The following is a 57,671-nucleotide window of genomic DNA, read 5'->3' on the forward strand; positions in this document are numbered from 1 at the left end:
CAGGTACGGCTGCAGGATCTCCTTGTTGCCGTCGTAGAACGACTTGGCGTTACGGTCGGTCGGTGACCCGGCGAACCACTCGATGTTGTACGTCTGGTCGTCGTTGGCGTTCAGTTCCAGCCGGTCGACCAGCAACTGGGCCTGCATCTCGCCGACCCGCTTGTTGTCGAAGGTGGCCTGGTAGCCCACATCCTGGGTCTCGGTGAGCAGACGGTCGTAGGCGATCACGTCGATGTCCTTCGACGCCGCCTGCTTGAGCTGCTCGGTGAGCTTCGAGCCGTCCACCGCCGCGATCACCAGGAGCTTGCTGCCCTTATCGATCAGGCTCTTGACCTGCTGCTGCTGCATCTCCGCGGTGTTGTCGGAGTACTCCAGCTGGGTGGTGTACCCCATGGCCTTGAACTGCTCGACCATGGCGTCGCCGTCGGCGATCCAGCGTTCAGAGTCCTTGGTCGGCATGGAGATGCCGACCAGCGCACCCTGGTTGGCGTACACGCTGTCCGCCGGGATCTCTTCCGATCCGCAGGCGGTCAGTGTGAGGGCCAGACCGACACCGGCCAGGCCGGCAAGAATCTTTCGCACGTGCTTGTCTCCTGCTCTCAGCGCTGGTTCCGGGCCTTGGCCCGGGCCAGGATCCGCCGCAGCAACGTCAGCACCACGGCCTTGACCTGCTCGCGGTCACGGGCGTCGACCGCCACGACCGGGACGTCGGGGTCGACGTTCACCGCGTGCCGCACCTGGTCGAGGGTCATGGTGGCCCGCCCGGCGAACGAGTTCACGGCCACCACGTAGGGCAGCTTGATGCTCTCGAAGTAGTCCAGCGCGACGAAGCAGTCCTCCAGCCGGCTCGGGTCGACCAGGACCACGCCGCCCAGGGCGCCGTCGGCCAGGTCGTTCCACATGAAGCCGAACCGGTCCTGTCCGGGCGTGCCGAACATGTACAGGATGATGCTCTCGTCGATCGTCACCCGGCCGAAGTCCATGGCCACCGTGGTGGTGGTCTTCTGGCTGGCCACGCCCGCGTCGTCGACCCCGATCGAGGCGGACGTCATCGGGGCCTCGGTGCTCAGCGGGCTGATCTCCGAGAGCGCCCCGACCGTGGTCGTCTTGCCCACACCGAAACCGCCGGAGATCAGGATCTTCACCGGGATCGGCGGGCGCTTGGCCTGCGGCTGGCCGGCCGGCCGGGCGTCAGAGTGCAGAGACACCGTGAATCAACCTCTCGATGAAGGCGACGTCGTCGGCCATGGACGCGGAGGACGCCGACTGCTGCAGGTAGCCGGCCGCGACCAGGTCGCCGGCCAGCACCTGGACCACACCGATCGGCAGCCCGATCCGGGCCGCCACCTCGGCGCAGGCCACGGGCCGGTCGCAGGCCCGCACGATCATCGCCATCTCGGTGGACCAGTCGCGGCCGGGCGAGACCGGGCGCTCACAGATCAGCAGGGTCTCGATACCGATGTTGGCGGCACCACCACCGGTGCGGCCCCCGGTGATCAGGTAGGGCCGGTTGTGGCCCCCCGGGGTGTCGTCCACCGTGTTGTGGAAGCGGTCCTCGCCCTCGGCCCGGATCACCCGTCCCAGGAACGGGCGACCGAAGCTCTCCTGCTCCTCCTCGTAACCGTCGTAGCCGCTCACAGCGCGAGGTTCGCCTTGAGCTCGGTGATCAGCTCGGGCGTGAGCAGGACACCGACCCGCTCGACCAGCATGGCGGTCTCGTAGCCGACCAGGCCCAGGTCGCACTGCTGGGCGGTGACCACACCCAGGCAGGCCCGGCCGTTGATCATCGAGCAGAGCAGGTAGCCGCCCGAGAACTCGATGATGACCTGGGTCAGGCCACCCTTGTTCAGCAGCCGGCTGGCGCTCTGGGCCAGCGTGGTCAGGCCGGAGACGGTGGCGCCGAGCTTGTCCGCGTCGCCCCGCTCCATGCGGACCGACATGGCCATCAGCAGACCGTCGGAGGAGACCCCGATGATCTGCTCGACCCCGGCCGTCTCCCGGACGAAGTTGTCCAGCATCCAGCTGACGTTCTGTGCGGCGGGACTGAGCATGGTGGCGGCCCCGTATCCGTTCGGGCTCATGAGTAGTTCTCCATGGTGTCTTCTTCGTCGGTTCCGTGGATCCGGCCGGTCTCCTGCGTGGCCCGCGTGGTGGCGGCCTGCAGGCTGGACAGCTGACGGCCGATGCCCTGCGCGTCACGCGGCAGGCCCCGGAAGGCCCCGCCGTGGTCGGTCTCGATCTCGGCCAGCTGCGCTCCGCGCACCCGGCGGACCGGAGTACCGGCCGGGTTCTGCGGCTGCGCCTGCGGTGCGTACTGCTCGAACTGCTGCTGGTGCTGCGGCTGCTGCTGGTACTGAGCCGGCTGCGGGGGCGCGGCATCCGCCGGACCGGACGCGGGTCCGCGGCGGGCGGCCGCCACCCCGGACTGGAGAGAAGACATCTGCGACCTCACGCGGTTCGGATCGAGGGGCTGCGCGGCCTGGTCAGCCGAGGCGGGGCCGAGGTCACCCAGCTGAGCACCGCGGACCCGGCGGACCGGGCCCTGGTTCGGGTTGGGCTGCCCGGCCGGCATCATCGGCGACGCGGACGGAGCGGGCATCGGGGCGGGCATCGAGGGCCGGGACGGCAGTTCCGGCATGGCCAGCGGTCCGGTCGGGGCGGCGGGCCCGCGGCGGGCGGCAGCCTGGCCGGACTGCAGCGAGGACATCTGCGAGCGCACCACGTTCGGGTCGACCGGGCGCTGCTGCGGCTCCGGCTGGCCCGGGGCCAGGTCGCCGAGCTGGGCACCGCGCACCCGGCGGGAGGGGCCGCCGGCCGGGTTCATGGGCGGCATTCCCGGGGCGGGCGCTGATCCGGCTGAAGCAGCGGCGGGAAAGGGCGCAACCACCCCAGCCGGCTGCTCGGGGTACGAGGCCGGGCCCGCCGGTGCGGCGGGCAGGCTCGGCATCGCGGGCATGCCCTGGCTGGGCGAGCGGGTTCCGGCGGCGGTCGGGTTGCGGCGCGGCGTGGGGGCCAGCGACGCCGGGGCCGCCGAGGCGGCGGCCGGGGCCGGGGACGGCGTGGAGGTGAGCATCGGCACCTCGGTGACGTCGTGGAACGTGGCCGGCAGCTTGGCGTCGCTGATCACCGAGGCCGGCACCAGCACCTGGGCGGTCAGGCCGACCTGGTCGGAGGGCAGCAGGCGGACGACCATGTCACGCCGGGCGGCGATCCGGCCGACCACGTGCAGGCCCAGGACCTTCGCGTCCGGACGGCGCGAGCCGGCCTGCGAGATCCGGTCGTTGGCCTCGTTCAGGTCCTCCTCGTTCATGCCCAGGCCGGCGTCGATCACGTCGAACTGGTAGCCGCCGGGGATGAGCCGGCCGACCACCTGGACCTGACGCTCGCGCGGGGAGAAGCGGGTGGCGTTCTCCAGCAGCTCGGCCAGCATGTGCGTGAGGTCGGCCGCGACCGAGCCGGACACCTTGGCGTGGTCCATGTGGTGCACGGTGACCCGGTTGTACTCCTCGATCTCGGAGAGCGAGGCGCGCAGCACGTCCTGCATGGCGATCGGGTGCGACCAGGTACGGGTCTGCTTGGCACCGGCCAGAACCAGCAGCGACTCGGCGTTCCGCCGGATACGGGTGGTCAGGTGGTCGAGGCGGAACAGCTTGTCCAGGGCGTTCGGGTTGGACTCGTCGCGCTCCAGCTCGGTCACGTAACCGAGCATGCGGGTCATCAGGCTCTGGTTACGGCGGCCCAGGTTGACCAGGGTCTCGGCGTTGGCCTGCTCGTTACGCCGCTGCTCGAGGGCCAGGTCGACGGCGCTGTCCTGCAGGGTGTTGAGCGCGCTGGCCAGGGTGGCGAGCTCGTCACGGGTGGTGACCGCGAACTTGGGCAGGGTGGGCGGTGAGGCGTCGGCCGGCATCTGGCCGATCTCGGCCACGGCCTGCGGCAGACGCTCGTTGGCGACGTTCAGGGCGGCGTCGGTCAGCGCGCGCACCGGGCGGGTGATACCCCGCACCATCAGGTAGGCCGCGGCGGTGGCGATGAGGACGACCAGCACACCGGCGATGTAGATCTGGTTGAGCCGGGTGTCGGTGGAGTCGTTCTGGCTCTTGATCAGCTCGTCGGCGGACCGGGTGCGGTAGTCGGCGATGATGCTGACCAGGCTGCCCGGGAAGGTCTCGAGCCCCTCCACCGAGGTGGCGACCTGCTCGCTCTGGCGGAAGTCGGAGGCCACGAAGGCGTCCAGCGCGGCGCGGTACTGGGTGTTGACCGCGTCGTGGCTGGTCTCGAACTGCTGCAGCATGGTGCGCAGACGCGGGTCCTCGTCGCCGACATTGGCCAGCAGGTCGGCGTTGGACGCGTGGACCCGGTCGACCAGGTCGTCGTAGATGCCCTTGAGCCGCTCGTAGTCCTCGGCGTCCCGGGCCGAGAGCAGGATCTGCTGCAGGGCGGTGACCTGCTGACCGAACTCCACCAGCATGGTGCGCGAGGCTTCACGCTGCTGGATGTTGCCGTCGATCAGGTCCTGGTACTCCCGGGAGGTGTTGGCCAGCTGGGCGGACAGTACGACGATCGTGACCAGAACCGCAGCCAGGAGCGCACCGACCAGGAGGCCGAGCTTCTGTGCGATCTTCATCGGTGAACTCCTGTGGCGCTTCCTGCGCTCTGGGTCGGGCGTTGCATGACTGCCTGGCTGTCAGACCGGGCGGGGGACGGGAGAAGCATCGGACGGGCGCTCAGACCCGTTCGTCGTACTGCGGATCCGACAGGCCTTCCCAGAGCAGGGCCGCGAGGTCGGAGGCCACCAGGTCCTCGTGCAGAGGCTCGGACGGACGGGCCGGCGGCGGCGAGGGCGGCAGCGTCGTCGCGGCCGCGATCTGGGTGATCGACACCGGGGCGGTGTCGTACGGGGAGGTGGCCGCGGCGGCCGGCTGGGGCTGGGCCAGCGGGGTGCCGTTGACCGGTGAGACCGGCGCCTGCGGGGCGGGCACGGTCATCGGGGCCGGCGCGGGCGGCGGGCCGGGCCGGTAGGGGCCGTCCTCGTGCGCGATGACCTGGACCCGGACCTGGTTGTGCAGCTGCTGGATCCGCACCCCGGCGGGGGCGGTGGGCAGGGCGAGCACCACGTCGAAGGTGGGGCGGCGGGCGGCCAGCGACGCCAGCGAGGCCAGGGACGCCCGGAACGACCCGTCGAAGTCCAGCTGCTCGACCGTCATCCCGGCACTCTCGGCGATGATCGCGACCTGCTCGCGGATGGCGAGCTCGAGGTCACGGACCCGGTCCAGCCGCTGCTGCATGATCTGGCGACGGCCCATGATGTCGCTAGCCACGGAACTGCCCTCGCATGTTCGCTACTCCCTGATCGGAACGGCGTTACTGATGTATCGGAAGCGCGGCATCGAGCCCGGCGCGGCTAGGCCTGCGCAGGGCGGGGCTCAGGCTCCAGATGGATAAATACCACCGAAAGGGTCGCAGCGGGCCGCGAATGGACTATTTGTTGTAGCACGGTAAAGGCGTGGACACCCGGTGTGCAAGTGCCCAATTGGAGCAACAGAAGGTCAAGGTCAGGCCACTGCCAGTCATTTCCAATGGCAAAGGGGACATTTCACTGAGCTACGCAAACAATTCGATGGCTATGCGCATTCAGGGCATTACCAACCGTGACATACCGCTATGCCACTGGCCGTTATTGATCGCTCACGTTGAGGTCTTTCGGCATTCCTTGCTGCACCGGCACTGTCACTGTCGGCAGAGAGCTGGACAACCTTCACCGCAGTCCACCCGACAGACCCAAACAGACGGACGGGTGCGGGCCCCTCCCAGGAGGCCCGCACCCGTCCCTAGTTGTCGACCTGCTCCGGCGCGCCGGAGCCGCGCCGATCAGCCGAAGCGGCCCGAGATGTAGTCCTCGGTGGCCTTCTCGGCCGGGTTGCTGAAGATCTTGTCGGTGTCGTTGATCTCGATCAGCTTGCCCGGCTTGCCGGTGGCGGCCAGGTTGAAGAACGCGGTGCGGTCGCTGACCCGGGCGGCCTGCTGCATGTTGTGGGTCACGATCACGATGGTGAAGTCGGTCTTCAGCTCGTTGATCAGGTCCTCGATGGCCATCGTGGAGATCGGGTCGAGGGCCGAGCAGGGCTCGTCCATCAGCAGCACCTGCGGCTGGACGGCGATCGCCCGGGCGATGCACAGACGCTGCTGCTGACCACCGGACAGGCCGGCGCCCGGCTTGTTCAGCCGGTCCTTGACCTCGTTCCACAGGTTGGCGCCGCGCAGCGACTTCTCCACCCGCTCGGTCAGGACCTTCTTGTTCTTCTCCCCGTTCAGCCGCAGGCCGGCCGCCACGTTGTCGAAGATCGACATGGTCGGGAACGGGTTCGGCCGCTGGAACACCATGCCCACGGTGCGGCGGACCGCCACCGGGTCGACGTCCTTGCCGTACAGGTCCCGGCCGTTCAGCTGCACGCTGCCCTCGACCCGGCCGCCGGGGATCACCTCGTGCATGCGGTTGAGGGTGCGCAGGAAGGTGGACTTGCCGCAGCCCGAGGGGCCGATGAACGCGGTGACCGTGCGGGGGTCGACGGACATCGTCACGCCCTCGACGGCCTTGAAGGCGCTGTAGTAGACGTTCAGGTCTTTGACATCGATGCGCTGGGCCATCGGATGCACTCCCTTGCTGACCGGGCTGGGGGTGGGCCCGGATGGACGGTAAACGACGAGTGGTGGGGCGACGGCCCTAGCGGGAGACCTTGTTGAAGCGGGAGATCAGGCGGCCGGCGATGTTGAGCAGCATGACGATCAGGATCAGGGTCAGCGCCGCGGCCCACACCCGGTTCACCGCCGGGTCGTAGGACTCGCTGCGGTCCTGGTTGATCATTGTGGGCAGGGCCGCCATGAAGCCGCCGAACAGGTCGCTGTTGATCGCCTTGGAGTAGGGCGCCAGGATCAGCAGCGGTGCGGTCTCACCCATGACGCGGGCCAGACCGAGCAGCACGCCGGTGACGATGCCGCTGAAGGCGGTCGGCAGGACGACCTTCATGATCGTCTTCCACTTCGGCACCCCGAGCGCGTAGGAGGCCTCACGCAGCTCGTTGGGGACCAGCTTGAGCATCTCCTCAGTGGAGCGGACGATCACTGGGATCATCAGCAGCACCAGGGCCAGACAGACCGCGAAGCCGACCCGCTCGATGCCGAAGGTGGTCACCCACACCGTGTAGATGAACAGGGCGGCCACGATCGAGGGCACACCGGTCAGGATGTCGACCATGAAGCTGACCGCACGGGCCAGCTGGCCGCGGCCGTACTCGACCAGGTAGACGGCGGTCATCACACCGATCGGCACGGCGATCAGGGCGGTGACGACGGCCTGCAGCACGGTGCCGAGGATGGCGTGGTAGGCACCACCGCCCTCCTCACGGGCCACGATGCCGCGCTGGGAGTTGGTCCACCAGGTGCTGTCGAGCAGCAGGTTGCCGCCCTTGCTGATGACCGTGAAGAGGATCCAGACCAGCGGGATGATCGCGATCAGGAAGGCGGTGTAGACCGCGACGGTGGCGAGCTTGTCCTTGATCGCCCGGCTCGAGCTCGGCTTGTCGATCGGCGAAGCCGGGGCGGGGGACACGGTGTCCTGCGTCAGCGTGCTCACTCGGAGAAGGCCTTCCTGCGCTCGATGATGATCCGGGCCGCGGCGTTGACCAGGAACGTGAGGATGAACAACACCAGGCCGGCGGCGATGAAGGCCCCCGCCTTGGAGGCGGTGCCGAACTCCGCGGAGTTGTTCGCGATCTTGGAGGCGAAGGTCTCGCCGCCGGAGAAGAGCGAGAAGCGGAACGGGCCCGGGTTGGTGCTGACGATGATCATCACCGCGACCGTCTCACCGAGCGCGCGGCCCAGGCCGAGCATCGCGGCGGAGATCACGCCGGGGGTACCGAACGGCAGGACCGCGGTGCGGATCATCTCCCACCGGGTGGCGCCCAGGGCCAGCGCGCCTTCCTTGTGCGTGGCCGGCGTCTGGGCGAAGACCTCACGCGAGATGGCGGTGACGATCGGCAGGATCATGATCGCCAGCACGATCGAGGCGATGAAGACGGTGCCCAGCGAGACCGGGCCCTTCAGCAGGACGGTCCAGCCGAGGTTGTCGGCCAGCCAGTTCTGGAAGGGCTCGATCTTCGGGCGGAAGACGTAGAAGCCCCACAGGCCGTAGACGATCGACGGCACGGCGGCCAGCAGGTCGACCAGGTAGCCGAAGGGCGCCGCCAGCCGGGGCGGGGCGTACTGGGTCAGGAACAGCGCCACCAGCACCGCGATCGGGACCGCGATCGTCATGGCCACCAGCGACGAGATGACCGTGACGTAGAGCAGGTCGGGGATACCGAACGCGAGGCCGCTGTCGCTGACCTCCCAGATCCGGTCGGTCAGGAAGTTGGCCTTGTTGTCGATCAGGGCCGGGACGGCCTGACTGACCAGGAAGGCGCCGACCGCGATGACGAGAGCGATGACGAAGACACCGGAGCCGGTGGCGAGGCCGCCGAAGATGCGGTCGCCGCGCCTACCGGTAGAGGCCTTGTCGCCGGATGGTTCGGCGTCGAGCTCGGAATGGCCGGTGATGGTGGACATCCGCAGATCCTCGGGGGTTAGGGGGATTGCTAACGAGGGGGGACGGTACCGAGCCGGTGCCGTCCGGAACGAACGTCAGCCCCGCGTCCCCCGATTCCGCCCGGATGGGCGGGACCGGGGGCCGCGGGGCGTCGGTCATTGCTGGTGCCTGAGAACTGGTGTTACGGGGTGGTTCAGGAGATCGCGTCGATCGCGGTGTTGACCTTGTCGGCGATCTCGGTCGGGATCGGCGCGTAGCCGGCCTCCTGCAGACCGCTCTGGGTCTCCGAGCTGGCGAAGTGCTTCAGGAACGCCTTGACCAGCGTGGTCTTGTCGGCGTCGAGGCCCTTCGAGCAGACGATCTCGTAGGTCACCAGGACGGCCGGGTACACGCCGGCCTCCTTGGTGGCGTAGTCGAGCTTCAGCTTCAGGTCGTTGCCCTCGCCGACGACCTCGGCCGCGGTCAGCGCCGCACCCGCGGACTCACCGGTCAGCTCGACGGCGCCGCCGCCGTTGTCGATCTTGGCGACACCCAGGTCGTTCGAGGTGGCGTAGCTCCACTCGACGTAGGTGATACCACCCGGGACGCTCTTGACGCCCTGGGAGACACCGTCGGACTTGGTGCGGCCCTCGCCGACCTTGCCCGGCCACACCTTCGACGGCTCGGCGGTCCAGGCGTCCGGGGCGGAGCCGGACAGGTACTTCTGGAAGTTCTCGGTGGTACCGGACTCGTCCGAGCGGAAGAAGACCGAGATGGCGGTCTTCGGCAGCTCGACACCCTCGTTGAGGGCGGCGATCTTCGGGTCGTCCCAGCTCTTGATCGTGCCGAGGAAGATCTCGGAGGCGACCTGCGGGGTCAGGACCAGGCCCTCGACACCCTCCAGGTTGTAGGCGATGGCGATCGGGCCGGCCACCAGGGGCAGGTTCCACGCCTCGTTGCCGGCGCAGCGCTCGGCGGCCTGGTCGGTCTCGACGACGCCGTCGACGGCCTCGTCCTTCAGGGCCGAGTCGGAACCGGCGAAGTCGACCTGCTTGGCGATGAAGTTCTTGACGCCGTCACCGGAACCGGTGGCGTTGTAGTTGACCGTGGCGTCGGGGTTCTCGTCCTGGAAGGAGGAGATGACCTCTTCGATGGCGTTCTTCTGGGCCGAGGAGCCCTCGCCGTTCAGCGTGCCGCTGACCGAGCTGCTGGTGCCCTCGGCGCCGCTGCCACCCTCGCCGCCGCTGTTGTCGTCCGAGCCACAGGCGGTCAGCGCCAGGGCGCCGGCCAGCGCCACGCTGGTCAGTGCAACGTGCTTGGGGAGCTTCAAGAGGATGCCCTTTCATGGAGCCGGGATCGAAGCCCAGCCAGTTCTGCCTAGCGCAGCGATCGGCGCGGCGCCGGGGCACGGTTGGATGCCCGCCACAGAACGTAGGCAGCCGAAGTGAAGCGATCTGCGGACGAGGGTGAACGCGCGCCGAACGAACCTTCGACATCAGGCGAAGGCTGCTGGACGCGGAAGCGTCTTCCAGGTGAACGACATCCTGTTGAGGCAGTCGAGGAAGACGGAGGGTGACCTCCGGCGGGCGACTCGGTCCGTTTCAGGGACATTTCACGTACCCGAACGGCCCACAGGTGACTGCGGAGAGTTGAGATCACGAGGAGGGGGTCACGCGTGATCGGATCGTAATGATCCCGGCCCAGCTGCGCGAGCCCGGGTTTTCGCCAGGTTTTCGGCAAGGACCGATCCTGGCCCTAAATGTCTTGTGTCACAACAGTTTGGCCCGCAAAAGAAAATTGAGACCGGCGCGGGGTCCTAGTGGACTCCGCGCCGGCCTCACGTGTCTCGAGGCGCCGGACCGGGAGCACCTCACGGTGCAACGGCCGCTCTAGGCGGCTTCAAGTGGGACCCGGGGCTACCGCGGCCCGACGCCCGGTGAGACCCCGAGGGGCGTCACCAGGTCTATTAACTCATGTCGGGGCGCTCGATGTTCCCCGGCGGACACTCCGACCTGTCGTGTTCCAGCCCACTTGTGCGGGTTAGCTCAGCTCACCGTTGCGCCACAGCTTCGCTGCGGCTTCCAGCTCGGTGCCGGTACGGGCCAGCCCAGCGGCCCTACGGGTGAGCGCGCCGGCGGCCTCTTCCCCCGGCTCCAGCGAGGGCTCCAGGTCGGCGTTGACCGCCCAACCGGTGGCCACCACGTGGCAGAAGGCGGCGGCCCGCTCCAGCGCAACGGCCAGATCACCGGTGAACGCCCCACCGAGGATGGCGTCGGACATGTCCTGGACCTCGGTCGGCCCCGGCGGTTCAGCCACCCCGGCCACCGCCTCGTGAACGGGGGCGCGGTGCCGGCCGGTGTCGAACGCCCGGGCCATACCCACTGGGTCTCGGCGGATACCGGCCTGAAGCGCGTAGATGCGCCAGAGCGCGCCGGGGAGCGACTCCGCCGGGCGCGCCGCCCACAGCTCCGCGATCTCGTCCAGCCCCACCACGTCGGCCAGCGCCACGATGCGCGCTGTGGTGTCCGGGTCTCCCCCGCCGCGGGCGTGGTCGACCAATGCGGCCGCCGTGCGATGGGCCGCCTCGATGCGCTGCACCGGGTCAGGGTCTCCGGGGAACGTGTCCATCACCGTCGGGCTGAAGAAGGCCGGGCGCCGAGGATGGGCATGCGCGCGATCCGAGGTCATTCGGAACATGCTTCCATCGCCCGGCGCCGCTCGCAGCCCACGGTGGGGGCAAGGAACTTCACAACAAAGGACGGGGTGGTTGCGGACGGTGCCGGGAATAGGCCTATGGGGGGCGGTCGGGAAGGCGGCGGCTAGTCGGGGTTTGGGTGCTTCGCACTGCACACAGCAAGGACCGGTACCCGCGTGGGGGTACCGGTCCTTGCCCTAATGCGCTGCTCAGGACGCCGACGGGTGCCCCGACTCAGGGGCGGGGTTCGTCGGCGTCGCGCCCATCGCCGCCAAGGTGGGGACATGGTGGGACGGCGGGGTCGGCTCATCGGCGGTGCGCATGTGCGTCCGGTGCAGAGCCTGGGCCAGGCTGGGCGGCGCCCCCTCAGCGGTCTGCTCTACAGCAGTGCTGACGGGTCCCTTCACATCCTGGCCGCTGATGGGCTCAGTAGAACCTTCCGCGGCCGGTGCAGAGCTCAGAGCCAGTTCGGACTCGGTGCGCTGCGACGGAATCGTGGTCTGCGCGGCCGGGCGAGTTGCCGCCTTCACAGCGCTGGAGCTCTTCTTCACTGCGGCCTTGCCGGCCCCCGGCTCTGTCGCGGACTTGGTCGCCGCCTCACCAGCCTTGCTCGCAGAACGTTTCGGCGATGATGCGCGCGCGGCCGAGCGAGGTGCGATGGAAGTGGAACTGGCGGCTGACTGAGTGGTGGCCATCTTACGAGGGACAGCCTTGGCTGCAGGAGGGGCCGAGGTCGTCCGTGCGGCGGGCTTGGTCGCTGGTCCGGCGGCGGCCTTCTTCGTAGTGGTCCGGCCGGCCGGGCGTGTGGTGGTCGTCTTACGGGCGGCGGGACCGGTCGACGCGGTCTTACGGACCTTGGACGCGGTGGCCTTCTGGGCAGCAGCGGTCTTGGAGGCCGTTGTGCCGGTGGCCGCGTCGGCCGAGACTGCCTTCCGTGTAGAGGCCTGAGTGGCCGTCCTTGCGGTGGCGGTCTTCCTGGTCGCTGGGCTCTTCGTTGCGGTCGCCCGGGTCGCAGCAGTCTTGGTCGCGGCAGTCCTCGTGGTGCCCCGGCCAGCGGCAGACTTCACCGCAGCAGGCTTGGCCTCAGTCCCCCGGGCACTGGCGGTACTTCCGCGGCTTGCGGCCTTCTTCGTGGTTCCCCGGCTCGAAGCGGACTTGGTGCTGGTGGCCTTCTCAGCCCCGGCCCCGGTCGCTGTCCTGGACGCCGCGGGCTTCGTCGCCGAAGTCTTCTTGGCCGCAGTCTTGCTCACTGCGGACTTCGAAGCGGCCGTCTTCTTGGAGCCGGCCCTCGCCGCGGGGGTGGCAGTCTTCGTCGCCACGGTCTTCCGGGCCGTGGTCTTCCCGGCGGGGCTCTTGCTCGGCGTGCTCTTGACCGCCGTACTCCTGGACGCCGTGGTCTTCTTCGCCGCGGCCTTGGTCGCGGTCGTCCTGGCCAAGCCCTTGGTCGCCGTCTTCTTCGCAGCCGTCTTGGTGGCCGCCCCGGCCGCAGCCCTCTTGGTCACCGCCGTCCTGGCCGTGCCCTTGGCCGCAGTCCTGGCCGTGCCCTTGGCCGCCGTCTTGGCCGCAGCCGGCTTGGCCACCGTCCTGGAGGTTGCAGCCTTGGAGGCCGCCCGCGGCGCAGCCGTCTTTGCCGCGGCCGCAGACCTGGCGGCCGGGCGGGTAGTCGTCTTCTTGGCGGTGGGCCGGGCCGAAGAACGGGTGCCCGAGGGGGCCTTCGTGGTGGTCTTGGCCGCCGGGCGCGTGGTCTTCTTCGCTGCCGCAGCAGTCTTCCCGGCCCGCGAGGAAGCCTGCTTGGCAGCAGCCGAGGCGCTCTTGTTCGCTGCGGCCACGCCCCGGGTAGCAGCTGCGCTACCCGCCGGCTTCGAACCGACGCGCGTGGCCGCGGTCTTGCCGGCGCGAGCAGATGCAGTCTTCGCGGCGGTCGAAGCAGACTTGTTGGCGGAAGCCACGCTGCGCGCCGTAGAACCCGAACCGGCCGTCCTACCTGCGCGGGCAGACGCAGTCTTCGCCGCCTTGGACGCAGACTTGTTGGCCGAAGCCACACTACGAGCCGCACCTGCACCCACCGCAGGTTTCGAACCTGCCCGCGTGACGGCGGTCTTCCCGGCCCGGGTCGAAGCGGTCTTGGCAGCACCCGAGGCAGACTTGTTGGCGGAGGCCACACTACGGGCCGCTGAACCAGCGCCAGTGGCGGTCTTGCCGGAGCGAGCAGAGGCGGTCTTCGCGGCGGTCGAGGCAGACTTGTTGGCCGAGGCCACGCTACGGGCGGCAGTCGCACTTCCCGCCGGCTTCGAACCGGTACGGGTGGTGGCGGTCTTGCCGGCGCGGGCCGACGCGGTCTTCGCGGCGGTCGAAGCAGACTTGTTGGCCGAGGCGACGCTGCGGGCGGTACCGGTCTTGGTAGCGGCGGCGGAGGTGGACTTGCGGGCCGAGCGAGCAGCAGTCGCCGTCGCAACCGGCCGGGCGACCCGGTCGCCGGCCGGCTTCGTCGCCGCGGTGGTGGAGTTCGAGGGCACTGTGCCTCCTGGGTGGGGACCGGCACTGCGTCCGGTTTCTGCCTGGCCTGAGCGACATCGGGTCGCGCCACTACATCGGCGGCTTGACAAGCCGCTTTAACCCGTTCAGCAGAACTTTTCACCCCGGAACCGGCGCGAACCCGGCATTCGCCCCCTCAGCTGGTGATGTCTTTCCTTTCGAAATGCCACCAGGCCCAGGCCAGCAGCACCACGCTGTAGCCCAGCGACCACAGCGCCCCCCGCACCATCGCGTTCCACACCACCTCCGTGCCCAGCACGTCGGTCCAGGCCAGCCAGTAGTGCGTGGGCAGGAATCGGCGCCATTCGCCGAGAGCCGTGATGGTGTCGAGGATGTTCGAAAGGATCACCAGCATCACCGCTCCCCCGACCGCGCCCAGCGGAGCGTCGGTGTACACCCCCACAAGGAAGGCGAGGGCGGCGACGAAGAGGAGGACCACGGTCAGGTAGGCGACCGCGATGATCAGGCGCACGATCATCTCTGAGCCCGAGATCGAGCCTCCCAGCGGGGTTCTCAGCGGAGCCCAGCCGTAGAACGCCCCACCCACCAGATAGGCCATCACCGGCAGCAGCACCAGGGCGAACACGCAGTAGCCCAGCGCCACAAGCAGTTTGCGGCGCAGCAGGGCCGAGCGGGGCACCGGGATGGCCAGCAGGTAGCGCAGACTGGACCAGCTGGCCTCGCTGGCCACCGTGTCGCCGGCGAACAGCGCCACGATCACCACCAGCAGGAAGCCGGAGCTGACGAACAGCGTGAACACGGTGAAGTTGGCCGCCCCGCTGGTGGCCAGGTCGACCAGCGCGGTCTGCGGATTGCCGTCGCCGGGCTCACCGAAGCTGAAGGCGGCCACCAGGATGAACGGCAGGGCCACCAGGAAGCCCAGCGAGATCTGGGTGCGGCGGCGGGTGAGCTGCCGCCGGGCCTCGACCCGCAGGCCCAGAGTGCGGCGGGCCCGGTAGCCGGGGGCCGAACCGTCCGGGCCGCTCTCACCGGTGTAGCCGGGAATCCCCGCCAGTCCACGGGAATGACCTGTCGACGGCATCTCAGCCCTCCTCCCCGACCAGCGCCAGGAACGTCTCTTCCAGACCCCGCTGCGGCGCGATCCGACTGACCTGCACATCGGCCAGCACCAACTGACGCACCAGTTCCGCCCGAGTCTCCACCGCGGCCCGTACGACGAGAGAACCGTCCAGCACACGGACGTCCTCAATTCCGGCAACGCTCTTGGCCACCTCGGCGGCCCGCTCCGGGTCGTCCACCTCGACCGCCACCGACGCCCCGTTCCCGACCAGCTCCGCCACCGGTCCCTGGGCCACCAGCCGGCCCGCCGCCATCACCACCACGTGGCTGCAGCTCTGCTCGACCTCGGCCAGCAGGTGGCTGGAGACCACCACCGTGCGCCCGGTGGCTGCGTAACGGCCCAGGACCTCCCGCATCTCGCGGATCTGGGGCGGGTCGAGCCCGTTGGTGGGCTCGTCCAGCACCAGCAGATCGGGCAGGCCGAGCATGGCCTGGGCGATCGCCAGCCGCTGCCGCATGCCCTGGCTGTAGGTGCGCACCTTGCGGTCCACGTCCTTGCCCAGACCGGCGATCTCCAGCGCCACGTCGAGGTGCGCCGGACCCGACCGGCCGGCCGAGCGCCAGTACAGGTCCAGGTTGGCGCGACCGGACAGGTGCGGCAGGAAGCCCGGTCCCTCGATGAACGAGCCCAGCCGGGACAGCACCGGCGCCCCCGGCCGGACCTCGTGCCCGAAGATCCGGATGCGTCCTTCCGAGGGCAGGATCAGGCCCATCAGCATGCGCAGGGTGGTGGTCTTGCCGGCCCCGTTCGGGCCCAGCAGCCCCAGCACCTGGCCTGCTTCGACCCGGAAGCTCAGGTCCGAGACCGCGCGGAATCCGTCGCCGTAGGCCTTGCCCAGACCTTCGATCGACAAGGGGACGTCTGCCAGCGCCTCTTCGGGTCGGGCGCCCCTTCGGCGCGCGGCCCGGAGGGCGAAGAGCAGCAGGATCAGCGCGGTGCCGACGGCCAGGCCGATCACCGCCTTCCAGGGCACCACCGAACCCGCGTCCCGGGCTGCCAGTTCAGCCCCCGGAACGGTCAGCACCTCGTCACCGGCCAGCTGGATCTGGTAGAGCCGGGCCTCCTGCGGCATCGCGTAGGCCTGGTCGGTGGTGCTCAGCACCACCCGCAGCCGGTGCCCGGCCGGGATGTCCCGCACCACCGACGGCAGGGCGACCGTGACCTCCTTCGGTCCCTCGTCCAGCCCGGTCAGCCGCAGCGGCGTGACCAGCTGGGCCGGCAGCGAAGCATCCCCGTCGGGGTCCACGTCCAGCACCGAGGCGAACAGCGTCGCCTCCGGCGCCGAACCGGCCACCGACAGGGTGACCTCCGACGATCCGGTGATGGTCATCGGCTCCTCGAGCGGAGCGGTCTGGAAGCTCACGCTCTCGCCCGGCAGGGCCCCCAGGCTGAAGCCGGATCCGGCAACCGCTCCGGAGGAACCGAGCGCCCCCAGCAGTGCACCGGCGCCCGGTAGGGAGGTGATGGCCGAGGGAGTGGCCCCCGGCGGGGCGAGCGCGAACTGGGTGCTACCGGTCAGCGGCAGCCTGACCTGCGGCGTACTGCTCTGCTGGATCTGGCCCTGGGCATCGCGGGTGGGCACGCCCGGCGCGAGGTCGGCCGAGCGCAACTGAGTGACGCTGGCCGAGGTGGCCAGAGAGAGCGTGCCGTCGGAGACCTCGACCCGAAAGCCGGGCAGCTCGTCCAGCGCGGCGGCGGAGGGGTCGGCCGAGGCGGTACCGATGGTGGCGGCCAGGAACTCAGCGACGACCGGCCGGAGGTCTTCGGTGTCGACGCCCGAGTCGTGCCCGCCCGAAGTCCAGTACAGCCGCACCGACGCCCCACCGGAGGCGATCGCCCGGGCATTCGCATCGGCCTCGGACAGCGGGAACAGTGAGTCCTGCTGCCCCTGCACCAACAACGTGTCAGCCGTGATCCGGTCGGCGGACCGGGCCGGGCTGGATTCGGCCAGCAGATCGACCAACTGGGCGGGCGGACGTCCTTCGGTTGCCGTTTGCACGTAACCCAGACACAGGTCTTTGGCGAGCCGCCCACAAACGGCCTGCTCCGCGTCCCCTTGGGCCAGGTTCTTGAGCTGTTCGGCGGTCGGGGTGCCGGAGAACGTGCCGCCACTGCCGGTCAGCGTGGAGCCGAGCAGCAGCGCTGTCCATTGCTTCTTGAAAACCCCGACCTCGGTGCCCTCGCGGTCGCGGGTCGCCGCGAACTGCGGAAACAGCGCCTGCGGCAGATAGTTCCAGGTGACCATGGGGACGATGCTGTCCACCCGGTCGTCGGCGGCGGCCAGCATCAGCGCGAGCGCCCCGCCGTACGAGGCCCCCACCACTGCGACCTCGGGGTCGCCGCCGGCGCTCTTGCTCACCTCGGAACGACCGGCCAGCTCGTCGAGCATCCGCCGGCCGTCCTGGATCTCGTAGTCCGGGTGGTCCAGGTGGATCAGCCCGCCCGAGTTCCCGAACCCCCGGGCGCTGTAGGTGAGGACGACGTAGCCGCGCCCGGCCAGGTCTTCGGCATCGGCGGCGACGCTGAGCTTGCTGCCGCCGAAACCGTGGGCCAGCAGTACGGCCGGGGCGGGCGTGCGCTCGGGCAGGTAGAGCCGCGCGTCCAGGTCGACCTCATCGCCGTCGGCCTCCGGCGTGCCACTGACCTGCAGTTCCTGCTGGGTGAAGGGTCCCCCGCCGTCGCCGGAACGGCTGACCGCGAACCAGGTGCCACCCAGGGCGAGAACCAGCAGAAGGACGATGGGCACCAGGAATCGGCGGGACCTCAGTCGAGCGATCAATCCCCTGCGCTCCTCGTGCGAGGCGTTGCGGCGACGGACGGTAGCGGTGGCCTCACAACACCCCTGGGTCAAACTACGACACGGGCCGCCGGCCGAGGCCGGCGACCCGTGCGCTGGTGCTGGTGCCTGTGCTGAGGACGTGCTGGTGGTTCACCCGGTTCGCCGGATCAGGGAGCGACCTGATCCTGCATCTGATCTTCGACCGCGGTGTCGTCCTGCTCGGTGGTGCCGTCCTGGGCGGCGCCCTGGTCGGTCGCCGCGTCGGAGGGCTGAACCTCGTCCGTCCCCGTCTCGGAGTCGGTCGCCGTGTCGCTCGGCTCGCTGGTGGCCGTGGCTTCCGGAGCGGCGCTCTCGGTCGGGGCCACCGTCTGGCTGTCCGTGGCGGACGGCGTGGCGGACTCGGTCGAGGAGACGCTCGCGGACGGCGTGGCCGACTCGGTCGAGGTGGGGGTCGGAGTGACCTCTTCCTCGTCGTCGCTGCCGCTGCTGCTGGTGTCGGTGTTCCCGGTGACCAGGCTGGTCAGCGAGGTTCCCTTCCCGGTGTCACCGGACAGCGGGCGGCCGATGGCACCCTCGGTACCGGTGATCACGAACAGGGCGATCAGGAACCCGGCCATCGAGATCCCGGCCATCATGAAACCGGGCTTCTTCCACCAGCTCTGCTCGGCCTGTACCTGGGCGGCCTGCCGGCGCTCGCTGCGCCGGGTGGGCTGCTCACCGGTGCCCTGGTGACCGTAGGACTGGTGGCCGTAGGGCTGCCGGCCGTAGGAGTGGTGCGCCGAGGTGCTGCCGTGGGCGGGCGGCATGACCCGGGTGGAGTCGTCGTACGGGCGCATCACCTGGGTCTCGTCGGCGATCGGCACCTCGACGTGGTCGACGTCGAGACGGCGTTCGTCCTCCGAGCCGACCCGGTTCAGCGAGTCGGCCACCGGCACCCCCGCGGGGCCGGTCATCCGCCGGATGCTGTCGGCCTGCGACAGATCACCCGGGTGACGCTGCACCACGACGGCGGTGGTGGTCTTGACCGCCTGGTGCGCCTTGTTCAGGGACTCGGTGTAGAAGGCACCCGCCACGGTCGAGATGACGGAACCGAAGGCGGCGCCTGCGAGCGTGCCTCCCACCCCGAAGTACGACGCGGCCACCGCGGAGGTCACGGCTGCGCCGGCGCTGGCGCTGACCTGCACGACGTTGACGGGTAGCTTGAACTTCTTCTCTTCTTCGGGCTCGCCGACCGGCTCGGGATCGTACGACTGGTAGGTCGACGTGGATCCTGGTGAGCCGGCTCTTTGCGGCGGATGCTGTCTGTCGGTCATAGATCTCCGGTCTTACGGTGTCGGCCGCTCATCAGTTTCTCCCATCCGGCGGGCAGCACGCGAACCGGCAGCACCAGTTCCTGGCACTTCCCAGGAAAGTCCCAGCCCAGCAGCTGTTTACGCCCAGCCGGAGAACCGTCGCCGGACCCACCGGGAACCGTCCGGAGAACACGCTGGAAGCAGGTACCGACCTGGTGTGACCGAATTCGCGATGAGCAGGCGGATATCGCGGCGCGACCGTCGGATGCAGTGCCCGTTCAGCGGGAGAAATACGTCACGCGAAAACCTGTAACACCGTGGCGGGTGCGGAAGTTTTACGTCGCCGCGAGGACGGCTTTGCATGATCGTTGCCGGTGGACGGGCCGGTGACGCGGATCCCCGAGGACGGCCGAACCGCCCTCGGGGTCACCGGCCCGCAGGCCGAGACTGCCCGTCCGGGCTGACACGATCGTGAATCTCCCCTGAACCCCTCCCTGACATCGGTACGTTTACCAACGATGACACTCCGTCAGGACGCCCCCTCCCGTCTGGCGATTCGGCTTCTCGGCCCGCTGGAAGTCACCGACGACGGAACACTAGTCACTCTCGGTGGCCGTCAGTCACGCGCGGTATTCGTACTGCTGGCTCTCTCGGCCCGGACCGCGATCGGCACCGACCGGCTCATCGACCAGCTCTGGGACGACGAGGCGCCCGGCGGGGCGGTGAACACCATGCAGGTCTACGTCTCCCGGCTGCGCCGGATCCTGGGCCCGGCCGATCAGCCGGTACTGCGCAGCACCTCGCAGGGGTACCTGCTGGACGTCCCGCCCGAGGCCATCGACCTGCACCGCTTCGAGCAGGCCACCGCGGCCGGGCGGGCCGCCCTGGCCGCAGGCGACCCGGCCGGGGCCGCCCGGGAGCTGCGGGCCGCGCTCGGCCTCTGGCGCGGACCAGCACTGACCGACCTGACCAGCAGCATCGGCGAGGTGCACCGGGCCCGGCTGGAGGGGTTGCGGCTGTCCGCCCTGGCGATGCGCCTCGACGCCGACGCGGCCCTCGGGCAGGACGCGGCGATCGTGCCCGAACTGCAGGAACTGGTGCGGCGGCATCCGCTCGACGAGCGCTTCACCGGCCAGCTGATGACCGCGCTCTACCGGTCCGGGCGGCAGGCCGACGCCCTGGCCGCGTACGCCTCGGCCAAGCGCCGGCTGGGCGAGGAACTCGGCGTGGATCCGGCGCCTGCGCTGCAGGAACTGCACACCGAGGTGCTGCGGCACGCCACCTCGCTGAGCCCGGCCAAGGGCAGCGGGCCGACGGGTCCGACGGGACCGGCCGGGCCGCCGCGTCCGCGGACCGGTCTGATCGGGCGCGAGAACGAACTACGCCGCGGGCGGGCACTCCTGGGCGGGCCGGCCCGGCTGGTGACGCTGACCGGGCCGGGCGGGGTGGGAAAGACCCGGCTGGCCACCGAACTGGCAGCGGATCGGCCGGGCGCACGGCGCACGGTGATGCTGGGGCTGGAGGGGGTGCGGGGCGAGGAGGAGCTGCTCAACACCGTCGCCCGGGCCCTGGGCCGGGCGCCGGGCTGGGGCGGGGAACCGTTGCCGGAAGCGGTCGCGGCGGCGCTCGACGAGGAGCCCACCCTGCTGGTCCTGGACGAGGTCGAGCAGACCGGTGAGCTGCACTGGTTCGGCCGGGCCACCGAGGTGGTGGCCGGCCTGCTCGACCGCACCCGGTCGCTGGTGGTGCTGGCCACCTCCCGCACCGCGCTGCGGCTGCGCGGCGAGCACCTGCTGCCGGTGCCCCCGCTGCCCACCCCCGAGGCGGTCCGGCTGTTCCGCGACCGGGCCGCCGCCGTGCTGCCCGGGTTCGAGGTCAGCAGCGTGAACGCCCGTGAGGTGCAGGCGATCTGCACGCTGCTCGACGGCCTGCCCCTGGCGGTCGAGCTGGCCGCGGCCCGGATCCGCACGCTGCCGCCGGAGGAGATGCTGCGCCGTCTGCGGCCCGGCGACCAGCTCGACCTGCTGCGGGGTGGCTCGGCCGACCTGCCCGAGCGCCAGCGCAGCATGCGGGCGCTGCTCGACTCCAGCACGGCCGGGCTCGACCCGTCGCTGGCCCGGCTGCTGGGCGAGGCGTCGGTGTTCAGCGGCGGCTGGACGCTGGGGGCCCTGGAGGCGGTCTGCGAGACGCCCCCCGGCCGGGCGCTGGACGAGCTGGAACGGCTGATCGACCACAGCCTGGTGCTGGCCGACGGCTCGGGCCGGTTCAGCATGCTGGCCACCGTGCGGGAGTACGCGGCCGGTCTGCTCGCCGCCCGCCCCCCGGAGCAGCGCCGCTCGGTGCTGGACCGGCACGCCCGCTACTTCGCCGATCTGGCCCGCCGTCTGGCCGACGAACCGGGCCGCAACCCCGACTCCCCGCTGCGCCGTGAACTGGAGGCCGAGTCGGCCAACTTCCACGCCGCGCTCGAGCACGCCACCTCCGCCCGCGACGGGAGCCTGCTGGTCAGCCTGGTGCTGAGCCTGCTCGGGCACTGGTTCTACACCGGCCGGCTGCGGCAGGCCGACCGGTGGGTGGAGGCGGCCCAGGAGGCCGCCCCCTCCGGGCCCGACCGGGCTCAGCTGCTGCTCGCGGTGGGCAACCGGGCGCTGGTCGGGGCCGACCTGGCCCGGGCCGAGCCGGCCCTGGTGCAGGCCCACCAGGCCGCCGCGAGCGCCGGGGCGGGCGAGCTGACCGCCCGCACCCTGGCCGCCCGCTCGGTCGCCGCCCGCTACGCCGGCCGCCACCAGCAGGCCCTCGGCCTGGTCGAGCAGGCCCTGCAGGAGGCCCGGGACGCCGGGGCCTGGGCGATGGTGGTGCGGCTGGGCAACGAGCGCGGCGAACTGCTCGACGAGACCGGGCACCCGGACGCCGCCGAGTCGCTGTTCGAGTCGTTCCGGGCCTGGTCGCAGGTCGAGCAGGCGACCAGCAACCTGGCCGTGGCCCTGGTCAACCTGGCCGCGGTGGCGGCCGGGCAGAACGATCCGGCGCGGGCCGCCGACCTGCTGGCCGAGGCGGCGGCCGCGGCCACCGCCGGGCAGTCGGTGCCGCTGCGGGCCGACGTGCTGGCCGGGACCGGGCTGGTGCAGCTGCGGCTGGGCTGCCCGGACGCGGCCGGCGCGGCGCTGCGGGCGGCCCTGCCGATGATGCACGCGGCCGGTCAGCTGATCACGCTCCCCGACGCGGTCAGCCTGCTCGGGGCGGCGGCCCTGGCCCAGGGCGACCGGCGCAGCGCGGTGCGACTGCTGGCCACCGGCCGGGCCTGGCGTGAGGCCCGGGGGCTGGCCGTGGTCGGGCGGCTGACCCGGGAGGTGCTGGCCGCCACCCACGAGGAACTCGAGCGCACCGGCCCGGGCGAGCACGACGCGGCCGACGAGGCAGCCGGCTCGGCGGTGCCGTTCGCCGTGCTCTGGGGGCTGGGCGCCCCGGCGAACTGGGGAACCGCCTGGCTGGACGGCTCCGGCGGAGCGGGGCGGGCACCGTTCCTGAGGCAACGCTTTGTCCCACATTCCGGACACGATGTTCAGATCGCGGAAGGCCGGAACGCTCTCGGCAGTTGGATCACCCTGCCGGAAGGGCAGGAGCTTGCGGCAGACTCAAGCCCATGAGCGACGACTCCACACTTCGCCCGGCCAGCCGGGAGGACGTCCAGCAGATGGTGGACGCCGACCGCAGGGAGCCGGACGTCGGTCAGTTCGCCGGTGGGGTGGCCTCCGACGAGCAGCACACCGCGCTGCGCGCCTCGGTCCGGCAACTGTCCACCCTGCTCGGCGAGGCCCTGACCCGGCACGAGGGACCCGAGCTGCTGGCCCTGGTCGAACGGGTCCGGCAGCTGGCCCGCCGACCCGACGACGGTGAGCTGCACAGTCTGCTGTCGGGGCTGGACGACCCGACCGCGATCGTCCTGGCCCGGGCCTTCACCGGCTACTTCCAGCTGGCCAACATCACCGAGCAGCTGCACCGCTGGCAGGAGCTGACCGCCCGCCCGGCCGGGCCGCTGCAGGTGGCGGTGGGCCGGATCGGTGAGGCGATCGAGGCCGGTGAGGTGGACCCGGAGCTGGTCCGCCAGATCCTCGCCCGGGTCGAGCTGCGGCCGGTGTTCACCGCGCACCCGACCGAGGCCAGCCGTCGCTCGGTGCTCGACCTGCTGCGCAAGATCGCCGACCTGATCCTGGCCGGCGAGGACCCCCGCGGCCGGGCCACCGACGTGGCCCGGACCCACCGCCGCCTGGCCGAGCTGGTCGACCTGCTCTGGCAGACCGACGAGCTGCGGGTGGAGCGGCCCAAGCCGACCGACGAGGCCCGCACCGCGGTCTACTACCTGCAGACCCTGACCACCCAGGTGGTGCCGGACCTGCTGGAGGAGCTGGACCGGGAACTGGCCTCGATCGGGATCGAGCTGCCGGCCGAGGCCCGCCCCCTGCGCTTCGGCACCTGGGCCGGAGGTGACCGGGACGGCAACCCCAACGTCACCCCCGAGGTGACCATGGACGTCCTCGGTCTGCAGCACGACTTCGGCGCCCGTGAGCTGATCCGGGCGCTGGACGAGCTGATCCTGGACCTGTCCCCGTCCACCCGGGTGGTCGGGATCAGCCCGGAGCTGCAGGCCGCCCTGGAGGCCGACCGCCAGGCCCTGCCGGGGGCCTACGCGGCCTTCATCGACCTGAACGCCGAGGAGCCGTACCGGCTCAAGCTCAGCTACATCCGGGTCCGCCTGGCCCGCACCCGTGACCGGCTCGAGAACGGCACCCCGCACGAGCCGGGCCGCGACTACCAGAACATCGCCGAGGTGATCGAGGAGCTGCAGCTGGTCCGCGCCTCGCTGCTGGCCAACGACGGTGAGCTGATCGCGAACGGACCGGTGCTGCGCCTGCTGCGCACCGTGGTCACCGCCGGCCTGGGCCTGGCCACGCTCGACGTGCGCGAGCACGCCGGCCGCCACCACGCCGCCCTGGCGGTGCTCTTCGACCGGCTCGGCGAGCTCGACGTGCCCTACGCCGAGCTCGACCGGCCCACCCGGATCAAGGTCCTGTCCAAGGAACTGGCGCACCGACGGCCGCTGATCGGCGCGGGGGTCGACACCCTCCCCGAACCCGCCGCCGGCGTCCTGGAGCTGTTCCGGACGATCCGTAACGCGCTGAAGAAGTTCGGCCCCGGCGTGATCGAGAGCTACATCGTCTCGATGTCGCGGGACATCGACGACATCCTGGCCGTGGTCGTGCTGGCCCGGGAGGCCGGGCTGGTCGACACCGGCAGCTCCGCGGGGGACAACGGGGCCTGGGCGAAGATCGGTTTCGTGCCGCTGTTCGAGACGGTCACCGAACTGGAGGCGGCCGGCCCGCTGGTCGACGCGCTGCTGTCCGACCCGGCCTACCGCCGGGTGGTGGCGGCCCGCGGCGACGTCCAGGAGATCATGCTGGGCTACTCCGACAGCAGCAAGGACGCGGGCATCGCGGCCTCGCAGTGGCAGATCCACCGGGCCCAGCGGGCGCTGCGCGACATCGGCGCCCAGCACGGCGTGGTGCTGCGGCTGTTCCACGGCCGGGGCGGCTCGGTCGGGCGCGGCGGCGGGCCGACCGGTGAGGCGATCCTCTCCCAGCCGTACGGCAGCCTGAACGGCCCGATCAAGGTCACCGAGCAGGGCGAGGTGATCTCCGACAAGTACACGCTGCCCCAGCTGGGCCGGGAGAACATCGAGCTGGCCCTGGCCGCGGTGCTGGAAGCCTCGGTGCTGCACCGCAGTTCGCGGCTGCCGGCCGACGTGCTGGACGGCTGGAACAGCACCATGGACCTGGTGGCCGGCTCGGGCCAGACGGCCTACCGGGCGCTGGTCCGCGACGAGGCGCTGGTGCCGTTCTTCGTGGCCGCCACCCCGGTGGACGAGCTGGGGAACCTGAACATCGGCTCGCGCCCCTCGCGGCGGCCCGGTGGTGCGGGCGGCCTGGACGACCTGCGGGCGATCCCGTGGGTGTTCGGCTGGACCCAGTCCCGGATGAACCTGCCCGGCTGGTTCGGCGTCGGCAGCGGCCTGGCGGCGGCCCGGGAGGCCGGCCGGGAGGAGACGCTGAAGCAGATGTACGGCTCCTGGGCCTTCTTCCGGACCTTCCTCTCGAACGTCCAGATGACGCTGTCCAAGACCGACATGCAGATCGCCGCCCGCTACGTGCGCACCCTGGTCGGCGACCAGGACGCCGCGAGGCTGTTCGAGGTGATCCGGGCCGAGCACGAGCGCACCGTCGCCGAGGTGCTGCGGGTCACCGGGCAGAGCGAGCTGCTGTCCACCTCGCCGGTGCTGCGCCGCACGCTGGAGCTGCGCGACTCCTACCTGGCGCCGCTGCACGCCCTGCAGATCTCGTTGCTGGCCCGTTCCCGGGAGGCCACCGCGGCCGGTGCCACCCCCGACCCGGACCTGCAGCGGGCGCTGCTGCTGACGATCAACGGCATCGCCGCCGGCCTGCGCAACACCGGCTGATCCCGGCCGGTCGTCACCTTCCGGGCCAGAACGTTCAAGGCCCGGGAGGTGACGGCCGATGCTCGACCCACGACTTCGCTGGGGGTGGGCTAGGTGTTCGGCAGAGGACGCGCAGGCGGACACGGGGCGGCCGGGCACGGCGCTCCCCGTGATGTGGAGACCTATGCCCAGGTGATCGCCGCCCTGGACTCGGTGACCAGCGAGGAGAGCGCCTACCAGGTCGCGGTGGACGCCTTCGTCCAGGCCAGCGGGGTGGACTACGGGGCGGCCTGGCTGCCTGAGCCCGGCGGCGAGCTCCGGATGATCCATGAGACCGGCCGGATCGCCGGGGCCCTGGCCGCGGCCTTCCCGGGCAAGCGCAACACCGTGGACGCCAGTCTGGTCGGCCAGGCGTTCCGCACCGGCGAGCCGTTGTTCGTCGACGACCTGATCGGCCCCACCAGCTCGGTGCGGACCAAGGCGGCCCACTCGCTGGGCATGGCGTCCGGCATGTTCTACCCCGTGACCAACCAGGGCCGGGTGCGGGGCGTGCTGGAGTACTTCTCGGCCGAGCCTATCGCCCCCGACCCGGGCCGCCGGCAGAAGATCGTGGAGATCGCCCGGCTCGCCGACATGGCCGTCTACCGGGCCGTCGCCCAGGCCCAACTGCAGGAGATCGCCGACGACCGGCTGGCCGTGACCGAGGTGGTGGGCAAGCTCAACCAGGTGCACGACGAGGCCGGCTGCACCCGGGTGGCGCTGGAGGCTGTGCGGGCCTCGTTCGGCTGGGCCTACGGTTCCTACTGGAGCATCGGCGACGGCGAGGACGTCCTGCGGTTCCAGCTCGAGTCCGGCTCCGCCGGCGAGGAGTTCCGTAAGGTCACGCTGGCCGCCAGCTTCGCCGAGGGGGTGGGGCTGTCGGGTCGCGCCTGGCGCGCCCGCGACCTGGTGTTCGTGCCCAACCTGGCCGACCTGACCGACTGCGTGCGGGCCCCCGCCGCGGGCCGGGCCGGGGTGAAGTCGGGGATCTGCTTCCCGATCATCGTGAACGGCCGGGTGATCGGCACGATGGACTTCTTCACCACCGAGACGATCACCCTGTCCGAGTCCCGGATGAGCGCCCTGCGCAACGTGCAGCAACTGGTCTCGCAACGCCTGGAGACGATCCGGCGGGCCGCGACCGAGCGGTCCGGGGCGCGGGACCTGCTGGACACGGTCGACCAGCTGCGCGCCGCCACCAGCGACGCCAACCGGGTGACCGGGGAGGCGGTGCAGCGGGCCGGCGACATGAGCACCGAGGTGGACAACCTCGGTGCGGCCTCGGCCGCGATCGGCGACGTCATCAAGATCATCTCCAGCATCGCCGACCAGACCAACCTGCTCGCCCTGAACGCCACCATCGAGGCGGCCCGGGCCGGTGAGGCCGGCAAGGGCTTCGCCGTGGTGGCCAGCGAGGTCAAGGAACTGGCCCAGGAGACCGCCCGGGCCACCGGCCAGGTGTCCGACCAGATCGCCGCGATCCAGCAGAACGCCCGGGCGGTGGCCACCGGCATCCAGAACACCAGCGAGATCATCGGCCAGATGGACTCGGTGCAGGTCCGGATCCAGGAGATCCTCGAGGTGCAGGCCCGGATGGCCCACGACCTGCAGTCGTCCTGAGAAGGCTCAGGCCGGGCGCCACATCGAGAGCGAGAACTGCCCGTCCGGGTCGGTCCACCAGCCGTCGGCCGCGAAACCGGCTGCGGTCAGCTCGCTCTCCAGTCTCCCGGCGGTGAACTTGGCCGAGATCTCGGTGCGCAGCTCCTCCCCCGCCTCGAACTCGGCCACCAGATCCAGTTCGGCCAGCCGCACCTCGACCCGCCGCCCGGCCCGCAGCCGCATCTCGATCCAGGCCTGGGACTCGTCCCAGACCGCGCGGTGGGTGAAGTCGTCCGGGTCGAAATCCGCTCCCAGACGGCTGTTCAGCACCTGCAACAGGTTCAGGTTGAACGCCGCGGTGACCCCGGCCGCGTCGTCGTAGGCCGGGATCAGCACGTCGGGCGACTTCACCAGGTCGGCCCCCAGCAGGAAGGCGTCGCCCGGATCGAGCCCGGCCCGCACCCCGGCCAGGAACGCCGCCCGCTCGGCCGGTTGCAGGTTCCCGATCGTGCCGCCGAGGAAGACCACCAGCCGGCCGCCCCGCCCCCGCCCGGTCAGCCCGTCGCCCAGCACGGTGGGCAGATGCTGTTCGAAGTCGGCGCGCACGGCCTCGATCCGCAGATCCGGGTAGGTCACCCCGAGCGCCTCGGCGGCCTGACGCAGGGCGCTCCCGCTGACGTCGAGCGCGGTGTAGACCGAGCCCGGCGCGCGCAGGTGGTCCAGCAGCAGACGGGTCTTCTCGGACGATCCCGAGCCCAGCTCGACCAGGTGCCGGGCCCCGGCCGAGGCCACGATCCGGGCCGCCCCGGCCTGCAGGATCGCCCGCTCGCTACGGGTCTGGTAGTACTCCGGCAGCCGGGTGATCTCCTCGAAGAGCTCGCTGCCGGTCTTGTCGTAGAACCATTTCGGGGGAAGCTGTTTCGGCCGGGCGGTGAGCCCCTTGCGCACATCTGCGCGCAGGGCCGAGTCGGAGAAGTCCTCGGGCAGCAGATCCGTGAAGCGGTACGGCATGAAGGCCTTTCGCTCAGAGGACGTGGACGCCGATCCCGTCGTCGTCCACCGTGATCAGACGGCCGTCGGGCACGTCGTGCCAGCCGTCCTCGTCGTCGTACGCCTCCGAGACCACGACCACCCCACCGTCGGTCTCACGGTAGGAGAGACTGGCCCCAGCGGTGGTTCCGGCGATGCGCCGACCATCGGTGAGCAGGAGGTTGACCCGCCCGCCGGTGACTTCGAGGGCCCGTCGCACGACCTGGGCCAAGGCCTCACCCGGGGGTGCCCCGGCCTCCAGGAGCCCGAGCGTCAGCGCCCAGAGCGCGGCTGCGTCGGTGGGTGCGTCGAGCCGCAGCAGCCGCACCGGGTCGATCTCCTTCACCAGCTCGGCCCCCGACTCCGGCCAGCCCGGCAGTGCGCCGTTGTGGCTGAACAGCCAGGGCCCGGACCGGAACGGGGCGGCCGCACCCCGGCCCGAGACCATGCCCTCGGTGCCCGAGCGCACCGCCGCCAGCAGCGCCGTGGTGCGCACCGTGCGGGCCAGGTCGGCGAACGTCTCGTCGCCCCAGACCGGGCCGTCGCCGCGGTGCCGGGCCGGGTGCGGGTCTCCCGGCACGTACCAACCCAGCCCGAACCCGTCCACGTTCATGATCCCGTGGGTCTGCCGCCGGGGCGCCCAGGCCTGCCGGGTGAGCGCGAAGGGCGGGTCGGTGACCAGCTCACCGACCCGGACCTCGGCACCGACGTAGGCCAGATGCCTACACATGGGCTTCTTCCGGCGTCGCCGACCGGGCGGTGCGGAAGCCGCTGAAGATCTGCCGACGGATCGGGTGGTCCCAGTTGCGGAAGGTGGAGCGCAGCGCCGACGGGTCGGTGCCGAACGAGCCGCCGCGCAGCACCCGGTAGCCGCCGCCGAAGAACACCTCCGAGTACTCCCGGTAGGGCCAGGCCCGGAAGCCCGGGTACCCGGCGAACTCGCTGGAAGTCCACTCCCAGACGTCGCCGATCAGCTGATGAACACCCAGGGCCGACCTTCCGGCCGGATAGGCACCGACATCGGCCGGTTCCAGGTGCCGCTGGCCGAGATTGGCGTGGTCCGGCGTGGGATCGTCGTCTCCCCAGGGGTATCGCCGGGAACGCCCGGACTCCGGGTCGAAGCGAGCGGCCTTCTCCCACTCCGCCTCGGTGGGCAGCCGTCGGCCGGCCCAGCGGGCGTAGGCGTCGGCCTCGTACCAGCACACGTGCACCACAGCCTGTTGCGGCCGCAGCGGCTCGGTACGCCCGAAGACCCTTCGGTGCCAGGACTTTCCCTCACGGGTCCAGAACTGGGGGGCGAACAACCCGGCGCCGCGCACGTGCTTCCAGCCGTCCGGGTGCCACCACCGGGGATCCTCGTAGCCGCCGGCCTCGACGAAGGCCAGGTAGTCGGCATTGGTCACCGGGGTGGCGTCGATGAAGAACGAAGGCACCTCGACCGCGTGCGCGGGACGTTCGTTGTCCAGCGCCCAGGGTTCGATGTCGGTGCCCATCACGAACCGCCCACCGGGGATAAGTACTTCCTGCGGCAGAAGGGTTTCGGCCGCAGGGGCGGGCGGCGCGGTCAGCAGCGCCTCACCGGCCCGCAACTGGTGGGTGGCCAGCATGGTCTCGTCGTGCTGCTGCTCGTGCTGGACGATCATCCCGAACGCGAAACCGTTCTCCAGCAGCGGGCGGCCGTGCAGCGGGATGCGCTCGAGCACGTCGAGCACCTTGCCCCGCACCTCGTCCACGTAGCGCCGGGAGGGCACCGCCTCGAGCAGCGGCAGGCTGGGCCGGGTGCTGCGGGGGTGCTGGAACGCGTCGTAGAGCTGGTCCACCGTCTCGGGCAGCAGCGGGTCGCGGCCGGCCACATCACGCAGCAGCCACAGCTCTTCCTGGTTGCCGATGTGAGCCAGGTCCCACACCAGCGGCGACATCAACGGCGAGTGCTGGTGCAGCAACTCGGTGTCGTCCACCGCGGTGAGCAGTTTCGTGCGCTCCCGGGCCCGGATCAGGTCGGCCGCCAATCGCTCCCGGAGCTGGTCGGGGTTCTCGGTCAGCACGGGCGTTCCTCCTCGGCAGCGTTCGGCCCGGCCCCGCGCAGCGCGACCCGGTCGAGGTATTCGGCGGTCTGTGCGGCCAGCCCGGGCTGCCCCGCCCGGTCCAGCGCGTACGCGGCCGCGGTCAGCACTCCACGGGCGGCGTGACCGATGCGGGCGTCGCCCAGCCCGGCCCGGGCCGCCAGATCCCACTGTTGGCGCACCGGTTCGCAGGCAGCCAGCGCCTCGTCGGCCGCGGCTTCGTCTTCCAGCAGAGCGGGGGCGACGGCGGCGGCGACCCGCCACCAGGGCCCCGGCTGGGCATCGAGATAGCGCACCTCGAAGTGGCCACGCGCCCGCACCGGCGGAAACAACGTGGTCATGTGGAACTTCAGGTCCTCGACGGTCGGCGGCCCCGCGTCCGGTACGGCTCGCGGGCCTTGGCGCAGCCACTGCCGGAAGGTGAGCCCGGCCGGCGCCGTCCACGGCCGGCCCTGCCGCCGCACCGCGAGCACCGGAGCATCGAGAACCCAACGGGCATAGGCGTCCTGAAGCGCTTCACCCGGGCGGACCACCGGACCGTGACAGCGGGCCGGGTCGAGCTCCCGCCAGATGGCCTGCCGCAGAAGGCGATACCCGCGCAACCGCGGGTCGTCCACCGGGTGCCGGCTGGGCCGCCCGAAGGCCGCGGCGGTGGCCGGGCCGATGGCGTGCAGCAGGTCCCAGCGCCGCTCCAGGTCGCCGGGAGCGGCCCCGGTCCGCGCCGCTTCGACGTTGACCTGCACGGAGGCACTGGAACGCATCATCATCCGGCCGGCGGTACCGGTGCGGTCGAAGTACTCCTCCATCGCCGCGTAGCGCGGTTCGGCCAGGAAGCGCCTTGGCCGGGGGAGATCGTCGATACCGGTGCCGACCAGCCGGGCGCCGTGACGGCGGGCGGCCTCGGTGATCAGGGCGAGATCTGTTTCCACGTCGGCGATCGCCGCGGGCAGATGATCGGCCGGCAGGGAGCTGAGCTCGACCTGCCCGCCGGGCTCGACCGTGAAGCTGGAGCGGAGGGGCTGGACTCTCAGGTCTTCGTGGAGCCGCCGCAGTTTGTCCGGAGCCAGGTGCTCCGGCGGATCGACGTCACGATGGACCTGGAACTCCAGTTCGATGCCGACCCGGCGGGGCGGACCGTGTTTGAAACAGGTTCGGGGGATCCAGCCTTCGGCATCGGACTCGGTGAGGGGCTGTCCCGGGTGTGGGTGCTTCACCGGCCCGTCCGCTGGACCCGCCTCAGGGGCGAGATCTTCGACCGACACGCCGACCATAGTGCGCATCCCTGCCCGGATCGCGCTACCCGAAGTGTTGGACGAATTTCCCCCTGATCCGCACCCGGCCACCGCTACCTGCGACGATGCTCTCTGCAGGAGAATGGGCCCGAAGGGCGTTGAACCGCTTAAGCGTTGGAGAGGACAAGCCATGGCACGACTCGGCTTCGGCCGCGGGCAGCTGCCGGACCCCCGGCTCCCCCCGGGGCAGTACGACACCGGCAGCAGCTTCCCGGTGCTGACCGCCGAGGTCAGCCCGAAGCTCACGGCGCAGAACTGGAGCTTCCGGGTGGACGGCCTGGTGCAGGAGGCGAAGACCTGGGACTGGCAGGCCGCGCACAAGCTGGAACCCTCCTCCTACGAGGGCGACATCCACTGCGTCACCAGCTGGTCCAAGCTCGGCACCTCGTTCTCCGGGGTGAGCCTGGACACGTTCCTGGAGTCGGCCGGGGTCCTGCCGGAGGCCACCCACGTGGTGGCCTGGAGTCACACCGGGTACACCACCAACCTGCCGCTGGCCGAGGTCACCGGGGGCCGGGCCTGGCTGGTCTGGGACCACGAGGGCAAGCCGCTGCCGCCCGAGCACGGCGGCCCGGTCCGGATGCTGGTGCCCCACCTGTACTTCTGGAAGAGCGCGAAGTGGATCGGCGGCCTGCGGCTGCTCGACCACGACGAGCCCGGTTTCTGGGAGCAGCGCGGCTACCACGAGCTCGGCGACCCCTGGCTGGAACAGCGGTACTCGGGTGACTGAGAACCTGCCGGCCCTGCCACCGCTGCCCACGCTCGGCGCGGTGACCCGGAGGGTGCCGGCCTCCGGGGCCCGCCGGGTCTGGCGCCCGGCCACGGTGACGGCCGTTCGCGACGAGACGGCCACCGCCCGCACGTTCCGGCTGCAGATCACCGCCGGAGCGGGCGAGGTGGTCGACCGGCACGTGCCCGGCCAGCACTACGACGTCCGGCTCACCGCCCCCGACGGTTCCACGGCCCAGCGCTCGTACAGCATCGCCTCGAGCCCGCTCGACGGGCGTGAGGTGGAGCTCACGGTCGAGCGGATCGCCGACGGGGAGGTCTCGCCGTACCTGCACGACGAGATCTCGGTGGGCGACGAGGTGGAACTGCGCGGGCCTTTCGGCGGATGGTTCATCTGGCGCGGCGACACCCCGGCCCTGCTGCTGGGCGGCGGCTCGGGGGTGGTGCCGCTGATGGCCATGCGGCGTTACTGGCACTCGGTCGGCGAACCGGTTCCGCTGCGGGCGGTGGTCTCGGTCCGCCGTCCGGAAGACCTGTACTACAAGGGCGAGTGGGGTTCCGAGACCACGGTGGTGCACACCCGGCAGGCCCCGCCGGACGGCCGGCCGGCCGGACGCCTGGCCGCGGCCGATCTGGAACCTCTGCTGGCCGCCCTGCCCGGTCCGGTGGCCTACGTCTGCGGTTCGGCCGGTTTCACCGAACACGCCTCGCAGCTGCTGGTCTCGCTCGGCCTCCCGGCCGGGAACGTCCGGATCGAGCGCTTCGGCCCGGCCTGACGCCGGGTGACGGCGGGCTCTTCGATGCCGAAGGGCCCGCCGGGAAGATCAGTAGGTGGTGGGAAGCCCGGCGTGGTGCCCGGCCGACTGGGCCGGGTCCACCGGCGCCATCCGGTAGCCGATCCCCCGCACCGTCTTGATGATCGGCACCCCGGCCCCGGCCACGTCCGCGAGCTTGCGGCGCAGATTGCCGATGTGCACCTCGACCACGTGATGGTCCGACCACTGCCCGCCCCAGACGATGTTCAGCAGCGTCTCCCGGCGCCAGACCCGGCGCGGGTTGCCGGTCATGGTGGCGAGCAGGTCGAACTCGATCTTGGTGAGCGGGAGCTCGGTACCGGCCAGGGTGGCGATCCGGCCCTCGACGTCGATGGTCAGCTGCCCGTGCCGGAGCATCCCCGGCTCGACCTCCGGCTCCGCAGAAGCGACCCAGGGCGGGGCGTCCGGCACGGTGAGGCCCCCGGGGGTGGCGTAGGCGTGCCGGCCCTCGGGGCCCGCGGTCGCCGGCCGGGGAGCGACGTGCCGGCCCGGGTTGAGATAGCTACGTGCCCCGAGGTCCGGCTGGACCGGCCCGGAAGGCACTGCGGTACCGAAGGTCGCGGCCGGGGCCGGCTGGGTGACCCGGCGCGGGCGGCGGAACATCGCGGCGACCCGGGCCTGCACCTCACGCGGGCTGAACGGCTTGGTCACGTAGTCGTCGGCGCCGGTGGCCAGGCCGACCAGACGGTCCGCCTCGTCCGAGCTGGCGGTGATCATGATGATGTAGGCGTCGGTCATCTCCCGGATCCGGCGGCAGACCTCCACCCCGTCGAACCCGGGCAGGACCAGGTCGAGGGTGACCAGGTCGGGATTGTGGGCCCGGACCAGACCCACCGCGTCGTGCCCGGTCACCGCCTCGAACACGGTGAACCCGGTCGACTCCAGCGCAGCGCGCAGGATCATCCGGATCTCCGGGTCGTCGTCGACGATGACAGCAGTCCTCACCCCCTCGGCCATGCAGGGTTTCTCGGGCCGGGGAGGACGGCGGTGAAGCGGGGCCGGACCCGGCACCCCGAACGGCGGGCCGTTCGTCACTCAGGGTGGTCACCGGTGAAGAAGGAGCTGCGCAGCATCCGGCGCAGCCGCAGCAGCTCCTCGGCGGGCATCGAGGCCGACATCGGCAGCGGGTCGGGCATCCAGTCGAGCAGCAGCACGTGCCCCGGCTCGTGCGGCTGCGGCACCTTGCTGACCGCGCAGATCCAGGCGATCACGTCGGCCGCGGCCCGGTCGGTGCCCGCGCTGATCCCGATCGCCTCACCGCTGCGGTGCAGCCCGAGCACGCAGCCCCGCGCCCCCTGCGGCCGGTGCGGGCCGGGCAGGTGCAGATAGGAACCGATCACGTCGGCGACCTGCCCCTGGGCCCGCACCAGCAGCGCCTCCGGCCAGACCGGGGGCGCCAGGTCGGCCAGCAGGTCGGCGTCGAACCGGAAGCGGCCCCCGTTGACCGCCAGCATCGCCTCGATCATGACGCCACCACCACGACTCCCGGGATGGCCAGCCGGTCCATCCGGGCCTGCACCGACTCCGCCACCCGGGGGTCGCTGACCACGACCTCGACCGCACGGAACGGGTTGCCCGGATAGTTCACCACCGTGGTGAACTCGATCAGCCGGCGGTCGAGTTCCAGGTCGGCCCGGTGCCGCACGGCGTCGGGCAGCGTGTCCGGCAGGCTGGCGGCCACCTGCCAGGAGGCGCCGCCGGAGTACCAGAGCCCGAGAACGCACATGCCGTAGTCGAGCGAGCGCTCGGTGGTGCCCGACGACCAGATCTCCGGCCGGTTCGCCACCATCAGCTGGTAGCGGCCGAAGAGCCGGGCCCGCCACTCCTCGCCCCGGCCCGCGACCTCGGGCTCGAACCTCTCCAGACCGTTCAGATGACCGGCGAACTCACGCTCGGCGTCGGCGCTCAGCGGCGAGAGCAACCGCCCGTCGGCCAGTTTCAGCGCGGGCAGATCTTCCGGAGATCGGCGCCGCGGCACCACCGGCAGAGGTTCCTCCTCCTCCACCGCGGTCACCGCGGCCGCGCCGGAGCGGATCTGCCGGCGTCGGCGTTCCACGAAAGTGGGCGGATCCGCGCGGAAGTCGCCCACTGCAGCCCGGATCGCAGTGCCGGAGGGATGAGTGTCGGCCCGGCTCGGCAGGGTTCCGGCGAGCAGACAGAAGAGGTCCACCAGGGCCGCCGAAACACTGGTGCCGCGAAGATATTCGGCGACCGAGGCGCGCTCCAGCGGCACCGGTCGACGGGTCAGGAAGGTGTCCCGCCCGCCGAACGCCGACCAGTCGGCCACCCCGGCCAGCATCAGCAGCACGGCCACCACCTGCACCACCCACACGCCGCCGGAGACCCCCGAGTTCTCCCACCAGGAGGGGAACTGGGCCACCGCCTCGCCCGGCCAGGTGGCAGCGGCCAGTTCGGACGAGACCGAGACCCGGGGTAATTGGTCCACCCACCACGGCCCCAGCCCGAAGGCCGCCGCGGCCAGCAGCACGATGCCCAGGGCAGCGCCCAGCCGGTTGCGCCACAGCGAACCCCTCCGGTCCGGGTCGGCGGCCAGCCCGATCGCCTCGGCCCGGACCCACCGCACCATCACCCCGGCCGCCCGGGCCCGGGTGATCGCCGTCCAGCGCACCGCCCCGGAACCGCGCCCGCTGCGACGCACCGCGGCCAGGACGACCCCGAGGTCCCGGCCCGCGAAGGCGAACACCGAGCAGGTGGTGGCCACCAGCCAGACCAGGGCCGAGACCGGCCGGGACTGGCTGGTCCCGGCCCAGCGGGTGGCCCGCCCGGCCCAGGCGTCGGCCGCGTTCACCGGGTGGAACGGGTGCGGCACCGGGTCGGGCTCCAGTTCGGCGGCGTTGCGCAGCCGGCCCGCGTCGACCATCAGACCGAGCACCAGCAGGGCCACCAGCAGCCAGCCGAGCGCCCGCCCCTGGGCCGAGAGCCACCAGCCCAGCTCCAGCACATCCGGCGAGGGGTAGCTGGTCTCACCGAGCACCCGCTCCAGATTGGCCTGGGCGTGGGCGCTGACCGCCAGCCACCACATCAGCAGCGGCCAGCCCCCGGCCAGGGCCAGCCAGAGCAGGCGGCCAGGCACCGAGAGCGAGGCCTTGTCGGCGTGCCGGCGGGCCGCCACCGCGAAGCCCACCCCGGCCGCGGCCAGCCCGGTGAGCACGTGCTGGCCCACCAGGCCGGGCTGGGGGCCGGCGAACGGGCTCGGCGAAAGGCCACCCGTCCCGTCGGGCTGGATCAGCGCGGCAGCCAGCTGGAACCCGGCGCCCACCACCACCCCGGCCAGCAACCAGTCGGTGAACGACAACCGCCGGGCCCGGGAGGGCAGCAGCAACGGGATCAGCAGCAGCGGCACCACCAGGAGTGACTGCTGCAGCAGGGCGGACAGCACGGTGGCCTCGGGCAGCACGACCGCCCCGGTGACCCGCTCGGGGTCGAGCACGAGCGCCGTCCCCCAGGCCGCCACCGCGACCAGCACCCCCCAGGGCACCGAGAGCATCAGCAGACCGGCGACCGACGACCACGACAGCGTCTTCGTCCGGGCCGCGACGAACCAGAACAGCACCAGACCGGCCGTGCCCAGCACCGCCGCCGAACTCTGCCCCAGGTCGAGGAACACCAGGCCACCGGTGATCAGCAGGAGCGGCAGGGCGACCCAGCCGGCCACTGCCCGCACCGTGTCGGCCCGGCGCCGTTCGAGACCGGCGGCCCGGGATCTGGAGGGGCTGGAGGGGCGCGCGTCAGGAGTGACCGGACCGGCGGGAGACCCCGCCAGAACCCCGGGTGGACGACGCATGGTGCCCATGGCGCGATAACGCTCCTCTTCCGAACGGCCCACCGTTTCCCCACCGGCATCACCCGGTGGAGGCACGATTCTGGCGTATCGGTCTGGGCCGTGGCCATTGCGTCACGCAGAGCATTCACGGAAGTACCTCCCCAGGGGGTACCCCGAGTTCGCCGATCTTGACCCTGGGGTGGGCCCCCGGGGTCGGGGCGACAACCCTGGGGTCCGACCCTGATCCGCTCCCGTCCGCCGGTCCATAGCGTTTCTGGTGTTCTTCCACGAACTCCCGGAGGCAAGAAGCCATGACCGTTCTCGACGTGATCGAAGAGACCGACCGGACGCCGCGCTACCGGCACGCCGACGCGGACATCAGCGTCGCCGAGCTGGTTCTGGCTGCCCGGCGCGGCGACCGCAGGGCCTACGAGCTGCTGGTGGAGCGCCACCAGCGCCAGGTCTGGGCGGCGGTGCGCGGGTTCCGGCTGAGTGAGGCCGACGCCGGCGACGCGGTGCAGATGACCTGGCTGCGGCTGGTCGAGAACCTGCACCGGCTGAACGACCCGGAGCGGGTCGGCGCCTGGCTGAGCACCACCGCCAAGCGCGAGTGCCTGCGCCTGATCCGCCGCCGGGGCCGTGAGGTCGGCACCTCGGACGAGTTCTTCGCGGCGGTGCCCGACGAGCACAACCCGACCCCGGAGAAGCAGGTCACCGACGACGCGATGGACCAGCTGCTGTGGGGCTTCGTCGACGAGCTGCCGAGCCGGGGCGCGCACCTGCTGCGTGCGGTGACCGGCTCGGACCGCCCGGCCTACGCGGAGATCTCGAAGCAGACGGGGATGGCGGTGGGCAGCATCGGACCGACCCGCGGCCGGTACCTGACCCGGCTGCGCAAGCGGATCGAGGAGTCCGGCCTGGACGCCCAGGCCTGGCGCTGAACGGCGCTGAATCAGGACTGCTGGGGCGGGCAGCACCCGGGTGCGACCGGTCTGGAGGGTCCGGGCGCACCAGCTGGGGGAAGAGGGGCGGCGACGAGGATCAGGGGCCTCGGCGCCGCCCCTCGGGTTTGCCCCGATGTGTTTGAGGACGCTCGTGGGCCTCTTCGCGGAGCCGCTTCAGCTGGGTGCCTGGGCCAGTACCGACAGATCGTTGCGTGAGCGCAGCCCGGTCTTCCGGTACACGTTGCTCAGGTGGTACTCGATCGTCTTCTGGCTCAGGAACAGCGCCGCGGCGGCCTCGGAGTTGCTCGCCCCGCGCGCCACCACCAGCGCCACCTGCAGCTCCTGCGGAGTCAGGTCGGCCGCCGGGCCGGTGCCCCGGGCCAGCGTCTCGCCGGTGGCCTTGAGCTCGTTGCGGGCCCGGGTGGCCCAGCTCGGCGCGTCCAGCTGCTCGAAGATCTCCAGCGCCCGCCGCAGGTGGGTGCGGGCCTCGGCGCGCTGACGTCCGCGCCGTAGCCGCTCACCGAAGTACAGCAGGGTGCGGGCCCGCTCGAACGGCATCGGCAGTGCGTCGTGCGCGGCCAGGGCCTGACCGAAGGCGGCCGCGATCGCGGTCTTCCCGGTGGCCAGCAGGCCCCGGCAGCGCCAGGTGCGGGCGATCAGCAGGTCCGAGCGCACCCCGTCGGGCGCCTCGTCCACCGCGATCTGCTCGAGCAGGCGCTGCGCGTCTTCGGTGCGCCCGGCCCGGGCGTAGGCCTCGACCAGGTCGAAGGCCCAGGGCACGATGCTCTGGTCTTTCGTGTGGATCGCCACCGGCAGCCGGCCGGTGGCCTCCAGCCGGGCGATCGCCTCGTCCAGGTCGCCCTCGCCCAACGCCAGCAGGCCCTGGGTGTGGGTGGTCTGCAGGTGCAGCCCGGGGGCCTGGAACCGGGTGGTGATCTCGTCGATCACGTTGATCAGCCGCAGCGCCTCCCGGGCCCGGCCGTGCACGGCATGGTTGCGGGCCACGAAGTAGAGCCCGTACACGTTGGCCTGGCGGGTCTCCTTGGCCAGCTCCACGCTCTCGTCGGCGTAGGCCTGGGCCTGCCGCCAGCGGCCGGTGCGGAAGGCCAGCTCGGCGCCGACGGTCAGGCACTGCGGCAGCACCCCGAGCGCCCCGTTGGCCCGGGCCTCGCTGATGATCGCGTCGAGCAGCCGCTCGGCGACCGGGTAGTCCTCCAGCCACATCGCGATGAAGGCTGCGTGCGCGAACTCCTGGGCCCGGGGCATCGGCGGGAACTGCAGCAGCTGCGGCACCACCTCGGTGAGCAGCTGCTGCCCCTCGGCCCGGTACCCGTTGATCACCAGGGCGCCGCTGTAGGCCACCGTGGCCACCGGCCGGGCCACCCCCTCGGTGCCCTCGCTGAGCTCGAACGCCCGCCGGGTGGCGGCCAGCAGCTCGACCGGCTCGCCGAGCATGAAGTGCGCGATCGCGGCGTCGGCGTACATCAGCGAGGCGCGGGCCGCGTCCACCCGCTCGACCTCGTCGGCCCCGTCGATCATCTCGGCCAGCGCATCGCGCGGAAGCTCCCGCCACATCCGCACGTAACCGCGCATGTGCCGGATCAGGCCGCGCAGCTTCGGGTCACTGGACAGTTCCAGCGCCTCGTCCAGCAGCGGGATCATCTTCCCGGTGCGCCCGGCCAGCTGCCAGCAGCGGGCCGCGCGCAGCAGCAGGGCGGGCCGGGCCGAGGCCGAGCCGAACCGGGCGGCCTGCTCGAACGCCCGGGCCGCCTCCAGGTTGCCGCCGCGGAACCGGGCCCGGGTGCCGGCCTCGGCCAGCAGTTCGCTCACCCGGTCGTCCGGCGGCAGCACGGCCTGGGCCAGGTGCCAGGCCCGGGCGTCGGCCGCCGCCTCGCCCGGCACCTGGGCCAGCGCGTCGGCCAGGGCGGAGTGCGCGGCGGTGCGCTCGTGCAGGGTGGAGGCCGAGTTCAGCACCGAGCGCATCAGCGGGTGCCGGAAGTCGACCTGCTCGTCGCCGGCCACCAGCAGCCCCGCGTCCTCGGCCGGGGCGAAGTCGGCCAGGCCCAGGCCGATCACCGCGGCCGCGCGGCGCACCACGTCGGTCTGCCCGCCACCGGCCGCGGCCACCAGGAGCATCGCCCGGCGGGTGCGCTCGGGCATCTCCACCAGGCGGCCGGCCAGGGCCTGGGTGAGCCGGGACGACTGGCTGGGCAGCAGGGCCGCGCCGGAGGCGCCCCGGCCCAGGGCGCTGCACAGTTCCTGGATGCCCAGCGGGTTGCCGGCCGTGTCCGAGTAGATCTGCTCGAACTGCTCGGGCGAGACCGCGGGGGTGAGTGAGCGGCACAGCTCACGCGAGTCGTCCTGCCCCAGCCCCCGCAGTTCGAGCTGCTGCAGCCCGGCGTACTGCCGGTCGAGCGCGGGCCCGTGGGGCGCCCGGTCCGGCTCGGTGCGGATCGCGATGAGCAGACCGATGCCGTCGTTGGCCAGCCGGCGGGCGGCGAACAGCACGGCCTCCCGGGAGGAGACGTCGAGCCACTGCAGGTCGTCGATCACCACCAGCAGGGGGCGCTCGGCGGCCGCGGCGGCCAGCACCCCCACCGTGGCGGCGCAGACCGAGAACCGGTCACCGGCGACCGGCGGGCCCAGCGACAGGGCGCTCTGCAGAGCGGCGGCCTGCGGCGGGGGCAGTTCGGAGAGCAGGGGCAGCACCGGACGGATCAGATCGGCCAGCCCGGCGAAGGGGATCTCGGACTCGGACTCGTACCCACGCACCGACAGCACGGTCATGCCCCCGGGGTCACCGGTGGGGCCCGCGACAGCCGGGTCGACAGCCGGGTCGGCGGCCTGGTCGGTGGCGTAGGCCAGCAGGGTGCTCTTGCCGATGCCGGCTTCCCCGTGGATCACGAGGCTGCCCCCGCGGCCCGCGCGCACGCCACTGAGCAGTTCGTCGATCACCACTCGTTCGGCGATCCGTCCGAATACCATTCGTCGAGTCTATGTGAGGGTTCACGATGGTTTAGCACGATCTGAACGCCTGACCTGCTCCATCGGGCCGATGTGAATACCCCAGGGTCCGACCCTGAAGCGAGAGGGTGTTCCGCCGCCTAACGTCGGGGTGGGTCCTTTCGGACCACACCATCATTATTGCGTTCGGTAATGACCTGAGCACTCTACGGTGAACTGGCCGTGCAGGACGACAGCATTCCGGAATTCGTTCTTCCCAAGGAGGGGCAGCATGCGGTCTCGACAGGACAGCGGGGCGCCTGCGCCGGCCGGGCCGGGCACCCAGGGCGTCCACGAGGTGCAGGAAGCGCAGCTGGACATCATCGCGGCCAACCGGGCCGGTAAGGCCACCGGCCTGACCACCTTCACCCCGCTGCCCCGGCGCTGGTCGCCGCTGGTGCGCGCGGTGCTCCGGCTGAAGACCTGGTCCGGGCCGGACAAGACGCTGCGCCGGCTCTCGTTCATCCACGTCGCCCACTGGGTGATGGTCGACCGTTTCCCGGGCGAGACCCAGCGGCGCCGCTACAGCTATCTCTTGTTCGTCAGCAATTTCAATGGTTCGTGGCTCGACTACATCGACGTCTTCTCCCGCACCGTCCCGCAGAAGATGGCGTTGTTGTGGGGTTCGTCGTTCGGTTTCCCCGGCGCCATGCCGCCCCGGCCGTTCACCGACTACATCCGCGGCAACGACTGGCAGCTGGCGCACTACTTCTCCGCCTATCCCGGCGCCACCGCCACCGAGATCGCCTCGGCCCTGAGGGTGCGGGACAAGTTCGAGTCAGGCCTGGCCCGCCCGCAGGAACTCGACGACGTGCAGCTGGTGCGGGTCTGGCGCGCCCTGCTCGCCGACACCCAGCGCGATCTCTGAGTTCTTCCCCCCTCCCTCGTCTCAGCGCCGCCGCGCGCTCGTACACCCCCGCCGAGCTTGGAGCAGTCCGCCATGCCCACCACCAAGAAACCGGCCCTGCTGCGCCGCGTCCTGCCCAGCGCCCTGGCCCGCCGCCTGCCCGCCGGGCTGGTGCACGAATACATCGACCCGCCCACCGGCGGCCGCCAGCGCGTGCTGACCGTGATGACCCGGGTTCCCGACGAGGCCGTCGAGGACCTGCGCGCCGACCTGGCCCGGATCCGGGCCGGAGCGAGCCCGTTCCGCCGGGTGCCGGGCACCCACTTCGCCCGGCTGGCCGTGATGGCGAGTTCCGACTTCACCCCGCAGTCGCGCCCCGACCGCTCGCGGATGGCCCTCAGCGCCAAGCTGCTGCACCTGCTCATGCACGGCGGCCGCGAGCAGGAGCCGGACCGGCCGGAGACCTCCTACCTCCTGTTCAGCGCCAGCTACGACGGCCCGGGGCGCAGCGCCGAGGCCGACCAGGCCGACTACGCCGAGCGTCTGCGCCGGGGCCTGGGCGAGCAGGCCGACCGGATCTGGGGCCGGTGCGAGGGCTACCCGGGGCGCCACGACGGGCCGGCCTTCGCCGCCTTCCTGACCGAGCACGCCCTGCGCTCCGGCTACGTCTTCTCGGCGAGCGACACCGAGCCCTCCGTCGACGACGTGCACGCGGCCCTAGAGCTGCGCCGCCGGGTCGCCGACCTGGCCCTGGACACCGAGGGCCTGGACGACACGGAACTGGCCGCCCGGCTGCGGGCCGAGTGGGACGAGAAGATCCTCAGCCGGATGGAGAGCGACCTCGGCGACCTGGCCGACCTCACCCCGAACGACCTCAGCTGGCCCACCCTGCCGGTCTCCCCGACCCGGGCGCCCGACCGGGTCCTGACCCGACCGAGTGCACTGCCGGTGCAGTACGCACCGCCCCCGGTCGCCCCCGAGGTCACCTCGGCCCAGCCGGCCCGGGTGCCTCGCCTCGGGGGCGGCACCCCTCCGGTCGACCCGGACCTGACCGACGTGCAGAACCTGGTCAGCTCCGGCTACCCGCGCCACCACGCGGCCCGGCACCTGCTGCTGGAGGTCACCGACGCGGCGGCCGCCCGGGACTGGCTGGCCCGCCTGATCGACGACATCCCGACCGCCGGCTGGGCCGAGAACCTGGTCGACCGGCTGGGCCGCGACGTGGAGGGCGCCGACTCCGGCACCCCCACGAAGAACCGGCCCAGCTCGCCCACCTTCGCCGCGCACGTGGCGATCAGCTACACCGGGCTGGCCGAGCTCGGGCTGCCGCCGGCCGAGCTCACCGGATTCCCCGCCGAGTTCACCGAGGGCATGGCCGCCCGTGAGGCCGGACTCATCCCGGGCACCGGCACCAGCACCTGGCAGGCCCCGTTCAGCGAGGCCGGCTCACCGCACCTGCTGCTCATGCTCTCCGCCCCCGACCACGCCACCCTGGACGCCGAGCTGGCCACCCGCCCGCACGTGGTGCCGGGCGACGGCGCCGGCCTGATCGTGCTGGACTCGGTCGAGGCGGGCCGGATCTCGGACGCCCCGAGCCCGGACGGCGCACGGGCCGCCGGTTTTCGCGAGCACTTCGGCTTCGTGGACGGCATCTCGCAGCCTCGTGTGCACGGGGTCACCACCGGCCGTCACACCGCCGAACTACCGCCCGGAGAAACCCTTCTGGGCTACCGGGACATCGACGGCGACACCGCCGGGGCCGGGCTGCCCGCCTCGATCGGGCGTAACGGCAGCTACCTGGTCTGGCGCAAGCTCGAGCAGGACGTGGACGGCTTCGACGAACTCACCCGCGAGCTGGCCGGGAAGCTGGCCGGGACGGTGACCGGACGCAGCACCGACAGCAGCGAGCTGAACGAGCTGGCGGCGGCCAAGCTGATGGGCCGCTGGCGTGACGGTACGCCGGTCACCCTGTCCACCGAGGGCCCCCGCCCGTCCCTGGCCAAGCAGGAGTTCCTGTTCCAGGAGAGCGACGCCGAGGGGCACGGCTGCCCGGTCGGGGCCCACATCCGCCGGGCCAACCCGCGCGACTCCCGCCCCAAGGACCACGACCAGGACGTCAACGCGGGCAAGGACGCCGACCTGGAGAGCAGGCTGGCGCTGCGGCACCGGATGCTGCGCCGCGGGATCCCCTACGGTCTGCCGGTCGCGGCCGGCACTTGGGCCGGGGCCCCCGCTCCGGACCCGAGCGACGAACTGCCCGACACCGAGCGCGGCCTGCTGTTCGTGGCCCTGGTCGGCGACATCCACCGGCAGTTCGAGTTCGTGCAGGCGCACTGGATGAGCGACGGCAACGCGTTCCGGCTCGGCGCCGACCGGGACGTGATCTCCGGGGCTGCCCCGGCCGGCTCGAAGTTCGTGGCCCAGGGCCGCTGCCCGGCCTTCGTCGAGCAGCGCAAGCAGGTGGTCACCTGCCGCGGCGGGGAGTACTTCCTGCTGCCGGGGATCAAGGCGCTACGTCAGATCGCCCGGCGCTGACAGCAGCCAGGTCCGCTTGGCCACCGAGTCCCAGCGCCGCACCGCGACCGCCTGCCCGGACTGTTCGCGGAAGTACCCCAGGGCCTCGATCGCCGCACCGACCTGCTCCGGCCGAAAACCTCGGCCCAGGGTGACATGTGGCGACCAGCGTCCCGGGGTGAGCAGTTCGTCCGTGCCCGGCAGCCCGGCGTAGAGCCGGGCTGCCGCGGCCTGCAGGTGCAGCAGTTCCGCGTTCGCCACCACCGGGCGCACCAGGATCTGCCGGCCGTCGCGGCGCCCGAAACACAACAACCCACCCAGCCGCACACTCACCGGCACCTGCGCGGCCAAGGCGCGCAACCCGTCCTCAATTTCGGGTGGTACCTCGTGGGCCACCGCCAGAGTGACGTGCGGGGCGTTGCTCGATCCCGGGTGCCGGCCCTGGCTGGGCAGACCGGCCGCTTCGAGCGCGTGCCACTGGGCCCGCACCAGGGCGTCCAGTTCCGGGTCGAGCAGCAGTTCGAGGCTCTGGGTCACAGGCCCATCCTGGGTCATCCACCGACCGCGCACGAACAGGAACGAACCCGTCCTGATGCCGGTCTAGCTTGCCGGTCATGACCATCGAGCCGTTCACCGTCCACGTCCCGCAGGCCGACCTCGACGACCTGCACGACCGGCTGGACCGCACCCGCTGGCCGGCCGAACTGCCCGGCGTGAGCTGGGACCGGGGTGTTCCGGTGAGCTATCTGCGCGAGCTCGCCGCTTACTGGCGCAACGACTTCGACTGGCGCGCCGAAGAGGCCGCGCTGAACCGGCTTCCGCACTTCGTCACCACGATCGACGGCCAGCGCCTGCACTTCCTGCACGTGCGCTCCCCCGAACCCGACGCCACCCCGCTGCTCCTGCTGCACGGCTGGCCCGGCACCTTCACCGACTTCCTCGATGTGCTCGGACCGCTTTCCGACCCGCGCAGCCACGGAGGCGACACTGCCGACGCCTTCCACCTGATCGTCCCTTCCCTGCCCGGCTTCGGATTCTCCACGCCCCTGAACGGGCCCGGAATGAATGCGGCCCGAATGGCGCACCTAATGGCCGATCTGATGTCTTTGATGGGATATGACCGTTACGGCATACAGGGTTACGACACCGGCGGATGGGTGGGCCCGGCCCTGGCCACCCAGGCCCCCGATGCCGTCATCGGACTGCATCTGAACGCCCTTCTCGCCTTCCCGATCGGGGCCGAGGGCGAGATGGACGGCCTCTCGGCGGCCGATCAGGCCCGCTGGGGCCGGATGCAGACCTTCAACGACGCCTATCTGCAGTGCAATTCCAAGCGCCCGGCCACGGTCGGTTTCGGTCTGCACGACTCGCCGGTGGGGCAGCTGGCCTGGATCGTGGAGAAGTTCAAGGAGCTCACCTGGCCGCCCTCGGGCCTGCCGGAGGACAGCGTCGACCGCGACCGGATGCTGACCAACGTCTCGCTGTACTGGTTCACCGGCACCGCCACCTCGGCCGCGCAGATCTACTACGAGGAGATCAGTGCCGCCTCCGGCGAGGACGGCTGGGAGACCCCGGCTCGCGGTACGGTGCCGACCGGCGTCCTGGTCTCCGCCCACGACGTAACTGTCCGCCCCTGGGCGGAACGCGACCACAACGTCCTCAGTTGGACCGAATTGAACTCCGGCGGGCACTTTCTGGCGATGGAGGCACCGGACGAGCTGGTCCAGGACGTACGCTCGTTCTTCCGCGGGTTACGCACCTGAGTCAAGGCGGGGACGGCGCCGCCGATGCTGTGAGAGATGAACTGGTGGTGGAAGGCCTACCTGGCCTGCGGGGCGGCCGTGATCGCCGGCTACCTGCTGGTGCCGGCGGGCATTCCCCGAGACCTGGTGTACAGCGCGGTGGGCCTGTCCGGCGTGGCCGCCATCACCGTGGGCATCCGCGCCCACCGGCCCCCGAAGGCCTCGGCCTGGTGGGCGATGGCGGCCGGGCAGTTCCTCTGGGTGAGCGCCGACGCGGTGTTCAGCTGGTACGAGGACGTGGCCCAGATCGAGCCGTTCCCGTCCCCCGCCGATGCGCTCTACCTGATGGCCTACCCGTTGCTGGCCGGCGGTTTCGTGATCCTGGTACGGGTTCGCCAGCGCAGCGGTGACCTGGCCGGTCTGGTCGACAGCAGCGTCCTCACCGCCAGCCTGGCCCTGCTGTCGTGGGTGGTGCTGGGCGCGCCGATCGCCAACGCCGACGACACCCCGCTGTTCGAGCGGGCGGTGGGTGTGGCCTATCCGGCGGCCGACATCCTGCTCCTGGCGGTGCTGGTGCGCCTGGTCATCGTGCCGGGGGCCCGCTCGCCCGCGTTCCGGATGCTCACCGGCGCCGCGCTGATGCTGCTGGCCGCCGACGCGGTGTTCGCGGTCCTGATCGCCAAGTCCGGTTACCAGACCGGCTGGGTGGATCTGCTGTGGCTGGCCTCGTACCTGCTGTGGGGGGCCTCGGCGCTGCATCCCTCGATGCCGCAGCTGTCCGAGCCGGGCGAGCACACCGTGCCCTACACCCGGCTGCGCCTGGCCGCCCTCACCCTGGCCGTGCTGCTGGCCCCGGGCACCCTCGTGGTCCAGCTCGTGGCCGGCGTCGAACCCAGCGTCTGGGCGGTCGCCCTGGCCTCGATCGTCCTGTTCAGCCTGGTCGTGATCCGGATGAACGCGGCCGTCCAGCAGGTCGTGGTGTCCACCGAGCAGCGCCGCCAGCTGCAGGACGACCTGGCCCACCAGGCCGCCCACGACTCGCTCACCGAGCTGGCCAACCGGGCCCGGGTGCTGGAACTGATCGAGGCCGGCCTGCACCGCGGCCAGCGCTCCGGCAGCCTGGTCGGGCTGCTGTTCATCGACCTCGACCACTTCAAGGCGGTCAACGACACGCACGGGCACCGGGCCGGTGACGACGTCCTGCGCGAGACCGCGGCCCGGATGCGGCGCCTGGTCCGGGCCGGCGACACCGTGGGCCGGCTGGGCGGCGACGAGTTCGTCGTGCTGATCGAGTCCCTGGAGTCCGAGCGGGACCTGATCGAGCTGGCCGAGCGGCTGGTGGCCAGCATCTCGGCCCCGATGGAGGCCGACGGTCACGGGGTGGTGATCGGCGCCAGTATCGGGGCGGCGATCAACCGGGACGGCGGGACCGACGCCTCGGCGCTGCTGCACGAGGCCGACGCCGCCGCCTACCGGGCCAAACAGGGCGGCCGGGGCCGGGTCGAGGTGTTCGACGACGCCCTGCGCCAGCAACTGCAGGACCGGACCGAGCTGGAGTCGGCGATCCGCAACGGCCTGGCCGCGGGCGAGTTCCTGCTGCACTACCAACCGGTGGTGCAGATGGCCACCGGCGCGCTGGAGGGCTACGAGGCGCTGCTGCGCTGGGACCGGCCCGGACACGGGCTGCTGCTGCCGGAGACCTTCATCCCGACCGCCGAGCAGTCCACCCTGATCAACCATCTCGGTCGCTGGGTGCTCGGCGAGGCCACCCGCGAGTTCGCCCAGTGGTTGCGCACCCGGCCGGACCCCGACCGGGACCACATCACCGTGGCGGTGAACATCTCCGGGCGGCACCTGACCAGCGCGAGCATCGTCACCGACGTGAAGAACGCCCTGCACGCCGCCCGGCTGCGCCCGGAACTGCTGGTCCTCGAGATCACCGAGACCGTGCTGCTCGACGAGGCCACCGCGGCGCCCCACCTGCGGGTGCTGCGCGAGCTCGGGGTGAAGATCAGCATCGACGACTTCGGCACCGGCTACACCTCGATCGGGCAGCTGCAGTACCTGCACGCCGACACCCTGAAGATCGACAAGAGCCTGGTCGGATCGACCCGGCCGGGCTCGGGGGAACTGGTCGAACTGGTGGTGCGGGCCGCCCACGCCTTCGGGCTCAACGTGATCGCCGAGGGTGTCGAGCGGGACGACCAGGTGCCCCTCCTGCAGCGGGCCGGCTGCGACTCGGTGCAGGGCTACCTCTTCGCCCGGCCCGAGCCGGGCCTGTCCGCGCCCGAGGCCCCCCGCACGCATCTGGAGCAGTGAGCCACGGTTCAGGGCCGGTGGCCGTCTGCCGATGTTCGCTGGTGTGGCAGCGGACGAAGCACCGACGCCGGCGGTCTGGCGGCAGGCCTCGTACCTGGCGCTGGCCGGGACCGCCCTGGCCATAGGTCTCGGGGCGGCCCTGCCGGGTTCCGCCGGCGCCGTGCTGCTGCTGGTGTCCGCCCTCTGCGCCATGGTTCTGACGGCCTGGCGGGGCACCCTCGTCCTGGCCGGCGCCCAGTTCTGTTACTGCGGCACGATTCTCTACGACTTCATCGTTCCCTGGCTGACCGGCGACGCACTGCCCGACGGGGATTTTCCGTTCCTGGCCGTCGCGCTCGGCAACGCGACAGCGGTGGTCCTGCTCAGCCGGACTCCCGCCGCCCCGGGCGCCCAGCGCACCCCGATCACCGACGTCCTGATCATCGGCACCGGCACCGCCGTCCTGGGCTGGTTGTTCCTGTTCAAGGAGCTCTCCGACGACTCGGCCCTGAGCCTGCCCCGGCAGCTCGCCGTGATCGCCCACCCCGGGCTGGACGTGTTCCTGGTCCTGCTGGTGCTGCGCCTGGTGTTCACCGGGCGGGCCCGGAACCCGGCCAAGCTGTTCCTTCTCGCCTGGGCCGGTCTGCAACTGGCCGGCAGCATCACCCACACGATCCAGGAGCTGCGGGGCACCTGGACGGTGGACAGCCCGGTGTTCCTGCTCTGGATCGCGGCCGCCGGATGCCTGGCCGCCGCCGTGGTGCATCCCGCGATGTCCCGTCTGACCATCCCGCCCTCGACCCGCGGGCCGGTCGCCCGGCGGACGATCCGGGCGCTGGTGGTCGCGGCCGAACTGGTGCTGCCGGCCGTCCTGCTGGTCCGCGTGTTCCAGCGCAACTCCGACGACCTCGCCGTGATCACCGGCGCCACCGTCCTGATCTTCGTGCTCGTGCTGATGCGGGGTGGCACCTTCGGCGATCGCCGGTCCACCCGCTCGGACCGGATCGCCGGGCTCCGGATGGTGGCGGTGTTCGTCGTGGCCGCGCTGTTGCCGCTGGGCCTGATGGCCGAGTCCAGCATCCGGCTCGCCGAGAAGGTGGTCACCAAGGACGCCCGCGACCGGGTCAGCACCACCAGCGTGGTGTCCGCGCAGCTGGTGCAGCAGCAGATGGCCGGCCTGAGGAAGCTGGTCGGTTCCTACGCCGAACGCCGGCTGCTGGCCGCGGCCCTGGGCGACGGCACGTACGCCACTATGGACACCACTGCGGTGGAACGCCATCTGCGGCAACTGCAGGCTGCCGACTCCGGTCTGGTCAGTGTCTTCGTCACCGACGCAGCCGGCCGGCTGGGCGACGTGAACCCCCGGACCGCGGCGTTCGAGGCGGGTGCCGACCGCAGCGGACAGAACTGGTACAGCGGGGTGCGGGCGACCGGCCGGTCGTACATCTCGCAGGCCTACACCACGTTCTCGGACGGCGACGAGACCCGGGCCGTGGTCGCCGCCACGCCTGTGCACCGGGTGGCCGACGATCGCATCCTGGGCTATCTGGGGGCCGTGTACGACCTGCGGGCCATCCAGGCGTTCGCCGTGGACCTGGCCAAGGCCCAGGGCGTCAGTCTGCGGATCACCGACCAGCGGGGCATGGTGGTGGCGGCGCCCGGCACCGACGTGAGCTCGATGACGGACGCCTCCCCGGAGACCGGGGTCGCGCAGGCGCTGCAGGGCCAGGCCGGCCTGGGCACCACCCGGGCCCCGGACGGCGAGGAGATCCTGTCCGCCTACGCCCCGGTCTCCGGGCTCGGCTGGACCGTGACCGCTCAGGTGCCCACCGCCACCGCCTACGCCTCGCTCGCCGAGCTGCGGTCCACCGTGCTGGCCGTCGCCGTCCTGCTCGGTCAGGTCCTGATGGGCGGTCTGCTGATCATGGTGCGGGTGCAGCGGCGCCACCAGGAGGCCGAACGCAGCCTGCAGGAACGGGAGCGCAGCACCAGCGCCATCCTGGAGGCGGCCGGCGACGCCTTCGTGTCGATCGACGAGAACGACGTCATCATCGCCTGGAGCCGCCAGGCCGAGCTCCTCTTCGGCTGGAGCTCGGCCGAGGCGCAGGGGGCGGTGCTGACCGACCTGATCGTGCCGCCGTCGCTGAAACAGCGGCACAGCAAGGGCGTACGCCGTCTCGTGGACACCGGCGTCCCCCGGATCCTGGGACAGCGACTCGAGCTCTCGGCCATGCACCGCGACGGTCACGAGTTCCCGATCGAGCTCGCGCTCTGGCAGTCCGAGAGCGACGGGAACCGCTCGTTCAACGCCTTCATCCACGACATCACCACCCGCAAGCAGCACGAGGCGGCGCTGGCCGAGGCCCGCGACCGGGCGCTGGAGACCTCCCGTCTGAAGACCGAGTTCCTGGCCGTGATGAGCCACGAACTGCGCACCCCGATGAACGGCGTCATGGGCATGACCTCGCTGCTGCTCGGCACCCAGTTGTCGCAGCAGCAGCGCGAGTACGCCGAGACGGTGCGCAGCAGCGCCGACAGCCTGCTGGAACTGCTGAACGACATCCTCGACCTGTCCAAGGTGGAGGCCGACCGGCTGGAACTCGAGGTCCTGGACTTCGATCTGCACCAGGTGGTGCGGGACATCGTGCACCTGCTCCAGGTCGCCGCGCAGCAGAAGGGCATCACGCTCACCGCCACCATCGCCGACGACGTGCACCGGGCGCTGCGGGGCGACCCGGGCCGGCTGCGTCAGGTGCTGGTGAATCTGGTCGGCAACGCGATCAAGTTCACTGCCGAAGGTTCCGTCACCCTGCGGGTTCTCACCGATCGCGCAGCTTCGGCCTCGGCCGACGGGCCGGTCTGCCTGCGCTTCGAGGTCATCGACACCGGCATCGGGATCGCCCCCGAGGCCCGGGCCCGGGTGTTCGAGTCCTTCTCCCAGGCCGACGCCTCCACCACCCGGCAGTACGGCGGCACCGGGCTGGGCCTGGCCATCAGCCAGAAGCTGGTGGCGCTGTTCGAGGGTGAGATCGGGGTGGAGAGCGAACTCGGTGCCGGGTCGACGTTCTGGTTCACCGCCCGCTTCCAGCGCGGTGAACCGGTCGAGCCGCCGGCCGAGGACCTGGATTCCTCGGAACCGGGCCCCGCGGCCTCCCCCGGCCTGCTGCTGGTGGTGGACGACAACGCCACCAACCAGAAGATCGCGGTACGGATGCTGGAGCGGCTGGGACACCGGGCCGACGTGGCCGCTGACGGCGCGGAAGCGGTGAGCGCCTGGGCCGCAGTGCCTTACGACCTGATCCTGATGGACTGCCGGATGCCGGTGATGGACGGTTACGAGGCGACCCGGACGATCCGGGGCACCGAGGGCAGCGGGCGACGGACCCCGATCGTGGCAATGACGGCATCGGCCATGGTGGACGACCGGGAAAGGTGCCTGGAGGCAGGGATGGACGACTTCCTGAGCAAGCCGGTTCAGCTGAACCAGTTGCGGGACAAGGTGAATCACTGGCTCGCACGGCCCACCGCGGTCGAGGCTCCGGCGGTACCCGCCCCACGGACCGAGGACGGCCCGCCGGTGCTGGACCAGGAGATCATCACCGAACTGAGTTCGTACGGTTCGGAGTTCATCGTCTCGCTGATCGAGGACTTCCTGGCCGCGGTGCCGGACCGGGTGGCCCGCATCCGGGCCACCGCCGAGGAGGGGGACGCCGAGGAGGTGGCCCGCGCGGCCCACGCCCTGAGAGGAGCCGCCGCCAACCTGGGCGGAGCCCGGCTCGCGCACGTCTGCGCCCAGATCGAGGAGGCCGGCCAGAACGGCCGGCCGGAGGAGGCGGTCGTGCTGTTGCCCGCGCTCGACACCGAGGCCGAGAGCTTGCGCCAGGCCATGAGAGCCGTTACGGAAGTGGCGGTATGAAGATCCTGGTGGTCGACGACGACCCGATCGCGCTGCGCATCCTGACCACGGTGGTGCAGGCCGCCGGGCACACCCCGCTGAGCGCCACCGACGGCGACGCGGCCTGGCAGCTGCTGTCCACCGAGAAGATCGACGTGGTGATCAGCGACTGGCAGATGCCCGGGGTGGACGGGCTGGAGCTGTGCCGGCGGATCCGGGAGCAGGCCCACTACACCTACGTGGTGATCGTGACCAGCCACTCGGACCCGGACGAGGTGATGCGCGGGATGCAGGCCGGGGCCGACGACTACCTCACCAAACCGATCGACACCCGGGGCCTGCGGCTGCGCCTGATCGCCGCCGAGCGGGTCACCGCCGTCCATGCCCGGCTGGCCGAGCAGCAGGCCGAACTGGAGCGCCTCAACACCCGGCTGGCCGCCGCCGCCCGGATCGACCCGCTCACCGCCCTGCGCAACCGCCGGGCCCTCGACGAGGACCTGCCCGCCCTGGTCGCCCGCTGCGAGCGCTACGGCCACGAACTCTCGGCGGTGATGCTGGACGTCGACTTCTTCAAGGCGTACAACGACCGGCTCGGCCACCCGGCCGGCGACGACGCCCTGCGCCGGGTGGCGGCGGTGCTGATCACCCAGGGCCGGCAGACCGACCAGTTCTACCGCTACGGCGGCGAGGAGTTCCTGTGCCTGCTCTCGCAGGGCCGCCAGACCGCGATCCTCACCGCCGAGCGCCTGCGCCGGGCCGTGCACGACCTGGGCATCCCCCACCCGGCCAGCGCGCACAAGGTCGTCACCTTCAGCGCCGGGGTCGCCACCTGGCGCCCCTCCGCCCCCGACGCCCTGCTGCAGGAGGCCGACGAGGCCCTCTACCGGGCCAAGGCCGCCGGCCGGAACACGGTCGGACTCAGCGACGAGCAGCTCGCCTGATCACCAGGTGTCCAGCCGCGAGCCGACCGCCTCGTCGATGGCGTTCAGCAGGGCCGCGGCGATGAAGGGCTTGGTCAGGAACGACGCCCCCATGGCCCGGCCGGCCTCGATCTGCTCCGGCAGCACCCGCGCCGACAGGAAGATCGCCGGCACCTCGCCCAGCCCTTCCTGAGCCCGCAGGATGGCCAGCAGCTCGGGCCCGCTGGTCTCCGGCATGGAGACGTCCAGAACCACCACGTCGGGAAGCCCGCGCACAGCAATGAGCTGCAGCGCCTCCTGCGCAGAAGGGGCCCCCATCACCTCGTGCCCCGCCGACCGCAGCCGCGCGGCCACGATCCGGACCGTGCTCAGGTCGTCGTCGACCACGAGTACTCGAGCCATAGCTACCGATCCTCCCTCACAGGCCACACTCTCCCGCGTCGGACATCGGCAGAGGTGAGGACGGGCTGAAGCGCAGGTCCATCAGAACGGGCGAACGCAGCACAGCCCATCGGTGCAGGTGCTCGAGGTGGACATCTGGTCCCATGTGTACACAACGCTCAAGGCCGGGATCGAAGCAATGACCCCCGCCCATAAAGCCTTGGTAGTATCCGATCGGATACATAGGAGGTGTCATGGCCAACCTGATCGCTCAGGCCCGCGCCGCCAGCTCCCTGAGCCAGGACGAACTTGCCGGCCTGTCCGGTACATCACGGCCGACCCTGTCCGCATACGAGAACGGCCGCAAGTCTCCGTCGCTGAGCACCGCGACCCGCATAGTGGAGGCTTCGGGATTCGAACTGCGACTGGCCCCCACAATCACCTTTCGCCAGGTGACCACGTCCCGAAACCGCGTACTCACGGTTCCGGACCGCCTATGGCGGCTGGCCGTCGAGCAGGCCCTTGCCGAGGTCACCCTGCCCTTGCATCTGAACTGGTCGGCGCCGGGCCAGGTGTTCAATCTGCGGGACCGAAATCGCCGGGCCCGGGTCTACGAAGTCGTCCTGCGCGAGGGGATGCCCAAGGATTTGCTGACATATGTCGACGGCGTGCTCCTCGTGGACCTCTGGGACGACCTGGTCCTGCCTCGGGAACTTCGTGAGGCATGGAACCCGGTGATCGAGCGACCCCTCGAGACAGATATTCATCTGGCCTCATGAGCAGACCCCACGGACTCACGCCAAGGCAGGAACAGGTGGCCGAGATCTTCTTCGCACTGCCGGAGAGTCGCGGCTTCCTCCTTGCGGGAGGCGCGGCCCTGGTGGCCGCGGGCCTGTCTGAACGCAGCACAGAAGACCTCGACTTCTTCACCGCGCCAGCAGCGGGGAACGTGCAGGCAGCCAAGGCAGCGCTGCTGCAACGCGCCGGCGACCTGGGCTGGGGCTGGGAAGAACTCCAGAACGCCGAAACGTTCTGCCGCATCGTCCTACTCACGCCAGGCCCGGAAAGAGTTCTGGTCGACTTGGCACTCGACTCAGCTCCGGGACGCCCGGCAGTCGTGAGCGTGCTCGGACCATCCTACGCACCGGAAGAACTGGCAGGCCGCAAGACCGTGGCGCTCTTCGACCGGGCCGAGTCACGCGACTTCTTCGACGTCTACACCCTGGCCAGCAGGTACGGCCGTGACCAATTGCTGACCTGGGCAGCAGATGTGGATCCGGGATTCGACCGTAGCGTCTTCATCGAGATGCTCGGCACGCTACGCCGCATCCGCGACGAGGATCTCCCGACCACCGAAGAGGAGGCGTCTGCTCTGCGCACCTTCTTCAGCCAGTGGTCAAAAGACCTGACCGATGACATCAAACAGCACGGCTCCGGAGCGACGGCAGGACCTCGCCCTCCTAGCTGACCAGAGCCGTGATGCTCTGGCCCGTCTCTGTGGGCCCCCGGGGGATCGAACCCCGAACCCGCGGATTAAAAGTCCGCTGCTCTGCCGGTTGAGCTAGAGGCCCGTGGGACGACGCCGACCCACCCCCCAACCTACGGGAGGAAGAACCGGTCGGCAGGCGACCGGGGCGCGATCCCTCCCACAGATTACCGTGCGGTAGTCCGAATGGTTGGGCTACTCGTCAGTCAGATGCCTCAGGAGGGCCGAACCGGCCCTGTCGGAGTGGTTGACGCGGGCACTTGCCCACGTTCGGCTGTCTTACGTTCACTCAGAGGTGTCACCTGTCGTACGAGTGCGCCGTGGATCACATCGGGGAGACGTCGAAGTCCTGGATCGGCTCGACCCGGCTGGTGCCGTCCTTGAGGGTGATCTTCACGTCGGGGTTCGGCGGGCCGTTCTCGAGCAACTGGCCGAGCAGGGTCTTCGGCCGGCGTTCGGGCCACCAGGCGGCGAAGAAGCCGTCCATCAGAGTGGCCTCGATGTACACGCCGCCGGCATCGAAGCTGACAGCAGCGACGTCGCCGCCCACTCGGCCGGTGGCCACGTACTGAACCCCGGCGAACAGATCCACCGACATCACGCTGTTCGTGGCCAACCCGTCAGCGGATGAGGGCATCGGGGTGACGGGCCCCGAGATCGACTGACCGCTGCCCTCGAAGTTGGCTGGTAGCGGCCGCTCGTCCGTGGCCAGGCAGGTCACTTCCCGAAGGCCGTCGGCCGAGACCAGGTAGGCCATGCCGAAGTGCTCGCCACGGGATTCCACGATGCGCGCTTCGTACTCCTGGCCTGGCCAGGAGTTGCACGCTTTCTCCCAGTGGGCCCACTCTGCGGCCGTCATCGGTTCGGGCTTGGCCGTCCAGTCCGCGATCGCGGCATTGCTACCTCCGAAGACTGGGGCCGCCACCACGACGACGGCGGCGAGGACAGCCGCCAGGGAGTAGCGCGTGCGGCGTTTACGTTTCGAGGCTCTCGCCTGACGACCCGGAGGCGTGGACGTCACCTCCGCAAAGGTGGCCGCGGCCTGCGGCGACAGGGCCAGGTCCTCGGTCAGGTGCTGGGCCGGGTCATGACGGCGCAACTGCTGGTCCAGGTTCATCAGGCGTGTCCTTCCGCGCTGGTGGTAAGGCTGCGGGGGCCAGCCGCGGGGGCGTGCGACAGGTGCTGTTCAAGAGCGCGGCGGGCGCGGCTCAGCCTGATCCGGAAGGCCACCGGTGAGATACCGAGCACGCGGGCGGCCTGGGCGGCAGTGAGCCCTTCCCACACCGAGAGGCTCAGGACCTCCTGCTGCCCCGCATTCAGCCGCCGCCAGGAATTCGTGAGGTCGACCGAGGTGGCCACCAGGTCGTCGTGACTGGTGGTTCGCTCAGGACCCGCTGTCACGATCCGCACCGACAGGGCCCGCCCGCGGCTGTCGGCCCGATGCTCGGCCATCAGCAGCCGCCGGGTGATGCCGAAGAGCCAGGCCCGTGCCTCGCCCAGGTCGTCGGGCAGGTCACCGAGGCGCTGCCACGCGATCGCGAAAGCCTCGGCGACCACGTCCTCTGCGCGTTCCGGCGGTTGCAGCCGTCTGACCACGAACCGGGTCAGATCGGCGTACGTCTCGAGGTAGACGTCCCGGAACCACTCGCTGTCGCTCACGCCCCTACATGTCACTCGGGTGCTCAACGTTTCAGGCCAGTTCGGTGCGCACGAAATCGTGCCCACGAGCGTCTTCAATCGGCCTCTGAACCAGACCGAATTGAGGACGTCGGTGCGCGCCGTTGCATTGCAGCGGCACGGTGCCATGTGGCGGGCTTGGTAAACGCATCGAGACCTGAACCTGGAATCCGCGGATCAAGAGTCCGCTGCTCCGCCGGTTGATCCAGAGGCCCAGGGGACGACGTCGGTCCTGTCACCGCGGATCGGCACCCTCACCACTGGGAGATGAGCCTCTTCGGCCTTGCTCACTTCAAATCGCACCCAGGGCGAGGCACGACTGAACTCGCTCTCAAGGAAGAACAGGCATCTGGACAGGCGAATGCCACCACAGATCTGAGGAATCAGGTTTTGGGAAAGATCCAGGCGCTCAATGTCGATCCAGTATTGCGTACGCCGCCTACGCATCCACCGCACAAGCTCATCCGCCGCCCGCCGGTCGTGCCATGAGTAGCTGATGAAAATCACGGCATGGGCGCGATCTGCCCCAGAGACCAGTTGCCGTCGCCCGCGTTCCTCACCACAGCCGCTCCAGGAACGAACTGCAGCGCCTCCGCCGTACGCCAGGCTCTGTCCGGTCCTTGGCGCTCGGTGGACATCTGGACCAGGCATCCACCCGTGTTACGCACCATCTCCTCCAGTTTCAAGGAGGTTCCTTGCGCAGTGAATGCCACCCCGGAGCGGGCCGAGACCCTGGCCGCGACTGCCGTGATCACCGAGAGCACGGCGCGCCGGAAGAGAAGACAGACCCCCAGCAGGACCAACCACGGGAAGTATCCGTCAAAGGCCTTGAGGAACTCGATCACTGCCTGGGGCTCCTACCTGAACAACCGACGTGAGCTTGAGCGATGAACTGACACGTTAGTTGAAGACGGGACCGTCGGAGCCCTATATGTACCAAATATTCATCAGAGCCCAGAGGCCAGTGCGTCGCCCCTCACTGCCCTCAGTGAACCCGGTGTTCAGGCGAGATCACCCAGGGACTTGTCTTCAGAACGGGTAGTCCGCCATCAGGCTGCCGAAGTTCTTGTACTTGTCCGGGTCGGTCGACCGGGCTTTCGCCATGCCGAGGGCCGCATGCCCGAGGCCGCTGACCAGGGCGACTCCCGCAGCGAGGATGGCCAGGCCCTGCCAGAAGAACGG

The 57,671-nt window shown here is 71.0% G+C and carries 45 protein-coding genes and 1 tRNA gene (2 of these 46 only partly in view); 16 read left to right on the top strand and 30 right to left on the bottom strand.

The features are described from left to right. The 11 genes from QSK18_RS02135 to QSK18_RS02185 form a co-directional block, all read right to left on the bottom strand. A protein-coding gene (locus QSK18_RS02135; protein WP_285616422.1) for a substrate-binding domain-containing protein crosses the window boundary here: on the bottom strand, positions 1-582 show its 5' portion. Its footprint begins 519 nt before the window's first position; the window shows 582 of its 1,101 coding nt (coding positions 1-582); the start codon lies at positions 580-582; the stop codon falls past the left edge of the window. Between the two features lie 17 nt (positions 583-599). After that, positions 600-1,208 carry a GTP-binding protein gene (locus QSK18_RS02140; protein ID WP_232814418.1) on the bottom strand — a complete coding sequence of 203 codons (609 nt, stop codon included), beginning with the start codon at positions 1,206-1,208 and terminating at the stop codon, positions 600-602. Continuing rightward, positions 1,192-1,638 carry a DUF742 domain-containing protein gene (locus QSK18_RS02145; RefSeq protein ID WP_285616423.1) on the bottom strand — a complete coding sequence of 149 codons (447 nt, stop codon included), beginning with the start codon at positions 1,636-1,638 and terminating at the stop codon, positions 1,192-1,194. The genes QSK18_RS02140 and QSK18_RS02145 overlap by 17 nt, the downstream gene beginning before the upstream one ends. Continuing rightward, positions 1,635-2,081 (bottom strand): roadblock/LC7 domain-containing protein, encoded by a 447-nt coding sequence (locus QSK18_RS02150; protein ID WP_232814420.1) that lies wholly within the window; start codon positions 2,079-2,081, stop codon positions 1,635-1,637. Before QSK18_RS02150 ends, QSK18_RS02145 begins: the two co-directional genes overlap by 4 nt. Beyond that, positions 2,078-4,624, bottom strand: coding sequence for a HAMP domain-containing sensor histidine kinase (locus QSK18_RS02155; protein ID WP_285616424.1), 2,547 nt, complete (start codon positions 4,622-4,624; stop codon positions 2,078-2,080). The genes QSK18_RS02150 and QSK18_RS02155 overlap by 4 nt, the downstream gene beginning before the upstream one ends. Positions 4,625-4,724: 100 nt before the next feature. Further along, positions 4,725-5,318, bottom strand: a complete 594-nt coding sequence (locus QSK18_RS02160; protein WP_232814422.1) for a hypothetical protein — start codon at positions 5,316-5,318, stop codon at positions 4,725-4,727. Positions 5,319-5,868: 550 nt separating this feature from the next. Continuing rightward, positions 5,869-6,645: a phosphate ABC transporter ATP-binding protein PstB gene (pstB, locus tag QSK18_RS02165; RefSeq protein ID WP_232814423.1), complete on the bottom strand. Its 777-nt coding sequence runs from the start codon at positions 6,643-6,645 to the stop codon at positions 5,869-5,871. A gap of 76 nt (positions 6,646-6,721) precedes the next feature. Continuing rightward, positions 6,722-7,630 carry a phosphate ABC transporter permease PstA gene (gene pstA, locus QSK18_RS02170; protein WP_232814424.1) on the bottom strand — a complete coding sequence of 303 codons (909 nt, stop codon included), beginning with the start codon at positions 7,628-7,630 and terminating at the stop codon, positions 6,722-6,724. Further along, positions 7,627-8,601 carry a phosphate ABC transporter permease subunit PstC gene (gene pstC, locus QSK18_RS02175; RefSeq protein WP_232814425.1) on the bottom strand — a complete coding sequence of 325 codons (975 nt, stop codon included), beginning with the start codon at positions 8,599-8,601 and terminating at the stop codon, positions 7,627-7,629. The genes pstA and pstC overlap by 4 nt, the downstream gene beginning before the upstream one ends. Positions 8,602-8,774: 173 nt before the next feature. Then, entirely contained in the window at positions 8,775-9,890 is a 1,116-nt protein-coding gene (gene pstS / locus QSK18_RS02180; RefSeq protein WP_232814426.1) for a phosphate ABC transporter substrate-binding protein PstS, read from the bottom strand. 710 nt (positions 9,891-10,600) lie between these two features. Beyond that, complete coding sequence (locus tag QSK18_RS02185) at positions 10,601-11,248, bottom strand: hypothetical protein (protein ID WP_232814427.1); 648 nt, start codon at positions 11,246-11,248, stop codon at positions 10,601-10,603. Between the two features lie 427 nt (positions 11,249-11,675). Here QSK18_RS02185 and QSK18_RS02190 point away from each other — a divergent pair, with 427 nt between their 5' ends. Further along, a complete protein-coding gene (locus QSK18_RS02190; RefSeq protein WP_232814428.1) occupies positions 11,676-11,939 on the top strand; it encodes a hypothetical protein in 264 nt (87 codons plus the stop codon). Between the two features lie 264 nt (positions 11,940-12,203). Then, positions 12,204-13,871, top strand: a complete 1,668-nt coding sequence (locus tag QSK18_RS02195) for a serine/threonine-protein kinase (protein ID WP_285616425.1) — start codon at positions 12,204-12,206, stop codon at positions 13,869-13,871. 55 nt (positions 13,872-13,926) lie between these two features. Here QSK18_RS02195 and QSK18_RS02200 read toward each other — a convergent pair whose 3' ends face one another. From QSK18_RS02200 to QSK18_RS02210, 3 genes are all read right to left on the bottom strand, one after another. Continuing rightward, positions 13,927-14,832 (bottom strand): ABC transporter permease, encoded by a 906-nt coding sequence (locus tag QSK18_RS02200; protein WP_285616426.1) that lies wholly within the window; start codon positions 14,830-14,832, stop codon positions 13,927-13,929. 1 nt (position 14,833) lies between these two features. Beyond that, a complete protein-coding gene (locus tag QSK18_RS02205) occupies positions 14,834-17,650 on the bottom strand; it encodes an alpha/beta fold hydrolase (RefSeq protein WP_502894162.1) in 2,817 nt (938 codons plus the stop codon). 167 nt (positions 17,651-17,817) lie between these two features. After that, positions 17,818-18,963 carry a hypothetical protein gene (locus tag QSK18_RS02210; protein ID WP_285616428.1) on the bottom strand — a complete coding sequence of 382 codons (1,146 nt, stop codon included), beginning with the start codon at positions 18,961-18,963 and terminating at the stop codon, positions 17,818-17,820. 497 nt (positions 18,964-19,460) lie between these two features. Between QSK18_RS02210 and QSK18_RS02215 the strand changes: the two genes are divergently transcribed. The 3 genes from QSK18_RS02215 (at position 19,461) to QSK18_RS02225 (ending at position 27,091) form a co-directional block, all read left to right on the top strand. Then, positions 19,461-22,589, top strand: a complete 3,129-nt coding sequence (locus QSK18_RS02215) for an AfsR/SARP family transcriptional regulator (protein WP_232808206.1) — start codon at positions 19,461-19,463, stop codon at positions 22,587-22,589. Between the two features lie 47 nt (positions 22,590-22,636). Further along, positions 22,637-25,453, top strand: a complete 2,817-nt coding sequence (gene ppc / locus QSK18_RS02220; protein ID WP_352396455.1) for a phosphoenolpyruvate carboxylase — start codon at positions 22,637-22,639, stop codon at positions 25,451-25,453. Positions 25,454-25,546: 93 nt separating this feature from the next. Continuing rightward, positions 25,547-27,091 carry a GAF domain-containing protein gene (locus QSK18_RS02225; protein WP_285616429.1) on the top strand — a complete coding sequence of 515 codons (1,545 nt, stop codon included), beginning with the start codon at positions 25,547-25,549 and terminating at the stop codon, positions 27,089-27,091. Between the two features lie 6 nt (positions 27,092-27,097). Here QSK18_RS02225 and egtD read toward each other — a convergent pair whose 3' ends face one another. The 4 genes from egtD to QSK18_RS02245 are packed head-to-tail and all read right to left on the bottom strand — an operon-like array spanning position 27,098 to position 31,424. Further along, positions 27,098-28,081: an L-histidine N(alpha)-methyltransferase gene (gene egtD, locus QSK18_RS02230; RefSeq protein ID WP_285616430.1), complete on the bottom strand. Its 984-nt coding sequence runs from the start codon at positions 28,079-28,081 to the stop codon at positions 27,098-27,100. 13 nt (positions 28,082-28,094) lie between these two features. Beyond that, the gene (gene egtC / locus QSK18_RS02235) at positions 28,095-28,829 is read right to left on the bottom strand and encodes an ergothioneine biosynthesis protein EgtC (protein WP_232808209.1); all 735 of its coding nucleotides are present in this window, start codon (positions 28,827-28,829) and stop codon (positions 28,095-28,097) included. Then, complete coding sequence (gene egtB, locus QSK18_RS02240) at positions 28,822-30,144, bottom strand: ergothioneine biosynthesis protein EgtB (protein WP_232808210.1); 1,323 nt, start codon at positions 30,142-30,144, stop codon at positions 28,822-28,824. Before egtB ends, egtC begins: the two co-directional genes overlap by 8 nt. After that, positions 30,138-31,424: a glutamate-cysteine ligase family protein gene (locus tag QSK18_RS02245; RefSeq protein ID WP_285616431.1), complete on the bottom strand. Its 1,287-nt coding sequence runs from the start codon at positions 31,422-31,424 to the stop codon at positions 30,138-30,140. The genes egtB and QSK18_RS02245 overlap by 7 nt, the downstream gene beginning before the upstream one ends. A 160-nt stretch (positions 31,425-31,584) precedes the next feature. Here QSK18_RS02245 and QSK18_RS02250 point away from each other — a divergent pair, with 160 nt between their 5' ends. Both QSK18_RS02250 and QSK18_RS02255 read left to right on the top strand, forming a co-directional pair. Next, positions 31,585-32,184, top strand: a complete 600-nt coding sequence (locus tag QSK18_RS02250; RefSeq protein ID WP_232808212.1) for a sulfite oxidase-like oxidoreductase — start codon at positions 31,585-31,587, stop codon at positions 32,182-32,184. Further along, positions 32,177-32,959 carry a ferredoxin reductase gene (locus QSK18_RS02255; RefSeq protein ID WP_285616432.1) on the top strand — a complete coding sequence of 261 codons (783 nt, stop codon included), beginning with the start codon at positions 32,177-32,179 and terminating at the stop codon, positions 32,957-32,959. The genes QSK18_RS02250 and QSK18_RS02255 overlap by 8 nt, the downstream gene beginning before the upstream one ends. Positions 32,960-33,007: 48 nt before the next feature. Here the strand turns inward: QSK18_RS02255 and QSK18_RS02260 are convergent, their stop codons facing one another. From QSK18_RS02260 to QSK18_RS02270, 3 genes are all read right to left on the bottom strand, one after another. After that, a complete protein-coding gene (locus QSK18_RS02260) occupies positions 33,008-33,955 on the bottom strand; it encodes a response regulator transcription factor (RefSeq protein WP_269809392.1) in 948 nt (315 codons plus the stop codon). Between the two features lie 74 nt (positions 33,956-34,029). Next, complete coding sequence (locus QSK18_RS02265; RefSeq protein WP_232808215.1) at positions 34,030-34,464, bottom strand: hypothetical protein; 435 nt, start codon at positions 34,462-34,464, stop codon at positions 34,030-34,032. Further along, entirely contained in the window at positions 34,461-36,845 is a 2,385-nt protein-coding gene (locus QSK18_RS02270) for a hypothetical protein (protein ID WP_285616433.1), read from the bottom strand. Before QSK18_RS02270 ends, QSK18_RS02265 begins: the two co-directional genes overlap by 4 nt. Positions 36,846-37,093: 248 nt before the next feature. Between QSK18_RS02270 and QSK18_RS02275 the strand changes: the two genes are divergently transcribed. Further along, on the top strand, positions 37,094-37,723 hold the full coding sequence (locus QSK18_RS02275) for an RNA polymerase sigma factor (protein ID WP_232808217.1): 630 nt from the start codon (positions 37,094-37,096) through the stop codon (positions 37,721-37,723). A gap of 177 nt (positions 37,724-37,900) precedes the next feature. Here the strand turns inward: QSK18_RS02275 and QSK18_RS02280 are convergent, their stop codons facing one another. Continuing rightward, positions 37,901-40,711, bottom strand: coding sequence for an ATP-binding protein (locus QSK18_RS02280; RefSeq protein WP_232808218.1), 2,811 nt, complete (start codon positions 40,709-40,711; stop codon positions 37,901-37,903). A 250-nt stretch (positions 40,712-40,961) separates the two neighbouring features. On the opposite strand from QSK18_RS02280, the gene QSK18_RS02285 reads away from it, so the two are divergent. After that, positions 40,962-41,597 carry a hypothetical protein gene (locus QSK18_RS02285; protein WP_232808219.1) on the top strand — a complete coding sequence of 212 codons (636 nt, stop codon included), beginning with the start codon at positions 40,962-40,964 and terminating at the stop codon, positions 41,595-41,597. Positions 41,598-41,669: 72 nt separating this feature from the next. Beyond that, positions 41,670-44,111, top strand: coding sequence for a Dyp-type peroxidase (locus QSK18_RS02290; protein ID WP_232808220.1), 2,442 nt, complete (start codon positions 41,670-41,672; stop codon positions 44,109-44,111). On the opposite strand, the gene QSK18_RS02295 is transcribed toward QSK18_RS02290, so the two are convergent. After that, positions 44,088-44,627, bottom strand: coding sequence for a 2'-5' RNA ligase family protein (locus QSK18_RS02295; protein WP_232808221.1), 540 nt, complete (start codon positions 44,625-44,627; stop codon positions 44,088-44,090). The genes QSK18_RS02290 and QSK18_RS02295 overlap by 24 nt on opposite strands. A 77-nt stretch (positions 44,628-44,704) precedes the next feature. Here QSK18_RS02295 and QSK18_RS02300 point away from each other — a divergent pair, with 77 nt between their 5' ends. Genes QSK18_RS02300 through QSK18_RS02315 form a run of 4 tightly spaced genes read left to right on the top strand, consistent with a single transcriptional unit; the run spans position 44,705 to position 52,966 of the window. After that, positions 44,705-45,853 carry an epoxide hydrolase family protein gene (locus QSK18_RS02300; protein WP_285616434.1) on the top strand — a complete coding sequence of 383 codons (1,149 nt, stop codon included), beginning with the start codon at positions 44,705-44,707 and terminating at the stop codon, positions 45,851-45,853. 36 nt (positions 45,854-45,889) lie between these two features. Beyond that, positions 45,890-48,151, top strand: a complete 2,262-nt coding sequence (locus QSK18_RS02305; RefSeq protein ID WP_285616435.1) for a putative bifunctional diguanylate cyclase/phosphodiesterase — start codon at positions 45,890-45,892, stop codon at positions 48,149-48,151. A 43-nt stretch (positions 48,152-48,194) separates the two neighbouring features. Next, positions 48,195-52,046 carry a response regulator gene (locus tag QSK18_RS02310; protein WP_285616436.1) on the top strand — a complete coding sequence of 1,284 codons (3,852 nt, stop codon included), beginning with the start codon at positions 48,195-48,197 and terminating at the stop codon, positions 52,044-52,046. After that, the gene (locus QSK18_RS02315; RefSeq protein ID WP_232808225.1) at positions 52,043-52,966 is read left to right on the top strand and encodes a GGDEF domain-containing response regulator; all 924 of its coding nucleotides are present in this window, start codon (positions 52,043-52,045) and stop codon (positions 52,964-52,966) included. The genes QSK18_RS02310 and QSK18_RS02315 overlap by 4 nt, the downstream gene beginning before the upstream one ends. Here the strand turns inward: QSK18_RS02315 and QSK18_RS02320 are convergent, their stop codons facing one another. Further along, positions 52,967-53,347 (bottom strand): response regulator, encoded by a 381-nt coding sequence (locus QSK18_RS02320; protein WP_232808226.1) that lies wholly within the window; start codon positions 53,345-53,347, stop codon positions 52,967-52,969. 233 nt (positions 53,348-53,580) lie between these two features. Here QSK18_RS02320 and QSK18_RS02325 point away from each other — a divergent pair, with 233 nt between their 5' ends. Together QSK18_RS02325 and QSK18_RS02330 are read left to right on the top strand one after the other, a co-directional pair. Beyond that, complete coding sequence (locus QSK18_RS02325; RefSeq protein ID WP_232808227.1) at positions 53,581-54,105, top strand: helix-turn-helix transcriptional regulator; 525 nt, start codon at positions 53,581-53,583, stop codon at positions 54,103-54,105. 35 nt (positions 54,106-54,140) lie between these two features. Then, entirely contained in the window at positions 54,141-54,794 is a 654-nt protein-coding gene (locus QSK18_RS02330) for a nucleotidyl transferase AbiEii/AbiGii toxin family protein (protein ID WP_232808228.1), read from the top strand. Positions 54,795-54,824: 30 nt separating this feature from the next. Here the strand turns inward: QSK18_RS02330 and QSK18_RS02335 are convergent. From QSK18_RS02335 to QSK18_RS02360, 6 genes are all read right to left on the bottom strand, one after another. Further along, a tRNA-Lys gene (locus tag QSK18_RS02335) sits at positions 54,825-54,897 on the bottom strand. A gap of 240 nt (positions 54,898-55,137) precedes the next feature. Then, a complete protein-coding gene (locus tag QSK18_RS02340; RefSeq protein WP_285616437.1) occupies positions 55,138-55,929 on the bottom strand; it encodes a hypothetical protein in 792 nt (263 codons plus the stop codon). Further along, complete coding sequence (locus tag QSK18_RS02345) at positions 55,929-56,471, bottom strand: RNA polymerase sigma factor (RefSeq protein ID WP_285616438.1); 543 nt, start codon at positions 56,469-56,471, stop codon at positions 55,929-55,931. The genes QSK18_RS02340 and QSK18_RS02345 overlap by 1 nt, the downstream gene beginning before the upstream one ends. 195 nt (positions 56,472-56,666) lie before the next feature. Continuing rightward, complete coding sequence (locus QSK18_RS35825) at positions 56,667-56,936, bottom strand: toll/interleukin-1 receptor domain-containing protein (protein ID WP_352396456.1); 270 nt, start codon at positions 56,934-56,936, stop codon at positions 56,667-56,669. Positions 56,937-56,992: 56 nt separating this feature from the next. Then, complete coding sequence (locus QSK18_RS02355; protein WP_285616439.1) at positions 56,993-57,334, bottom strand: hypothetical protein; 342 nt, start codon at positions 57,332-57,334, stop codon at positions 56,993-56,995. A 184-nt stretch (positions 57,335-57,518) separates the two neighbouring features. Next, a protein-coding gene (locus QSK18_RS02360; RefSeq protein WP_285616440.1) for a hypothetical protein crosses the window boundary here: on the bottom strand, positions 57,519-57,671 show its 3' portion. 114 nt of this gene lie beyond the right edge of the window; only the last 153 of its 267 coding nucleotides appear in the window; its start codon lies beyond the right edge, outside the window — the gene reads right to left on this strand; its stop codon occupies positions 57,519-57,521.

The sequence above is a fragment of the Kineosporia sp. NBRC 101677 genome (genome assembly GCF_030269265.1).
Taxonomy (GTDB): domain Bacteria; phylum Actinomycetota; class Actinomycetes; order Actinomycetales; family Kineosporiaceae; genus Kineosporia; species Kineosporia rhizophila.

What these genes read in the sequence shown, in the direction of transcription:
- QSK18_RS02200 (WP_285616426.1), bottom strand. Translation starts at nt 14,832, where the DNA reads ATGCCGTCGACAGGTCATTCCCGTGGACTGGCGGGGATTCCCGGCTAC.
- QSK18_RS02340 (WP_285616437.1), bottom strand. Translation starts at nt 55,929, where the DNA reads ATGAACCTGGACCAGCAGTTGCGCCGTCATGACCCGGCCCAGCACCTG.
- QSK18_RS02290 (WP_232808220.1), top strand. Translation starts at nt 41,670, where the DNA reads ATGCCCACCACCAAGAAACCGGCCCTGCTGCGCCGCGTCCTGCCCAGC.
- egtD (WP_285616430.1), bottom strand. Translation starts at nt 28,081, where the DNA reads ATGCCGTACCGCTTCACGGATCTGCTGCCCGAGGACTTCTCCGACTCG.
- QSK18_RS02260 (WP_269809392.1), bottom strand. Translation starts at nt 33,955, where the DNA reads ATGGCCGAGGGGGTGAGGACTGCTGTCATCGTCGACGACGACCCGGAG.
- QSK18_RS02155 (WP_285616424.1), bottom strand. Translation starts at nt 4,624, where the DNA reads ATGAAGATCGCACAGAAGCTCGGCCTCCTGGTCGGTGCGCTCCTGGCT.
- QSK18_RS02190 (WP_232814428.1), top strand. Translation starts at nt 11,676, where the DNA reads ATGGGCTCAGTAGAACCTTCCGCGGCCGGTGCAGAGCTCAGAGCCAGT.
- QSK18_RS02280 (WP_232808218.1), bottom strand. Translation starts at nt 40,711, where the DNA reads ATGGTATTCGGACGGATCGCCGAACGAGTGGTGATCGACGAACTGCTC.
- QSK18_RS02250 (WP_232808212.1), top strand. Translation starts at nt 31,585, where the DNA reads ATGGCACGACTCGGCTTCGGCCGCGGGCAGCTGCCGGACCCCCGGCTC.
- QSK18_RS02300 (WP_285616434.1), top strand. Translation starts at nt 44,705, where the DNA reads ATGACCATCGAGCCGTTCACCGTCCACGTCCCGCAGGCCGACCTCGAC.
- QSK18_RS02315 (WP_232808225.1), top strand. Translation starts at nt 52,043, where the DNA reads ATGAAGATCCTGGTGGTCGACGACGACCCGATCGCGCTGCGCATCCTG.
- QSK18_RS02185 (WP_232814427.1), bottom strand. Translation starts at nt 11,248, where the DNA reads ATGACCTCGGATCGCGCGCATGCCCATCCTCGGCGCCCGGCCTTCTTC.
- pstC (WP_232814425.1), bottom strand. Translation starts at nt 8,601, where the DNA reads ATGTCCACCATCACCGGCCATTCCGAGCTCGACGCCGAACCATCCGGC.
- QSK18_RS02150 (WP_232814420.1), bottom strand. Translation starts at nt 2,081, where the DNA reads ATGAGCCCGAACGGATACGGGGCCGCCACCATGCTCAGTCCCGCCGCA.
- egtC (WP_232808209.1), bottom strand. Translation starts at nt 28,829, where the DNA reads ATGTGTAGGCATCTGGCCTACGTCGGTGCCGAGGTCCGGGTCGGTGAG.
- QSK18_RS02285 (WP_232808219.1), top strand. Translation starts at nt 40,962, where the DNA reads ATGCGGTCTCGACAGGACAGCGGGGCGCCTGCGCCGGCCGGGCCGGGC.
- QSK18_RS02210 (WP_285616428.1), bottom strand. Translation starts at nt 18,963, where the DNA reads ATGACCGACAGACAGCATCCGCCGCAAAGAGCCGGCTCACCAGGATCC.
- QSK18_RS02215 (WP_232808206.1), top strand. Translation starts at nt 19,461, where the DNA reads ATGACACTCCGTCAGGACGCCCCCTCCCGTCTGGCGATTCGGCTTCTC.
- QSK18_RS02265 (WP_232808215.1), bottom strand. Translation starts at nt 34,464, where the DNA reads ATGATCGAGGCGATGCTGGCGGTCAACGGGGGCCGCTTCCGGTTCGAC.
- QSK18_RS35825 (WP_352396456.1), bottom strand. Translation starts at nt 56,936, where the DNA reads ATGCGTAGGCGGCGTACGCAATACTGGATCGACATTGAGCGCCTGGAT.
- pstB (WP_232814423.1), bottom strand. Translation starts at nt 6,645, where the DNA reads ATGGCCCAGCGCATCGATGTCAAAGACCTGAACGTCTACTACAGCGCC.
- QSK18_RS02320 (WP_232808226.1), bottom strand. Translation starts at nt 53,347, where the DNA reads ATGGCTCGAGTACTCGTGGTCGACGACGACCTGAGCACGGTCCGGATC.
- QSK18_RS02325 (WP_232808227.1), top strand. Translation starts at nt 53,581, where the DNA reads ATGGCCAACCTGATCGCTCAGGCCCGCGCCGCCAGCTCCCTGAGCCAG.
- QSK18_RS02275 (WP_232808217.1), top strand. Translation starts at nt 37,094, where the DNA reads ATGACCGTTCTCGACGTGATCGAAGAGACCGACCGGACGCCGCGCTAC.
- QSK18_RS02305 (WP_285616435.1), top strand. Translation starts at nt 45,890, where the DNA reads ATGAACTGGTGGTGGAAGGCCTACCTGGCCTGCGGGGCGGCCGTGATC.
- ppc (WP_352396455.1), top strand. Translation starts at nt 22,637, where the DNA reads ATGGTGGACGCCGACCGCAGGGAGCCGGACGTCGGTCAGTTCGCCGGT.